The organism is Glutamicibacter sp. MOO4 (genome assembly GCF_056934395.1).
Genome location: NZ_CM167800.1, coordinates 3,100,843 through 3,158,513 on the forward strand (window position 1 = coordinate 3,100,843; position 57,671 = coordinate 3,158,513).

At 56.8% G+C, this 57,671-nt stretch carries 48 protein-coding genes, 1 tRNA gene and 3 rRNA genes (2 of these 52 only partly in view); 25 read left to right on the plus strand and 27 right to left on the minus strand.

Annotation, left to right across the window (positions count from 1 at the left end; translation table 11 throughout):
- The 4 genes from AC1Z3F_RS14520 to AC1Z3F_RS14535 form a co-directional block, all read right to left on the minus strand.
- Positions 1-353 carry the 5' end (the start) of an inorganic phosphate transporter gene (locus AC1Z3F_RS14520; RefSeq protein WP_444612472.1) on the minus strand. 676 nt of this gene lie to the left of the window's left edge, so 353 of the gene's 1,029 nt are visible here — the first part of the coding sequence; it begins with the start codon at positions 351-353; the stop codon falls past the left edge of the window.
- Between the two features lie 5 nt (positions 354-358).
- On the minus strand, positions 359-877 hold the full coding sequence (locus AC1Z3F_RS14525) for a hypothetical protein (protein WP_242632632.1): 519 nt from the start codon (positions 875-877) through the stop codon (positions 359-361).
- A gap of 334 nt (positions 878-1,211) precedes the next feature.
- On the minus strand, positions 1,212-2,423 hold the full coding sequence (locus AC1Z3F_RS14530) for an MFS transporter (protein WP_242632631.1): 1,212 nt from the start codon (positions 2,421-2,423) through the stop codon (positions 1,212-1,214).
- Positions 2,424-2,485: 62 nt separating this feature from the next.
- Positions 2,486-3,151: a hypothetical protein gene (locus AC1Z3F_RS14535; protein ID WP_131090729.1), complete on the minus strand. Its 666-nt coding sequence runs from the start codon at positions 3,149-3,151 to the stop codon at positions 2,486-2,488.
- 160 nt (positions 3,152-3,311) lie between these two features.
- Between AC1Z3F_RS14535 and AC1Z3F_RS14540 the strand changes: the two genes are divergently transcribed.
- Positions 3,312-3,384, plus strand: a tRNA-Lys gene (locus AC1Z3F_RS14540).
- A gap of 64 nt (positions 3,385-3,448) precedes the next feature.
- Here AC1Z3F_RS14540 and AC1Z3F_RS14545 read toward each other — a convergent pair.
- Positions 3,449-4,312 carry an SDR family NAD(P)-dependent oxidoreductase gene (locus AC1Z3F_RS14545; protein ID WP_483566149.1) on the minus strand — a complete coding sequence of 288 codons (864 nt, stop codon included), beginning with the start codon at positions 4,310-4,312 and terminating at the stop codon, positions 3,449-3,451.
- 144 nt (positions 4,313-4,456) lie between these two features.
- On the opposite strand from AC1Z3F_RS14545, the gene AC1Z3F_RS14550 reads away from it, so the two are divergent.
- Positions 4,457-5,425, plus strand: coding sequence for an AraC family transcriptional regulator (locus AC1Z3F_RS14550; protein WP_131090728.1), 969 nt, complete (start codon positions 4,457-4,459; stop codon positions 5,423-5,425).
- 218 nt (positions 5,426-5,643) lie between these two features.
- Here AC1Z3F_RS14550 and AC1Z3F_RS14555 read toward each other — a convergent pair whose 3' ends face one another.
- From AC1Z3F_RS14555 to AC1Z3F_RS14580, 6 genes are all read right to left on the minus strand, one after another.
- Positions 5,644-6,234, minus strand: a complete 591-nt coding sequence (locus AC1Z3F_RS14555; RefSeq protein WP_483566150.1) for a dienelactone hydrolase family protein — start codon at positions 6,232-6,234, stop codon at positions 5,644-5,646.
- Between the two features lie 20 nt (positions 6,235-6,254).
- Complete coding sequence (locus AC1Z3F_RS14560; protein ID WP_131090726.1) at positions 6,255-6,506, minus strand: hypothetical protein; 252 nt, start codon at positions 6,504-6,506, stop codon at positions 6,255-6,257.
- 75 nt (positions 6,507-6,581) lie between these two features.
- Complete coding sequence (locus AC1Z3F_RS14565; RefSeq protein ID WP_483566151.1) at positions 6,582-8,186, minus strand: ABC-F family ATP-binding cassette domain-containing protein; 1,605 nt, start codon at positions 8,184-8,186, stop codon at positions 6,582-6,584.
- A gap of 264 nt (positions 8,187-8,450) precedes the next feature.
- A complete protein-coding gene (locus AC1Z3F_RS14570) occupies positions 8,451-9,152 on the minus strand; it encodes a class I SAM-dependent methyltransferase (protein WP_131090724.1) in 702 nt (233 codons plus the stop codon).
- A gap of 59 nt (positions 9,153-9,211) precedes the next feature.
- Entirely contained in the window at positions 9,212-10,183 is a 972-nt protein-coding gene (locus AC1Z3F_RS14575) for an SRPBCC family protein (RefSeq protein WP_131090723.1), read from the minus strand.
- An 11-nt stretch (positions 10,184-10,194) separates the two neighbouring features.
- Complete coding sequence (locus tag AC1Z3F_RS14580; protein ID WP_483566152.1) at positions 10,195-10,533, minus strand: ArsR/SmtB family transcription factor; 339 nt, start codon at positions 10,531-10,533, stop codon at positions 10,195-10,197.
- A 218-nt stretch (positions 10,534-10,751) separates the two neighbouring features.
- Here AC1Z3F_RS14580 and AC1Z3F_RS14585 point away from each other — a divergent pair, with 218 nt between their 5' ends.
- Entirely contained in the window at positions 10,752-11,972 is a 1,221-nt protein-coding gene (locus tag AC1Z3F_RS14585) for a GAF domain-containing protein (protein ID WP_483566153.1), read from the plus strand.
- A gap of 44 nt (positions 11,973-12,016) precedes the next feature.
- On the opposite strand, the gene AC1Z3F_RS14590 is transcribed toward AC1Z3F_RS14585, so the two are convergent.
- On the minus strand, positions 12,017-13,711 hold the full coding sequence (locus AC1Z3F_RS14590; protein WP_483566154.1) for an alpha/beta hydrolase family protein: 1,695 nt from the start codon (positions 13,709-13,711) through the stop codon (positions 12,017-12,019).
- A 552-nt stretch (positions 13,712-14,263) separates the two neighbouring features.
- Between AC1Z3F_RS14590 and adh the strand changes: the two genes are divergently transcribed.
- The 4 genes from adh (at position 14,264) to AC1Z3F_RS14610 (ending at position 17,907) form a co-directional block, all read left to right on the plus strand.
- Entirely contained in the window at positions 14,264-15,787 is a 1,524-nt protein-coding gene (gene adh / locus AC1Z3F_RS14595; RefSeq protein WP_131090720.1) for an aldehyde dehydrogenase, read from the plus strand.
- Between the two features lie 129 nt (positions 15,788-15,916).
- Positions 15,917-16,948 (plus strand): alcohol dehydrogenase AdhP, encoded by a 1,032-nt coding sequence (gene adhP, locus AC1Z3F_RS14600; protein ID WP_483566155.1) that lies wholly within the window; start codon positions 15,917-15,919, stop codon positions 16,946-16,948.
- Positions 16,949-17,082: 134 nt separating this feature from the next.
- Entirely contained in the window at positions 17,083-17,496 is a 414-nt protein-coding gene (locus AC1Z3F_RS14605; RefSeq protein ID WP_131090718.1) for a DUF779 domain-containing protein, read from the plus strand.
- Positions 17,497-17,502: 6 nt separating this feature from the next.
- Positions 17,503-17,907, plus strand: a complete 405-nt coding sequence (locus tag AC1Z3F_RS14610; protein ID WP_131090717.1) for a VOC family protein — start codon at positions 17,503-17,505, stop codon at positions 17,905-17,907.
- A gap of 182 nt (positions 17,908-18,089) precedes the next feature.
- On the opposite strand, the gene AC1Z3F_RS14615 is transcribed toward AC1Z3F_RS14610, so the two are convergent.
- From AC1Z3F_RS14615 to AC1Z3F_RS14635, 5 genes are all read right to left on the minus strand, one after another.
- Positions 18,090-18,737, minus strand: a complete 648-nt coding sequence (locus tag AC1Z3F_RS14615) for a metal-sensing transcriptional repressor (RefSeq protein ID WP_242632630.1) — start codon at positions 18,735-18,737, stop codon at positions 18,090-18,092.
- Positions 18,734-19,603 carry a sulfite exporter TauE/SafE family protein gene (locus AC1Z3F_RS14620; RefSeq protein ID WP_131090716.1) on the minus strand — a complete coding sequence of 290 codons (870 nt, stop codon included), beginning with the start codon at positions 19,601-19,603 and terminating at the stop codon, positions 18,734-18,736. The genes AC1Z3F_RS14615 and AC1Z3F_RS14620 overlap by 4 nt, the downstream gene beginning before the upstream one ends.
- Before the next feature lie 3 nt (positions 19,604-19,606).
- Complete coding sequence (locus tag AC1Z3F_RS14625; RefSeq protein ID WP_131090715.1) at positions 19,607-20,146, minus strand: rhodanese-like domain-containing protein; 540 nt, start codon at positions 20,144-20,146, stop codon at positions 19,607-19,609.
- 33 nt (positions 20,147-20,179) lie between these two features.
- On the minus strand, positions 20,180-21,565 hold the full coding sequence (locus AC1Z3F_RS14630; protein ID WP_131090714.1) for an MBL fold metallo-hydrolase: 1,386 nt from the start codon (positions 21,563-21,565) through the stop codon (positions 20,180-20,182).
- A gap of 135 nt (positions 21,566-21,700) precedes the next feature.
- Positions 21,701-22,351, minus strand: coding sequence for a GntR family transcriptional regulator (locus AC1Z3F_RS14635; RefSeq protein ID WP_131090713.1), 651 nt, complete (start codon positions 22,349-22,351; stop codon positions 21,701-21,703).
- A 131-nt stretch (positions 22,352-22,482) separates the two neighbouring features.
- Between AC1Z3F_RS14635 and AC1Z3F_RS14640 the strand changes: the two genes are divergently transcribed.
- Together AC1Z3F_RS14640 and AC1Z3F_RS14645 are read left to right on the plus strand one after the other, a co-directional pair.
- A complete protein-coding gene (locus AC1Z3F_RS14640; protein ID WP_483566156.1) occupies positions 22,483-25,314 on the plus strand; it encodes an FAD-binding and (Fe-S)-binding domain-containing protein in 2,832 nt (943 codons plus the stop codon).
- A gap of 157 nt (positions 25,315-25,471) precedes the next feature.
- On the plus strand, positions 25,472-26,269 hold the full coding sequence (locus tag AC1Z3F_RS14645; RefSeq protein WP_262198742.1) for a nitrilase-related carbon-nitrogen hydrolase: 798 nt from the start codon (positions 25,472-25,474) through the stop codon (positions 26,267-26,269).
- 60 nt (positions 26,270-26,329) lie between these two features.
- Here AC1Z3F_RS14645 and AC1Z3F_RS14650 read toward each other — a convergent pair whose 3' ends face one another.
- Both AC1Z3F_RS14650 and AC1Z3F_RS14655 read right to left on the minus strand, forming a co-directional pair.
- A complete protein-coding gene (locus AC1Z3F_RS14650; protein ID WP_262198740.1) occupies positions 26,330-27,790 on the minus strand; it encodes an HNH endonuclease in 1,461 nt (486 codons plus the stop codon).
- A 76-nt stretch (positions 27,791-27,866) separates the two neighbouring features.
- Positions 27,867-29,453 (minus strand): PucR family transcriptional regulator, encoded by a 1,587-nt coding sequence (locus AC1Z3F_RS14655; protein WP_483566157.1) that lies wholly within the window; start codon positions 29,451-29,453, stop codon positions 27,867-27,869.
- Positions 29,454-29,550: 97 nt separating this feature from the next.
- Here AC1Z3F_RS14655 and AC1Z3F_RS14660 point away from each other — a divergent pair, with 97 nt between their 5' ends.
- Together AC1Z3F_RS14660 and AC1Z3F_RS14665 are read left to right on the plus strand one after the other, a co-directional pair.
- Positions 29,551-31,041, plus strand: coding sequence for an amino acid permease (locus tag AC1Z3F_RS14660; RefSeq protein ID WP_483566158.1), 1,491 nt, complete (start codon positions 29,551-29,553; stop codon positions 31,039-31,041).
- Positions 31,042-31,043: 2 nt separating this feature from the next.
- On the plus strand, positions 31,044-32,714 hold the full coding sequence (locus AC1Z3F_RS14665; protein ID WP_262198737.1) for a flavin monoamine oxidase family protein: 1,671 nt from the start codon (positions 31,044-31,046) through the stop codon (positions 32,712-32,714).
- Positions 32,715-32,777: 63 nt separating this feature from the next.
- On the opposite strand, the gene AC1Z3F_RS14670 is transcribed toward AC1Z3F_RS14665, so the two are convergent.
- From AC1Z3F_RS14670 to AC1Z3F_RS14695, 6 genes are all read right to left on the minus strand, one after another.
- Complete coding sequence (locus AC1Z3F_RS14670; RefSeq protein WP_131090707.1) at positions 32,778-33,749, minus strand: cyclase family protein; 972 nt, start codon at positions 33,747-33,749, stop codon at positions 32,778-32,780.
- Positions 33,746-33,994: a hypothetical protein gene (locus tag AC1Z3F_RS14675; RefSeq protein WP_131090706.1), complete on the minus strand. Its 249-nt coding sequence runs from the start codon at positions 33,992-33,994 to the stop codon at positions 33,746-33,748. Before AC1Z3F_RS14675 ends, AC1Z3F_RS14670 begins: the two co-directional genes overlap by 4 nt.
- 14 nt (positions 33,995-34,008) lie before the next feature.
- Entirely contained in the window at positions 34,009-35,346 is a 1,338-nt protein-coding gene (locus AC1Z3F_RS14680; RefSeq protein ID WP_262198735.1) for a TRAP transporter large permease subunit, read from the minus strand.
- Positions 35,347-35,378: 32 nt separating this feature from the next.
- Positions 35,379-36,155, minus strand: a complete 777-nt coding sequence (locus AC1Z3F_RS14685) for an NAD(P)-dependent oxidoreductase (protein ID WP_131090704.1) — start codon at positions 36,153-36,155, stop codon at positions 35,379-35,381.
- Between the two features lie 20 nt (positions 36,156-36,175).
- Entirely contained in the window at positions 36,176-36,799 is a 624-nt protein-coding gene (locus AC1Z3F_RS14690; protein WP_131090703.1) for an RraA family protein, read from the minus strand.
- Positions 36,800-37,035: 236 nt separating this feature from the next.
- Positions 37,036-37,815 carry an IclR family transcriptional regulator gene (locus AC1Z3F_RS14695; RefSeq protein WP_131090702.1) on the minus strand — a complete coding sequence of 260 codons (780 nt, stop codon included), beginning with the start codon at positions 37,813-37,815 and terminating at the stop codon, positions 37,036-37,038.
- A 138-nt stretch (positions 37,816-37,953) separates the two neighbouring features.
- On the opposite strand from AC1Z3F_RS14695, the gene AC1Z3F_RS14700 reads away from it, so the two are divergent.
- The 12 genes from AC1Z3F_RS14700 (at position 37,954) to AC1Z3F_RS14755 (ending at position 53,428) form a co-directional block, all read left to right on the plus strand.
- Positions 37,954-38,454: a tripartite tricarboxylate transporter TctB family protein gene (locus AC1Z3F_RS14700; RefSeq protein ID WP_242632628.1), complete on the plus strand. Its 501-nt coding sequence runs from the start codon at positions 37,954-37,956 to the stop codon at positions 38,452-38,454.
- Position 38,455: 1 nt separating this feature from the next.
- On the plus strand, positions 38,456-39,961 hold the full coding sequence (locus AC1Z3F_RS14705) for a tripartite tricarboxylate transporter permease (RefSeq protein ID WP_131090700.1): 1,506 nt from the start codon (positions 38,456-38,458) through the stop codon (positions 39,959-39,961).
- A 39-nt stretch (positions 39,962-40,000) separates the two neighbouring features.
- Entirely contained in the window at positions 40,001-40,996 is a 996-nt protein-coding gene (locus AC1Z3F_RS14710) for a tripartite tricarboxylate transporter substrate binding protein (RefSeq protein WP_131090699.1), read from the plus strand.
- Between the two features lie 130 nt (positions 40,997-41,126).
- Positions 41,127-42,464, plus strand: a complete 1,338-nt coding sequence (locus AC1Z3F_RS14715; RefSeq protein WP_242632627.1) for a TIGR01777 family oxidoreductase — start codon at positions 41,127-41,129, stop codon at positions 42,462-42,464.
- Between the two features lie 158 nt (positions 42,465-42,622).
- Positions 42,623-44,275, plus strand: a complete 1,653-nt coding sequence (locus AC1Z3F_RS14720; RefSeq protein ID WP_483566159.1) for a thiamine pyrophosphate-binding protein — start codon at positions 42,623-42,625, stop codon at positions 44,273-44,275.
- A gap of 71 nt (positions 44,276-44,346) precedes the next feature.
- Positions 44,347-45,393 carry an endonuclease/exonuclease/phosphatase family protein gene (locus tag AC1Z3F_RS14725; RefSeq protein ID WP_483566160.1) on the plus strand — a complete coding sequence of 349 codons (1,047 nt, stop codon included), beginning with the start codon at positions 44,347-44,349 and terminating at the stop codon, positions 45,391-45,393.
- 213 nt (positions 45,394-45,606) lie between these two features.
- Positions 45,607-46,371 carry a hypothetical protein gene (locus AC1Z3F_RS14730; protein WP_262198724.1) on the plus strand — a complete coding sequence of 255 codons (765 nt, stop codon included), beginning with the start codon at positions 45,607-45,609 and terminating at the stop codon, positions 46,369-46,371.
- Between the two features lie 626 nt (positions 46,372-46,997).
- Positions 46,998-48,523 (plus strand): 16S ribosomal RNA (locus AC1Z3F_RS14735).
- A gap of 20 nt (positions 48,524-48,543) precedes the next feature.
- Complete coding sequence (locus AC1Z3F_RS14740) at positions 48,544-48,870, plus strand: hypothetical protein (protein ID WP_262198064.1); 327 nt, start codon at positions 48,544-48,546, stop codon at positions 48,868-48,870.
- A gap of 329 nt (positions 48,871-49,199) precedes the next feature.
- Positions 49,200-52,335 (plus strand): 23S ribosomal RNA (locus AC1Z3F_RS14745).
- Positions 52,336-52,500: 165 nt separating this feature from the next.
- Positions 52,501-52,617 (plus strand): 5S ribosomal RNA (gene rrf, locus AC1Z3F_RS14750).
- The 16S, 23S and 5S rRNA genes sit together here, the layout of an rRNA operon.
- Positions 52,618-52,870: 253 nt before the next feature.
- Positions 52,871-53,428 (plus strand): dihydrofolate reductase family protein, encoded by a 558-nt coding sequence (locus AC1Z3F_RS14755; RefSeq protein WP_131090673.1) that lies wholly within the window; start codon positions 52,871-52,873, stop codon positions 53,426-53,428.
- Positions 53,429-53,485: 57 nt separating this feature from the next.
- On the opposite strand, the gene AC1Z3F_RS14760 is transcribed toward AC1Z3F_RS14755, so the two are convergent.
- Complete coding sequence (locus AC1Z3F_RS14760) at positions 53,486-54,973, minus strand: mannitol dehydrogenase family protein (RefSeq protein ID WP_131090672.1); 1,488 nt, start codon at positions 54,971-54,973, stop codon at positions 53,486-53,488.
- Positions 54,974-55,000: 27 nt separating this feature from the next.
- Positions 55,001-56,314 carry an MFS transporter gene (locus AC1Z3F_RS14765; protein ID WP_131090671.1) on the minus strand — a complete coding sequence of 438 codons (1,314 nt, stop codon included), beginning with the start codon at positions 56,312-56,314 and terminating at the stop codon, positions 55,001-55,003.
- 141 nt (positions 56,315-56,455) lie between these two features.
- On the opposite strand from AC1Z3F_RS14765, the gene AC1Z3F_RS14770 reads away from it, so the two are divergent.
- Entirely contained in the window at positions 56,456-57,292 is an 837-nt protein-coding gene (locus tag AC1Z3F_RS14770; protein WP_131090670.1) for a DeoR/GlpR family DNA-binding transcription regulator, read from the plus strand.
- Positions 57,289-57,671 carry the 5' end (the start) of a xylulokinase gene (gene xylB, locus AC1Z3F_RS14775; RefSeq protein WP_131090669.1) on the plus strand. 1,006 nt of this gene lie beyond the right edge of the window, so 383 of the gene's 1,389 nt are visible here — the first part of the coding sequence; the start codon lies at positions 57,289-57,291; its stop codon lies off the right edge, out of view. The genes AC1Z3F_RS14770 and xylB overlap by 4 nt, the downstream gene beginning before the upstream one ends.

The window sequence follows — 57,671 nt, forward strand, 5'->3', positions numbered from 1 at the left end:
CCGGCTAAAGCGGAGAGTAATGCGTGCGTGGAACTAATCGGCAAACCGCGCCACCAACAATAAATGCCCCAGATGCCGGCGACGATCAGCCCGCTGATCAGCAGTTTTAACCCATCAACTCCCGAGGGCACGTTGATGTTCAGTTCCTGCACCAGGGTCACACTCAACCCCGAAGTTGCCATGGTGCCAATGAAGGCGAACACCGCCGCTAAAGACACCGCAATGGCCGGGCGCAACGCCCTGGTGCGCACCGAAGCTGCCACCGCGGTGGAGGCGTCACGCATGCCGTTGAGCACGGCGTAGGCCAGCGTCAGGACGACCGCCACAGCGGTGAGGACCGTAATGAGGGTCATGGGTTTTAGGATTCCTTGACCAGCACTCGACCGAGGTGGTCGGCGAACTGGCGCAGAGTGTTGACAGTGAGCATCAGCTGGTCGGCGACCTGCTGATGGCGGTGAATGGTGCCAGCCTTAGCAAAATTAGCGATCTCATCGCCCCACACAAGGTGGGTGCGTGCGGCACGTTTGGAGAACTGAAGCATCTGCATCCAGTGATCTTCCAAATCATCGAGGTTGTTCAGTCGTTGCACCGCATCGGAGGCCAACTCAGCAAGCTGGCCAATCAACTCCAACTGCTCCGAGGAACGCTCGGAGAGCGGGGTGGAACCCACGGTCATAATCAGTTCGCCGGTACCACGCAGGTGCTCCATGGTCTCGTGCAAGAAGCGCGAGAGTGCGTACATGTCCTCGCGTGGCAGCGGGCTGATGTAGCTCGTTCTTAAGTGGGTGAGCACAGCGTGCACCAAGTCCGAGGCCTCGGCTTCAGCATTTGCAAGGTTGCGCAATTGTTCCGTGCGCGTGCTAGGACTGCCGATCATTTCGGCCACACTAGCCACGGACCCCCGAATGGTGGTGGTCAGAGCACAAAGCAACTCAATGCCACGCGAGGCGGAGGGAAAGACCTGGAACTTCACTTTTTGGGCGCACCATTCAAATCGACAGCTTTTGGTACCAACGCAGAACAGTTTACGACGTGGAAGTTAACGCCGGGGGATTGAAGGTGTCGGACCGGGAACGCCTCTCGGCGGAAGGCCGCTCGAAGCGGCAGAATTTTGGAGCCCGGGGTTACCAGCGGCCCGACACCGTTACCTAGTTTTCTCGCCTTACGCCCCTGATGTCAACCGTAATAACCTGTGCGTGTAATTTCTCACGCTAACGACGCAGATTCTTTTCCGCACCGCTCAGGCATAACAGCGCGCAACAGAACCAGATGGCGCCTGCCGGACCGAGGCCAGCGGCCACAGAACTTGAAATAACCGGTAAAGCTACTTGTCCGAGCCGGTTTCCCATAAGCCGCACGGCCAGTGCAGACCCACGATCCACCGTGGGCACCAAGGTAGAAATCATGGTCATGGTCATCGGCTGACCCAGACCTAGGAAGAAGCCTCCAATGAGCAGCGCCAACCCAGAAACCCAGAGCACGTCGATGAACGTCGGAGCCAACGCGATGGAAACGCCGGAAATGTACAGGCTGGCGACCAACATTTGGCGTCGGTCAAAGTGCGCGGAGAGTTTCGGAATGAACAATCGTGACACCACTGAAGCGCAACCACGAATGGCCAAAAGCACACCAACTGCTGCCGGTGTGACGTCATGTTTCTCCGCAACCAGCGGTAGGAAGGCAGTCAAAATGTCCAACATAGACAGCAAGGTCAACGACGCAAACATATGCGAGATCATGCCCTTGATTTTCAGGATCGAACCGATGGACGCTGTGGAGCGTTCCGGGCGCGCAGAGGTGACCGACTTGGAGGTTCGAGGCTGCCAATTGGGAAGCAAGAACGGCACCGCAAGTAGCGCGCATCCCGCGCCGATCCACAATGACTGGCTAATATCGGCTATTCGCTGCGCCGAGTGGGCATCCGTGCCGGTGCCCAGCAGCAGGCCGCCAACTAGCGGGCCCAAAAATTGCCCGGCCGCGTACGCAGCAGTGAACCAGCCGAAGCCTTTATCCAAATCACTGTCCGGGAAAAAGCGGGCGATGGATGACTGCCCACCGATGGTGAACATCAAATGCCCCAAGCCCAACACTGCGCTGGACAGGGCCACGCTGAGCGCATTAGGCGACAGGTTAATGCCCACACCGCCCACGGCAATCAGTGCCACACCGGCCACCATGAGTAACCGGATGCGTCGGATTCGAGAGCTAACCCGGCCCAAAAGCATTGCCGTGAATAGCGGCAGAATTGCGTAAGCGGCCGTCACCGCACCAACGGTAAATGAGCCAGAGCCAAAGGAGATGAGTTTATAGGTGGTCACCGGGCGAATGAGGTTTAAAGCTGCCTGGGACAGCAGTCCGGTGGCAATCAGTATCACCAGCCAACGCATGATCCCCGAAGAGTTCGCTTTTGATCCAGCGACCACACGTACCTGCCTAAAATTACGGGACTAGTTCCTCATCCATCCTAGAACTCTGTACTGGCTTTTTAATCCAATGCGTCTTGGCGCCACAGTCGGGCGCAGATTTCCAGATCGGCTGCGGTCCTGCTCAGCGCACGAGCCTGCTGTGTCAGCTTGCTGCCGCGATCACTATTGGACAGGTCAGCGGCATCAGCGTGTTCTGTCATTCCCAGCACAAGGACTCGGCAATAGGCCGCGGTACGCTCCAAGGCGTGGGCGAAATCTCCGTCAAATGCGCCGGATAGAATCGAGCCAGTCATGTTCTTCAGCTCTTCCGCGGTAGGAGGTTCGGCAACGCCGGCGACAATCCGTTCAACTTGGGCCCTATGCGCTCCTGCTTGGAAACGCGCCGAATGCACTTCTGGTTTACTCATGGTTGCCGCGCGAACTGCGTACAGACGCCATAGTGCGCCGGGCAGTGAATGAGCTGGTGCCTCACTCCACAGTTCTGCGAGCACCTCAAGACCCTCATTTTCGGCCACCGCAATCAGCCGGTTAGAAACCTCTGGGTCATTGTTGGCGATGCCACGGCGGACAAATGCTTGGGCTGAAAGATGAGCGGCTTCTGAAACGCGCGCCGGGTCGGCACCACCTTCGTAGGGCTCAAATTCTTCGGGGGAGAAGGGGCGTGGTTTGTGATGACGGTATCCGGCATCCTGAGCTACTTTTGATCCTGCGCGTGCACCTTTCATGGGCTCAAGAATACTCCCCGAACCTTGAGGGTTCGTTAACTGGTGTTGCAGCGCACAAGGTGCGGGATTTAGCCAAATATGCGGTTGTCCGACGCGCTAATACGGCCGATTAATACTCACGCGGTTACATCAGGTAGTATGGTTTTTGGCCTTGTGCCGTGCGCCTTTAGCTCAGCTGGTAGAGCACTGGACTTTTAATCCATTGGTCGCGGGTTCGATCCCCGCAGGGCGCACAACCAGAAGATCCCCTTCACCGATTCGGTGAAGGGGATCTTCGATTTTCGGCTCATTTTTTGCTTAGAGGACGCTTTGGGCGTACTCCCAAAGTTTCTCGGCGTGCTCAGGGTCAAGTGCGTGCGCAGCTACGCCGGCACCAGTGTCACTTGTCGCGATGGCTGCTTCCTGATTGTCTTCGAAGTAACGTCCGGTGACGCCCGCTAGGATCGGTGACGCCGCAAACAGAACATTCGTTGCCGCCCCTTGTTCCATTGTTTTGTAATGCGGCTGATCGATGCGGTTGCCTTCAGCGTCTGCCCCGCCCATTTTTTGCAATGTTTCCAAGTCGATGTGCCGCTGCAGATTGGTATTGATCCAGCCAGGCATGAGCGCGTTTGCGACGATACCGTCCTTCGCCCAGCGGTTCGCGATGCCAACTGCCAGCAGTACGCCTGCCGTTTTGGATTGGCCGTAGGCAACCCATGGATCGTAAGGTGTCTGCTCGAATTGGGGATCTTGATAGTTTAAGGGGTTGTTCCGATGTGCACCTGAGCTGACGATGGTTACTCGCGCATCGCCTGCGGCACGCAGTGCGTCATCTAACCAAGTGGTCAATGTGAAGTGGCCTAGATAGTTGGTAGCTAGTTGTAGCTCCCAGCCGCCGGGCGCGCGTCGCAACTCAGGGATGGCCATGATTCCGGCGTTGGCTACCAATGAGTGCAGAGGTCCGTCCCAGGAATCAGTAAATTCGCGTACCGAGCCAAGATCTGCAAGGTCAAGCCGGGCCGCGTTAATCGTCCCGGGCCAGTTTTTGTCTTTTGCCTCTTGAATGATTGGTTGCAGTGCGGCTGGATTGCGGACGGCAGCGGTAACTTCGGCACCAGCCTTGGCAAGGGCGCGCACCGTTTGTGCTCCGATGCCGGAGGCTCCGCCAGTGACAATCATGCGTTTGCCATTAAGTGCGACCCCGTCCAGAATGTGATCTGCCGTTGCGCGAGGGGGAACTCGGTGGTGATTAGATTGGTCATTTGTGCTACTTTTGTGAACTTCTTCCACAATAGGCCCGCGAGAGATAGACTATCTATCGTTATGAGTCCAGAAAAACCTATAAATCATCCAGATTTGATCGATCCACTTGAGGACGTCCTCGCATTACTCAAGGCCCGTGGTGAGCGTACTTCGACCTTCACCGGCCGTGGGGCATGGGCGGTGCGATTTCCGGCTCCGGGCGGAGCCAAGTTCAATTCGGTTTTAGAAGGTTCCTGCACACTGGATACCGAAGGTTTGGCTCAGCCGCTGACCTTAAATACAGGTGATTCTTTCCTGCTTACCCGACCGCAAGAATTTGTCCTCTCCACTTCCGGTCAGGTTCCCGAACAGCAAGCTTCCTCGCTATTCCGGGCCACGGCCGGTCGTAGCGCAGAGGTTGGTGCCAGCGAGCAACCGGTGAGCGCAGTGCTAATCGGCGGGAGCTTCAGGTTTGACCGCAACGCGCATGAGCTGTTGCTGGATTCGCTTCCGCCGGTCATTCATTTACCGGCGCACGCTCCGGGTGCTGCGATGTCACAGTACTTATTGGGGAGGATTGGTCACGAATCATCTGACCAGCGTATTGGCGCCGGTGTTGTAGGCGCACACCTAGCAGTTGTCCTGTTGATCGATATCATTCGTCATTATCTGGCTCAGGATCCGCAAGGCACTGGCTGGCTCAATGGGCTCTCTGATCCAGTTGCGTCCGACGCATTGCGTTCCATACACAGCAACCCGTCAGCGCGTTGGACTGTTCAGCTTCTTGCTGATAAAGCGCATGTTTCCCGATCCACCTTGGCGGCCAGATTTAAAGCGGTTGTAGGGGTCGGTCCGCTTGAATATCTCACACGTTGGCGCGTTGAGATTGGAGCCCACCGTCTGACCTCTACAGATGAAACCATTGCCACTATCGCTGAAGAAGTTGGTTATGGTTCGGAAGCTGCCTTCGCCCTTGCTTTTAAGCGGGAGTTGGGCAGTCCTCCGGGAACTTACCGGCGAACCGCATTGCAAGGTTCAGAGCGTTTTTGATGATCGACCAAGGCGTAATAGCCGTGGCCAAATCCGCTACGGCAACAAATAAAAGATGGTGGGCATGCACCCATTCGGCGATGCCCTGCCTTCAGCAACCGATATCTGGACGCGGACCTTCCAAATATTCGAGTGACGACAGAGAAATGCCGAGTATTCTCAGAAAATCATGGAGCTGAAGAAGACAGCTTCTATGAATCGTTGGTTGAGGACAAGTCCTAGACGTAAGGCTCCAAGAACTTGATGATCCGTTCCATGACCAGCGCCCTGGCCGCAGGATCATGCGAAGGCAAGGAGCTGTCGGTAAACAGATGTTGGTTTCCCGGGTAGGTGAACAACTGCGCCACGTCTTTACCTTCACCTTCGGCGAAGTTTTGTGCCGATTCCAAGTCGCCTTCCATGGCGAAGAATGGATCTTCATCCATACCGTGGATCTGTACTGGAACATTTTCCGGCCATGGCCCGAAGCTCCAGTCGGCGTCCAGGTCTACGAAGGACTCAAGCAACACAGCTGCGACGGTTCCCGGGCGCTGTTGTGCGCACTGTTGGGCCAAGGCTGCACCCCACGAAGTGCCGATGTACACCAGCTCGTCGGGTAGCTTGCTGAAGAGCTTGTCCACGCGTTCTTGGATCTTGTCTTCGCTGAGCTTATTGGCCAGACGAATTCCGGACTCAAGGTCCTTGGGGAGTTTTCCTGCAAACAGATCCAGAGTATGAACCGTGTGCCCGGCCGCACGCAGTTCGCCCGCCATCGCTTGGACGCCGGGGGTTAGTCCTTGGACGTGGTGGAACAAAACAATGGTTGCCATGACAGTACTCCTAGAAGTCTCTAGCGTTCGTCGACGAGGTTATTAATACGTTGAGGTAAGTGCTCCAAAGCGAGATCCCAGCCAGGCATTTGGCTGTTGATTTCTACGCTGTAGCCTTCAACCAGCATGAATTCTGCACAGGTAAGGGCTTCTTGCCCTGATCCGGTTTCGTAAATGAACGCACGTTTGATATCAGTCCAGAGCAAGGTGGCGGACTGGTCGATGACCAGTCCGGTGTTTACTACTTCAACGGTGCGCTGGGGATATGACATGTTCCACTTGCTTTCGAGATCCGCGGCGGTGTGCTTTGCTCAAGTCTAAACCGGAAGCACACCGCCAGTTGGGGATCAAACCGGGTCGGGGTAGGACTTGCTCAGGTTTCCTTGTGCCGAGAGTTCAAGAAAATAGTCCAGCTTCAGCTGTGCCAGGAACTGCTGATCGTGGCTGACTACCAACAACGCTCCACGGTAGGTCTGCAAAGCTTCGGCTAGCTGTCGCACACTGTCGATATCCAGATTATTTGTCGGCTCGTCGAGTATGAGCATTTGCGCAGTGGGCTCAGCCAGTAAGAGCGTGGCTAGATAAACGCGGAAGCGCTCACCGCCTGAAAGTGTGCCCAGTGCCCGATCTGCGCTGGCACCACGCAACAGCAATCGGGCGAGCATATTGCGAATCTGCCCGCTATTTGCCGACGGCGCTACGGCAGCCACGTTGTCCATGGCGCTGAGCTGGTCATCAAGACCCACCAGCCGCTGCGGTAGATAGCCGACGCGCTCTAGGTGCAGCGTCCCGCTCAGTTGCTCTTCGGGCTTTGTGCCTGAAACTAATTGCCGCAACAAGGTGCTTTTGCCTGACCCGTTAGGCCCGATCAGCCCGACTCGTTCAGGACCCTGAATGATGTGCTGAGTTAGACCAGAAAGCACCGTAGCTACCTGCTTACCTGCGGGCAACTGTGGATCAGGCAGTTCAAGGTTAATATGTTCAACCTCTCTCACTTTTTGATCCGCGTCATCAACCTTTCCCTGAGCGCTCTCGACCTTTCCCTCCAGATTTGAGCGCATCTTTCCAGCATTCGCTTCGGACTTCTGACGCAGGCTATTGGCCAGAATCTTCGGTAATCCGCCGCCGAGTTGTTCGGCACGGCCTTTGCGTTTGGCGCGCGCCAGCTTGGTCTCAGCCTGCACGCGCTGACGCTTTTCCACCTTCAGGTGATTTTGAGCAGTTTTTGCCGCTTGCTGTGCGGCGAGCTGTTCAGTATCCAGCTGCTGAAGGTAAACGCTGTAGGGCCCGCCAAATACGCGCAGTTCCCCGGCGTACAGTTCCACGGTGTGCTCAATTAGCTCTAACAACGCCAGATCGTGGCTGACCACAATCAACGATCCTTTCCAAGAACGCACCAGATCATAGAGCAGCTCACGGGTGGGCGCATCAAGATTATTGGTTGGTTCATCAAGCAGAGTGGTCTCGTTTCCGGCAAGCTGTAGGCCCAGCACGGCCAGCAACATGGCTTCGCCACCGGAGAGTGAACCTACCTCACGTTCCAAACTCAGGTGCCCAAGGCCAAGTCGGTCCAACTCAGCTTCAATACGCGCTTCTACATCCCAGTTATCGCCCACCGCATCAAAGTCGGCCGGATCGACACTGCCAGCCTCAATGGCTCGCAGCGCAACAAGCGACTTGTCAACGCGAAGTAGCTGCGCCACAGTTGCGTTCTTTTCCGAGGTGATCGTTTGTGGCAGGTAGCCGATCTGGGCGTTAGCTTCAATTGATCCGCTGGTAGGCTTCAGCAGCCCGGCCATGAGCTTAAGCAGTGTCGATTTTCCGCTGCCATTTCTGCCGGTGAGTCCGACTCGTCCGGCCGGGAAGGTTCCTTCCAAGTTAGTTAAAGCGCGCTCGCCGGTAGGCCATTGGAAGCTGAGATTGTGCAGGGTTACTGGTGGAGTCAAAGACATATATTCCTCCCACAGATGGTGAAGAGGCTGCCGACTGGCGGAATCAAGAACTGGCTCAACCTATAGGGAGCTAGAAAGAAAGGGACACCGTAGCCGGTAGCCAAAATGAACGGGTCGCCCCGAATATGAGGGGCGCAAGATCATTGGCTAGCTTAGTAGGTATCCATGAAAACGAGTGTAACAGCAGATTGTTGTCTCGTCGTTAACGAACTTTCGGCCCGCATCCAGCAAAGGATGCGAGCCGAAAAGTAAGACTGTGAAGGGTTACTTCCAGGCGCGGTGTACCGCGACGATGCCGCCGGTCAGATTGCGGTATTCCACATTCTTCCAGTCAACGTTGATGAACTTGGCGCCCAGATCCTCCTGGTTTGGCCAAGCCGCGATGGACTCTGCCAGGTACGCGTAAGCGGTTGGGTTAGGCGAAACAATGTAGCCCAGCGCAGGGATCACGCGTGGCAAAAATTGCTGGTAGGCCACCTTGATTGGGGTAACCGTTGGGGTGGAGAACTCAGCGACGACGATGCGTCCGCCTGGCTTGGTCACGCGACGCAGCTCCGAGAGTGCCTTCTCGGTGTCGTCGATATTGCGCAGACCGTAGGAGATGGTCACCGCATCAAAGGTGTCATCTTCAAATGGAAGTTCGTGTGCGTCGCCGTAGACGAAGTCCAGCTGTGGGTAACGCTTGCGTCCTTCTTCGAGCATGCCGTTGGACATGTCGCAGGCGGTGACATTGGCGCCCGCTGCTGCCAACGGGACCGAAGAGGTGCCGGTGCCAGCTGCTAGGTCGAGGATGCGCTCGCCGGGCTTTGGGGCAATAGCCTCGGTGGTGATCTTGCGCCAGTAGTTCACAATGCCACCGGTCATCAAGGTATTGAGCAAGTCGTAGCGTGGAGCCAGCTTGTCGAACATGTCCTGAACCTGATCGGCCTTCTTATCCAGGCCCGCGCGCGCGTTGTGAGAACTCATGAAGCTAAGTCTTTCATATTTGCGCGCGAGCGAAGACAGGATGTGGGGCGAATCGCCATCTAGAGAATTGATTCGAGCCGGGCGTAGCTGGCTTCCATTCCCTCTGTCATTCCGGTGGCGAGCACCATGTCGCGGGTTTGCGCGTCGGGATAGGTAATGAGCGCGGTGAGCAGGGTTCCGCCGTCATTTGGTGTCAGTGTCAGCTCGTTCACCGTGGCTGGGTAGTCCGTGTCGATCATCTGCTCGGTGGTCTGTTCATAGGACTGCGGCAAGGATTCCAGCACGGCGCCGGTGAACCCGAACCCGGAACCCGCATCAGCAGAAATCGGCTCCCACCAGTATCGGTAGGTCTCGCCTGTTTCCTGCGCCGTTGCACATTCAGTCATCTGCCATCCGTCGGGGCCGAGCATCCAGCGCTTTATGAGCTGCTCGTCATGGTGAGCCCGCCAAACTTGCGCGACTGACCCGCGAATCAGGCGGGTGATGCGTACCTGGGTATCAGAGAGAATCTGTGCATCGGTACTGAAATTTTCGGCGTAGTCACGCAGGTCGATGAGGACCTGTTCGATCTGGCTCATCGCCGAACGGGTGCCATCGATCATGCCCATGGCCACCACCTGTTCTAGTTCCTCGACGGAGTCAAAAACCGCGGTAATGCTCAGTTTTGATCCTTCGGGTGTCGGGTCGAAAGTGAAGACCATGCGGCTGAGTGGCAAATCGGTATTCGGAGTCCCGTCTGCATGCGCAAAGCCGTCACTAACTTCGAAGAACTTGTGCTCGACGATTTCGTTCCAGATCCAATAACCGTGAAATTCTTCTCCCTCGGGCGTGGTCATGTGGTAATTCGAACGACCGCCAACAATGGCATCATGTCGGGTGAAAGTTGCCGGGCATTCAACCGGACCCCAGAACTTTTCAAGCTGCCGGGCATCAAGGTAGGCATCCCAAAGGCGGGATACCTTGACCGGAAATTCTGCATGGACGGTCAGCGAGAGTGTTTCCGGGTCTTTGACAACGGATGTGACGGGCATGGGAATGCTCCTTATTTGTCCCCATCGGCGAGCAAATCATCGAGCCTGCTGATGCGCTGACGCCAGATGCCTTCGAGGGAAGAAAGTAGTTCTTGTGCGTGCCGGATGGTGTCCGGCTGGCCTCGAACGATGCGTTCGCGGCCACGCGCGATTTTGATGACCAGACCAGCGGCTTCCAATCCGGCGACGTGTTTCTGAACGGCCGCAAACGACATGTCGTAGCTTGCGGCAAGTTCAGAAACGCTGACCTCGACGTGAAGGGTCCGCCGCACGATATCTCTTCGTGTGGCGTCTGCCAAGGCGCGGAAGACCTTGTTTGTCTGTTCTTCGCTCAACTCATATACAACCATTTGGTTGTATATTACTCTCGCGCTGAGGGCAGAGTAAAGAAATGGGTAAAAATAAAGGAAAAATAGTGTACTTGTCGACTATAAATTGGGCTCATTGTAGGTGACTTGTCGAACCGAATGCCCTGGTGGGGCTTGATATCTCTTCTCAAGCTTCCGCTATTGACCTAGTCTGGTTGGAACTGCAAAGAACCAACTTTTTAATGGGGTGAAGGGGGAGCATGGGCACGTCTGCTATCGACTGGTCCAACGCAACTCGCCGCGCACAAAAAGCCCGCGAGCTACTCTCCACACAAGAAGCGGCTCTAGGTGAGCTTCCATTGCGCACAGATGTTCGCGAATCCTGGAAACGGTCACTGGCCCAAACGGGTTCGCTCCAAGGCCCACCGGTTTTGAGCGACGACCGGCTGCGCCTTGCCCGTGAACGCAGTGAACTCCAGCGGATCTGGCCTGTTTTTGAAAAGCTCCTTGTTCCTGCCGCGACCGACGCCAATCTTTTGGTCGCGCTGGCGGATGCCGGAGGAACGTTGTTGTGGGTGGCGGGTAGTAACAGCTCCATGAGCCAAGCCGAGCACGTAGGTTTTATGGCCGGTGCCGACTGGGCCGAAAAGTCGGTCGGCACCTCCGCGCCTGGCATGGCGTTGGCCACCGGGGAAGGATCTCAAGTTTCCGGTGCGGAGCATCTTTACGAGCAAGCCCAGCAATACAGCTGTTCGGCGGTTCCCATTCGCAACCCGCGCACCGGACAGGTGATAGGCGCGATTGATCTGACCGGTGGGCCGGATGCGATCGCCATGCACTCTATACCGCTATTGCAGGCCGCCGTGATGGCTGCAGAAACTCAGCTGCTACTTCCTGGCGCAGGTGTGGTGGCTGACCCGGATTACCTTGATTTGGGTCAACCCGATGGTGCTCACCTTGGATCGCACCCAATTTCTTTGAGGCATGCCGAGATCTTGACTCTTTTGGCTCAACATCGTGATGGACTCTCCAGCGCACAGCTGGTTGACGAGCTATTCGAAAGGCCGGATTCCGCAGCCGAAGGCACCGTCCGCGCGGAAATGGTGCGACTGCGCAAAGTCTTGGCTGGATTCCCGGGGCGTTCCCTGACTTCACGCCCGTACCGTTTGCAGTGGGAACTGCAAACTACCCTCGGACGACTGCGTCGAGCGCTAGAAAGTGGCGATATCGAATCCGCGCTGCAGCTCTACTCGCCGGGCATGCTTGAGCGCTCGCAAGCTCCTGGCATTCTGGTCTTGCGCTACCGTGCTGAGGCCGCGCTGCGTGAATTGGTAATGGACCGCGGTACCGCGCAACAGCTACTGAACCTCGGCCGCCAGCTCACCGATTCAAACCTTTTGCGCGCGGCCCTGCGTGAACTTCCGGCCACCTCTCCGGCCCGTTCGCTGATCGTTGCCGAGATCCAAGAACTCGAAGCCTAAAAACGACCCGTACCACCCGGCATTACGAATTCGGTGTGTTCCGGTTAGTCGCCGAGTCCGTCATGAATATCGAACTCGAAGCTCAGTTCGTGGCCATTTTTTCTAAGGTATTCGAGAGCTCGCTCTATGGATGTGAGTTTATTTCGAATCTCCCTTAGCCCCGGGGCATTTGTATCCGAGAATTCGTCCAACCGTTCGTATTCCCTGCGAACCTGAATTTCGGTTTCAGTTAGTATCTGCCACACGGCAGGGTCTAAAGGCAGATGGCGGATTTCACGGAGGATTTCCTTGGCCAACATTCGTTCGACTACGGACTCTAGATCTGCAGCAGACGTGGTCGAGCTAGCGAGGCCGAAGGCGAGTCCTCCACCGCCTACACCCGCCAGCGATCCGGCTGTAATAAGTCCCCCAACCATTCCGCCCGGCCCAAAACTGGCCAATGCGCTGGTGCGAAGTGCGGCTCCTGCAAGCCCTGGTGCCGCCGCTAGAATGAGTCCACCAGTCGCGGCTACAAGCGCGGCGGTACCTAGGCCTACCGCACTCCACCGTTTCCAGTTCACCATTTTCTGTCCAGCCAATATTTCGTGGGCACGCTTGGCGGCGTCGAAAACGTCGGCGCCGAATGAGGACGTCAGCCCGAGTTCCGCCGATAGGTTTGCAAGTGCGATTTGCTTGGGGCCAAGGGGCACGGTGATTTCAAACGGACGAATGATGTTTTCCGAGACAAGAGCTAAGAAGGGGTCGATGGCCAAATCGATTGGAACGTGGGTGCCAGGACGCGGCAAGGGGAGTTCCGCCGTTGGGTCTGCTAGGTCCAAAGCGAGACGCGCTATCGAGCTTGCAGAGGTTCGTCCTTGTTCAGCGTTCCAGCGTTGGATGCCATCGATTAAATTAGCCTGAACCTGCCTTAGCGCGCCAAGGTATCGGTTCTTTAGATCGCCATCCAATTCCATGCTAATCAAATGTGCGTAACGAAGGGCCATGATCGCGAGCGCTTCAGTTTCGGTGGGTTGTACCTCGACGTCGCTGTGGCGACTAACGAGTTCTTTGGATCTTGAACCGTAGAGGGCGTAGCCAATAGCCTCTGAAACCACGGGGCTGCTGAGGTATTCTACGGCGCTGTGAGCCTTTTTAGGGTCCGGGTGATTTGAAACAACTTTGAAGTCAGTCATCCAGGGGAACCTCGATGACAAGCCTCGTACCGAAGTAACGAGATCCGTGGGGTTCCAGAAATTGATCCACCAAGACAAGTGAGCAGGAGGCTCACTAAGGTTGTCCCACACCTTGTCAACGTTGAAGGAACTGTGTCCGAGTGGGCTGCCGATAGTTATGAATCCAACAACCTCGATGTCCTCTGGAAGACGTAGTAAGAGATCCGCTGCAATAACGGAACCAAGACTATGTCCTACAAGTACCACCTTTCCTGATGAAGGAATCTTGGACAGGATCCGATGGAGCACTTGAGCTCTCATAGCATCGTTCTTTAGATAATTCAGAGCCTGAACCATTAGAGGCACATAATTCAAAGTAAGGCCAACTCCCGTAGCGATGCCCGGGAATCCCTTGCCGCGATCTTGTCTCCCCAATTTGAATTCAATAGCAGCCATGCGGCTTTCAAATTCTCTGCGGATTTGCGGAGCGTCTGTTCGGTTTGGACGTTTGTGAACTCTTGGTGGAAGTTTTTCCGTTTCGTCAACACCTCTAAGGGCATGGGCGAACTTAGGGACAATGAGGTCCACATTTTCCAGCGCAGGATAGGAAAGCTCAGATAGCGACTGGGATAACCGATCCTTCCATTTGTCGGTTGGATCTCCATCGCCGACACCGTGCAAGAACAACAAGATCGGTTTGGTAGTCATTTGAAGCCTTCCGAGCGCTGTGAGCGGAGTCCTGTGATGGTATTCAAGGAGTATTTTAGCTACATTTTGAAGTTTTCAAAATTAGGAGTTCATCGGGTGGAAAAAGCGCGCTTTGATTGAAAGTGAGTTTTGAAAAATTACTTACGGTTAATTATTGGTTAACTATTCGGGTTATATCCTGCCCTGAGGCTGCGGTAATTTGTTTGGTGGTCTCTTGGCCGCCAGCTCACCGATTCAAACCTTTTGCGCGCGGCCCTGCGTGAACTTCCGGCCACCTCTCCGGCCCGTTCGCTGATCGTTGCCGAGATCCAAGAACTCGAAGTCTAAAACTGTCGGTGCGTTGCAACCTACCTGCAACGTTTATGTGACTAGAGTCACACTCAAGGCACTGCGGGGAAACTCGCGGCATCAGTCACTGACAAAGGAGTCACCATGAGTGTTTATGCAAACCCGAACACCGACGGCGCGCTGGTCAATTTTAAAGAGCGCTACGAAAACTACATTGGTGGGCAGTGGGTCGCCCCAGTTAAGGGCATGTACTTCGAAAATGTCACCCCGGTCACCGGCAAGGTCTTCTGCGAAGTTGCCCGTTCCACCGCCGAAGACATCGAAGTGGCACTGGATGCAGCACATGCCGCAGCTCCGGCCTGGGGCAAAACCAGCCCAGCCGAACGTGCGGTCATCCTGAACAAGATTGCCGACCGCATCGAAGGGAACCTTGAGATGCTGGCCGTGGCCGAAACCTGGGATAACGGCAAGGCTATCCGCGAATGCCTGAATGCCGACCTGCCGCTGGCTGTAGACCACTTCCGCTACTTCGCCGGAGCCATTCGCGCTCAAGAAGGCAGCTTGTCCCAGCTTGATGATGACACCACCGCCTATCACTATCATGAACCGCTAGGCGTGGTTGGGCAGATCATCCCTTGGAACTTCCCCATCCTGATGGCCGTGTGGAAACTGGCCCCAGCCCTCGCTGCCGGCAATGCGATTGTGCTCAAGCCAGCCGAGCAGACCCCGGTCTCCATTTTGGTGATGATGGAACTGATCGGTGACCTACTGCCAGCAGGTGTGCTGAACATCGTTAACGGTTTTGGTGTGGAAGCCGGCAAGCCGCTGGCCAGCAATAAGCGCATCCGCAAGATCGCGTTCACCGGTGAAACCACCACGGGCAGACTGATCATGCAGTACGCCTCCGAGAACCTGATCCCGGTCACCCTTGAGCTGGGCGGCAAGTCCCCAAACATCTTCTTTGAGGACATCGCCGCCAAGGACGACGCGTTCTACGACAAGGCCCAAGAGGGCTTCACCCTCTTTGCCCTGAACCAGGGTGAAGTCTGCACCTGCCCATCACGTGCGCTGATTCAGGAAAGCATCTACGACCGCTTTATGGGCGATGTGGTAGCCCGGACAAAGGCCATCAAGCAGGGCAACCCGCTGGATACCGACGTGATGATGGGTGCCCAAGCCTCCAATGACCAGCTGGAAAAGATCCTGTCCTACATGGACATTGGTAAGGCCGAAGGTGCCAAGGTACTGCTCGGCGGTGGCCGCGCAGACCTGGGTGGGGAGCTCTCCGGTGGCTTCTACGTGCAGCCGACCATCTTTGAAGGCACCAATGACATGCGCATCTTCCAGGAGGAGATCTTCGGGCCGGTGGTCGCGGTGACCAAGTTTAAGGACTACGACGATGCCATTAACATCGCCAACGACACCCTCTACGGCTTGGGTTCCGGTGTTTGGAGCCGTAACGGCAACGTCGCCTACCGTGCCGGCCGCGCTATTCAAGCCGGCCGTGTTTGGGTCAACCAGTATCACGCCTACCCGGCCCACTCGGCCTTCGGCGGTTACAAGTCTTCGGGCATCGGACGTGAGAATCACCTGATGATGCTTGATCACTACCAGCAGACCAAGAACCTGCTGGTCTCCTACTCGGAAGATAAACTCGGCTTCTTCTAAACCGAAAGGTATTCACAAAAACCCAAAGGTGCGGGTCGACTTAAGAAACGTCAGGGACGCGATTGGTTTTATTTTCCCAACGGTGGTTTCTGCCCAGCACTGTCGTTTTTCTTGCAAAGGACAAAGTACATGAGCACGATGAAAGCTGCAGTAGTCAAAGGTTTCGGCGACGAACTAGAAGTCGAAGATGCTACCATTCCCCAGCCCGGCCCCGGGCAGGTGCTGGTCAAACTGATCGCCTCCGGCGTCTGCCACACCGACCTTCACGCTGCCGAGGGGGATTGGCCGGTCAAGCCCAAACTTCCGCTGATCCCCGGGCATGAAGGGGTAGGTACCGTCGAAAAGCTCGGCGAAGGTGTCACCGAAGTTGCCGTGGGTGATCTGATCGGCAACGCGTGGCTAGCCAGTGCTTGCGGGCACTGCCAGTATTGCCGCACCGGCTGGGAAACATTGTGTGAAGAGCAGTCCAATGGTGGGTACTCCATGGATGGTTCCTTCGGGCAGTATATGCTCGTGGATGCACGCTACGCTGCCCACATCCCTGAAGGATCTGATCCGCATGAGATCGCGCCGGTGCTGTGTGCTGGGGTGACGGTGTACAAGGGGCTGAAAATGACCGAGGTTAAGCCAGGTCAATGGGTTGCGATCTCCGGCATCGGTGGTCTGGGGCACATTGCGGTGCAATATGCTGTGGGCATGGGGATGCGTGTGATCGCCATTGACGTGGCCGATGACAAGCTCGCGCTGGCCTCCAAGCACGGTGCGGAAATTACCGTCAACGCCTTCGCGCAGGATCCAGCTGAAGTTATTCAGGAGAAGGTCGGAGGCACCCACGGTGTGCTGGTCACCGCGGTCCACCCTAAAGCCTTTGGCCAGGCGATCGGCATCACTCGTCGTGGTGGAACCATCGTGTTCAACGGCTTGCCCGCTGGTGACTTCCCAGCTCCCATCTTCGACATTGTGCTCAAGGGGCTGACCATCCGCGGCTCGATCGTTGGTACACGCCAAGACATGATTGAGGCACTGGACTTCTACGCTGCAGGCAAGATCAAGCCGACGTTCCACACTCGTCCGCTGGAAGATATTAACGCGGTCTTCGACGAAATGCGTCATGCAAAGATCGATGGACGCGTGGTCATCGACTACACCGGAACAAAATAATTTACGTGTAACCTCGGGCTTGCCCGCCGCAACATTGTGGCGGGCAAGCCCGAGGTTTTTACTTCAGCAACACCGTGGACTGCATGGATGAAATGGAGGACACTGGCAACAACAACTTCACGCAGGAGTGAACCATGAGATCCGTAACTGAAACCAAGGCAACCATCGCCGGGGAAGGCTTCTCCCGAGTAGCCTTCGCGTCCGAGGCCCTAGACCTGTTGCGCAAACTCTGGGGCATCCATGGTCCGCTGATGTTCCATCAGTCCGGCGGGTGCTGCGATGGTTCCTCGCCCATGTGCTACCCGGCCGGGGAATTCCGCACCGGTGACTCGGATATTTTGCTCGGATTACTTCCCCTCGATGATGCCAACGGGCAAGCCTTGGGAGAGATCGAATTCTGGATGTCCAAAGAGCAGTTTGAATACTGGAAGCACACCAAACTGACCGTTGATGTGGTCACGGGTCGTGGCTCCGGCTTCTCTGTTGAAGCCCCAGAAGGCAAACGTTTTTTGATCCGCAGTCAGCTCATCGAATTTCCAACCAGTTAGGGAAACATGTCTTCCCCAATGATTTACGTGCTCTTCGAGCGCAATGCACGCGAAGCGATGAACTTTTATGCGGAGATTTTTGGTGGAGAGCTTCGGCTCTTTACCCATGAGCAGTTCAATCGCGACGAAGGTACGCCTGAGGCGATCGCGCACGCCGAGCTGCGTGGGGTGGTGAACCTAGGCGGCGCAGATGTTGCGGCAGGGCAGAGTGCGGTGAAGACTCAAGGCCTAATGCTTTCCCTGCTGGGGAGCGCTAAGCCAGAAATTATGCGCCAGTGGTTTGAGCAACTGTGTGTTGACGGTGAGGTCATCGACCCACTGTCACTCAAACCCTGGGGTGCTACAGATGGCCAGGTCCGCGACCGTTTTGGCCTTCACTGGCTGGTTGGCTTCGAGGTTGAATCGGCCTAGCCGAATAACCGCTTGAAGAAACCCTTTTTAGGTTCGGCTTCGTGACCTTGGCAGCGGTCCTTGGCCGAAACGTTGCGCATTACTGAATCAACGTGTTGGCCGCAGCCAGCCCAGGTGGTCTTCTGGCAAATCTTGCATTGAACTTGACGGCACATAATTTTCCTTGGTGTTTAGTGGTGTGGTTAGGACAGGGAGAGGAATAGCTTTTCGAGTTCTTCGACGCTCAGTCCATCTTCTTCTTTGGAAGCTTTTTCTGGATCTGCAATGCAGTACTGCATTGCAGTGGAGACGATGGCGAAGCCTGCACGATCCAAGGCGGTAGACACTGCCGAGAGCTGCGTGACAACTTCACGACATGATCCGTCGGTTTCCACCGCATTGATGACTGCATCAAGCTGGCCACGGGCGCGCTTGAGTCGGTTAAGAATTCGCTTGCGGGTTGCTTCGTCAGCGGTACGCATCGTTGTCTCCTTGTTAGCTGGCCGGCCATCGGACTGGTGATCGTTCGGTGTAAGCGTCTTGAACTGTTCGATCAGCTGTTCCAAGTCGCCAGTGTTTAACGCGCCGGGTTTTGAATGTACAAGTATCCCATTTTTGAAGGCCCTAAGTGTCGGGATCGAAGCAACTTTGGCTGCTCGTGCCAGTTCACTTTGAGTTTCGGTATTAACCTTCGCAAACGCGATTTTCGGGTGTCGCACGCTGGCCAGGTCAAAGATCGGTGCAAAGCTGCGACAAGGAGAGCACCAAGGTGCCCAGAAATCCACAAGCACCAGCTCATTGTTCTCAATGAATGTCGCAAAATTGTAGGCGGTGAGTTCTATCGGCTTCATAGGCCGCCGCCTTTGGCCACAAGCGGGCATCGGATGTCGAGCGTTGGAAGCATGCGGCACAAGATAAGAAGTGCACCGCCAGTCACCGCTGTCCAACTGAGTATCAGCCCGCCTGGAGCTGGAAGCTCTTGGCTGAGTACAAATACCCCCATGGCTAAAACAAAATAACCAAATCCGCGACGCAACGCGCTGTCGTTGATTTTTTGAGAGATTTTCATCCCGATCAAAGATCCAACGATTGCTGCTGCCGCCAAGCCCAATGCTAGCGTCCAATTAATTGAGAGGGCATTAAGCTGCCCTGACATGGCGGCAACTGAATTCAGGGTGATCACCAACAAGGAAGTTCCCACGGCGTGCTGCATGGACAGGCCAGCTAATAAGGCCAACGCCGGAACGATCAGAAAACCACCGCCAGCGCCCACCAGTCCGGTCACCATTCCAATGCCCAGACCCACAGGGACGAAGAACCTCAAAGGAAGGCTGGCGTTGGCACGCTCCTTCCGTCCACGGATCATCCCGCGGGCGCTACCTACCATGATCACTGCAAAGCCGATCATGAGGAGCTGAGCAGGAATTCCTTGGGCCAATAACCCGGCTCCGTAGGCGCCAACCATGCTGGTGGCTGCAAAAATCAGACCTTGTACCCAGCGCACATGACCTTTGAGCGCATGTGGCAACAGGCTGACCGCCGAGGTTGCTCCCACCACAAGTAGAGAGGTGGCAATTGCTTCTTTGGTGGGCATCGCGGCTACATAGCTCAGTAGCGGAACCATCAGGATTGAACCCCCGCCACCGAACATTCCCAGGGCTAGCCCGACAACGCCCGCTAGGGCCAAGATCATGATCAGCAGAGGTCCAATTTCCATGGTCTACTTCTTTACCTTGTTCCAGGGTGCCATGCACAGGACGTTGATCATCGGGCAGCTATCGCGTACAGCCGAGTATGCAAGCCCACCGCCGATCCCCGCCGAAAGGTAAGCGAACTTCGGGGAGATGAACTTTGCGCCGAGCAATCCAACTAATACCAAAGAACCGGCGGTCATGCGCATCTGGCGGTCCAAGGCCCAGCGCTGTGTACCGCGCACTATAGTGCCACCTGCAGATTCGTAGGCGGTGATACCACCACTGAGAACGGTGCTACCGGTGATATTCAGTTCCTGCAGAACGTGTTGCGCCTTAGTGGCCCGGCTACCACTGTGGCAGATCAGTATCGGGCGGCCAGGAATCTTGTTCAGCACCTCGGCAGCGTTCGCTTGGAACTCATCCAGCGGTACGTTGTAGGAACCGGGGATGTGGACGGTCTCAAATTCACCAGCCGTGCGTACATCGATCAGCGCGAGCTCGCTATCCGGGGTAGCTACCAGACACTTGAGTGCTTCAGCGTCCAGCACAGTCTTAGGGGAAGTCATAAAATTCAGTTCAGCTTTCGGTACTGTCGATGATTAGTTGTCTAGCTTGGACCAGCCGAGGTAACTACCTTCGAGCTCAATCACGTTGAATCCGGCATCACGTAGGGCGCTGGCAGCCACTGCATTGCGCATGCCGCTCTGGCAGTAGGTCACGATGGTGCCATCCGTTGGCAACTGGTCCTGCTGCCACAGCACTCGACCACCGGAAATCTGTGTGGCGCCAGGGATATGCCCGGCGGCAAATTCGGTCTTGTTGCGCACATCTAGCAGTAAGTCATGGTCGAAATCAGTCAGTTGTGCAGGTGTGATTGACTGCGGCTTGTAGCTTGGGAGGCCATCAAGGGAGAGTGCGTAACCCTTCACGGCGTCGATCCCTACGCGCATCAGGTGTGCACGGATTTCATCTGCGTGCCCAACAGATTCCGCCAGCACCACCATTGAACGACGATCCTCTTCAGGGTCGTAGGCCCATGCGCCGAAGCTCGCGGTTTTTGCTTTGCCGGGGATCGACAGTGCGCCAGGAACTGTGCCTTCAGCGATCTGGGTGTGACTGCGGGTATCAACAAATACCGACGTGCCAGCTTCCATCTGCTCAAGGATCTGTGCGGCATCGAGCTCTGTGAGCTGTTCAAGCTCACCAAGGATAGTTGGTCCCTGACGATTCTGCCGCTTCATACGGGCAAAGTAGGCGTGGGCATCTGGCTGGCCGTTGAGCAGTTCGGCGATGAAACCGTCCTGATCATCAGTGGCCAGGTAGGTGCTCCACCAAGCGAACTTGCGCTCGTAGCCCAGCGTAGTAGATGGAACCGCGCCAAGTGCCTTGCCGCAGGCGCTACCGGACCCATGACCCGGGTGGATCTGGATGTAGTCGGGCAGTTCGGCGAGAGTCTTCTTTAGGGACGCATAGAGATCGCGGGCGCCTTCAAAACGAGTGTCTACGCCTCCGGCGGCCTCGTCTAGGAGGTCAGGTCGGCCCAGATCGCCGGCAAAAATGAAGTCTCCGGAGAGCAAGTAGCCCGGGGAGCTGCTGAACGCGCCGTCGGTGACCAGATAGGCCAGGTGTTCTGGAGTGTGGCCCGGGGTGTGGCGAGCGACGATGCGTAGGTTGCCCAAGGCGATTTCATCCCCGTCGTAGAGTCGCTGGGCTTCAAAACCGTACTGCCAGTCTTCTCCACCTTCACCGGAAACGTAACTGGTGGCGCCGGTGGCAGCTGCCAGTTCGCGGGTGCCGGAGAGGTAGTCGGCGTGGATGTGGGTTTCGGCAACGGCGGTGATGCGCATGCCGTGTTTGGAAGCCAGAGCCAGGTAGTCGGAGATGTCGCGACGGGCATCGACCACAAGGGCCTCACCCTTAGCTTGGCAACCAATAAAGTAGCTGGCCTGCGCGAGGTCCTCATCGTAGAGGCGTTCAAGCAACATGGTGATTCCTTTCGGGACGGATGTAGTACGAGCTTATACATACCCCCTGGGGTATGTCAAGAATACGGGCGGGGGTATGCGTGCGTCAAGTGAAAGTCGGCTTGTTGTGGGAGGGTTCTCCGGCCGCGCTGTTGCCTACAAGCTATCTAGGTGCGCGGCTAGTCGTTCGCTCGCATTCTCTAAATGCTGAGCTAATAATTCTGCGGCACCTTGCTGGTCACCGTCGGCAATCTTTTGTAGCAAGCGGGCATGTTCGTCGGCGATATCCGTGGTGTTTAGCAACGTCGCATCTTGCACCTGCGTCATGCACAAGCGGATCTCGTCGCTGAGTTGGCCGTAAATGGCGCTGGTGCGCGGCGAATTTAGTGCCTGAACCAAGGCGGTATGGAAGCGAACGTCCGGGTCCACGATCTGGATCGGCGAGGCATCACGCAGGGCAGTGATTTCTTCGTTGGCCGCACGAGCGGCTTGCGGAACCTGGCCGGTGCTGGCCAGCAGGCGCACAGCCTCGGCTTCGATGATGGCGCGGGTGCTGTAGATGTCGCGGGCATCAGCCGAGGTCAGGCGCGTGACCCGGGCGCTCTGGTGGGCGTTGCGGGTGAGCAGGCCGCTGGCCACGAGGTTTTCCAGCGCGGCCTTGGCGGTGGGACGGGCCACCTCATAATGGGTGGCCACATCGACTTCGCCCAAGGGGGTGCCGGGGGCCAGCTCGCCGCTGAAGATGCGGGTGCGCAGTGAGGTGATGACGGCCTGCACCACCGAAACCACTCCTAATCGGGCTGCCACGTGATTTCCTTTCGCGCCGGCAGAAAATAACTATGTAAGTATCCCATGAAACGTACTATCATGGCATGTGTACTTGTTAGACAATTTTCTTCTTGGGCAGTAACCACCTGCCCGCAACACAGGAGCGCACCATGGCATTGAGCACGCCGGCACTCGGTGAACCTAGGGTTCCATCCAGTATTCTCGACCTCGTGGGCGATCCGGGGCGCGTTAAAACTCGATCCATCGACCGTGTCGCCTACGCCTCGGATGCCTCGCATTACCTGTACACCCCTCAGGCCGTAATCCTTGCCAAAGATGCCGCTGAAGTCGCAGCCCTGCTGCGCGCCTCGGCCGCTAATAACCAACCGGTGACCCTGCGTTCGGGCGGCACCTCGCTGGCTGGCCAGGCCAGCGGTGATGGTTTGATGATCGACGTGCGCCGCAACTTCCGCGACATTCAGGTGCTCGACGACGGTGCTCGCGTGCGGGTGCAGCCCGGCGCCACCGTCCGCCAAGTTAACGCGCGTCTGGCGGTGTACGGCAGCAAGCTCGGTCCGGATCCGGCGAGCGAAGCGGCCTGCACCATCGGCGGAGTGATCGCCAATAACTCTTCTGGCATGGCCTGCGGCACCGAGTTTAACACCTACCGCACCTTGGAATCGATGACCTTTGTGCTGCCCTCGGGCACCATGATTAATACCGCCGATCCGGATGCCGACCGTCAGCTAGCCGCCGCGGAACCGGAACTGGTCGCCACCTTGGACCGCTTGGTCAAGCGTGTGCGCACCAACCCGGCCTCGGTGGCCAAAATCCAAAAGCACTTTGCCCTAAAAAACACCATGGGCTACGGCATCAACGCCTTTTTGGACTATGACACCCCGGCGGATCTGATGGCGCACCTAATCATCGGCTCCGAAGGAACCTTGGCCTTTGTTGCCGAAGCGGTGTTCCGTACCGTGCCGATCCGTAAGTTGGCCATCGCCACCCTGGCCGTGTTCGAAAACCTGGATTTGGCCACCCGTGCCCTGCCTGAACTGTTGGAATCCGGGGCGGCGACCCTTGAACTAATGGACTCCACTTCACTGCGTGTGGGTCAAGAACTGCCCAGTGTGCCCGAGGCGATTATGGGCTTTGAGGTGGATCAACAGGCGGCGCTGCTGATCGAATACCACGCGGATAACGCCGAAGAACTTACCGGGTTGCAAACCGCTGGCCAACGTCTGCTGGACACCGCAGCGCTACGCGCCCCCGCACTGCTCTCTGACGATGCCAAGAGCCGGCAGGCTGCCTGGAAATTCCGCAAGGGCCTCTACGCCTCGGTGGCAGGCGCTCGCGCATCCGGGACCACCGCCCTACTAGAAGACGTCGTTGTCCCGGTTGAATCACTGGCTGAAACCTGCGACAACTTGCAAGGCCTGTTCACGGAGTACGGTTACGAAGATTCGGTGATCTTCGGCCATGCCAAGGACGGCAACATCCACTTTATGCTCACCGACCGCTTCGAGGGTGATGCGTCACTAAACCGCTACAACTCGTTTAACGACAAAATGGTTGAACTGATCCTGGCCAAGGACGGGAACCTGAAGGCTGAGCACGGTACCGGCCGCGCCATGGCCCCATTTGTTCGCGCGCAGTACGGCGACGAACTCTACGAGGTGCACCTTGAATTGAAGGCTGCCTGTGACCCGCGGCTGATGATGAACCCAGGGGTGATCATCGACGAGGACCACGCGGCCCACATTCGCAATATCAAGCTCAACGAAACCATCGAAGTTGAGGCCGACCACTGCGTGGAATGTGGTTACTGCGAGCCTGTTTGCCCTTCCAAGGACCTGACCCTCACCCCGCGCCAGCGCATCGTGGTGCGTCGCGCCATTGCCAAGGCTGAAGCCGAAGGCAACACTGAACTGGCTGCGGAGCTGGAACGCGATTACGAATATAACGGCGTACAGACCTGCGCCGTGGATGGCATGTGCGTGACCGCCTGCCCGGTCGGTATCAATACCGGTCTGCTGGTCAAGCGTCTGCGTCGCGAAGATACTCACCCGGTTTTGGCTGCCGGTTTTAAGGCCGTCGCCAAGGGCTGGGGACCGGCCACTCGTGCGGGGTCCCTTGCGCTCAGTGTTGCCGATAAACTCCCGGCACCGCTGGTACGAGGCGTCACCGATGTGGCCCGCAAGGTCGTGAGCACCGATGTTATGCCACGCTATGATGCGGATCTTCCCGGGGGAGGCAAGGCACGTAAATTATTGGCTGGGAATTTAGGCGCTGCTGGCACCGAGCCGCTGGCGATTTACCTTCCTGCGTGTGTGAACTCGATGTTTGGCCCGACCGGTGAAGGCGAAGGTGTGGCTTCGGCCTTCACCAAGTTGCTGCATGCCGCTGGCGTTTCGGTATATGTCCCGCAAGGCATTGAATCCACCTGTTGCGGTACCCCTTGGACTTCCAAGGGCTACGCGGAGGGGCACGAGGCGATGGCCGAGCGCGTCCTTCAAGAAGTTCGTTCAGCCTTGCCGGGGAAAAATCTGCCGATCATTTCTGATGCTTCCAGCTGCACCGAGGGCTTTGCCCACACCCTCGAAGAGCAGGGGTATGAAGTGGTTGACCTGTTGGCTTTCACCTCAAAGCACCTGCTGGACAAGTTGCCTGAAATTCAGAAGATCTCCTCGATCACGTTGCACCCGACCTGCTCGTCCACCCAAATGGGTCTGAACCCTGATCTGCAGAAAATCGCACAGACCGTGGCGCAGCAGGTGAACACTCCAGTGAACTGGGGTTGCTGTGCCTTTGCGGGGGATCGTGGCATGTTGCACCCCGAGCTGACTGACTCGGCCACCGCACGCGAAGCTGCCGAAGTTCGCGAGCTGGATGCGCAAGCCCATGCGTCGTGCAACCGCACGTGCGAACTTGGAATGTCCCGCGCCACCGGCAAAGAGTACCGCCACGTGGTTGAACTTCTTGCTGAGGCCGTCGGCAAGTAATCGCAATGAGGTCGTCCAGAAAGCTTTTCTGGGCGACTTTGTTGTTGGTGCGAAAAGTACGCACATCTGCACTCGCGGTGCCAAATAACCTAGACATATCAGGGTGCGCTCAGAATATGGTTAAACCTAGCCATCGATGATGCTTGGAAGGAACCAAATGCGTATCGTAGTAATGCAGGCCGAGGCAGAGGTATTGGAGATTGAGCGCAATCTTCTTGCCATCGATCATGCTGCGCAACGTGCTGCCTCCGATGGCGCCAAAATCCTGCTCACTTCCGAGCTTTTCACCGTCGGATATGCGCCCTACGTCCTGCGCGATTCGCTGGATATTTCGTTGTTGCCTGGTGCGCGTGAGCGGTTGTCGGCCATTGCCGCCAAGCATTCGATTGCCCTGGTCTACTCCCTACCCGAGATCACTGATCACGGTTGGCTGATCACGTCTACTTTTGTTGATGATCGGGGAGCGAAGCTGGCCCATTATCAAAAGGTGCAGCTCTTTGGTACTGAAGAGCATGAAGTCTTTATCGCTGGCAGCAACCCTCCAGCCTCCTTCGAATATGAGGGCATCATGCTGGGCATGGTGATCTGCTTTGACGTGGAATTCCCGGAGGTTGTCCGGGAAGCCTCGCGACGTTCAGTGCAGTTGCTACTTGTTCCCACTGCCATGGGCCGCGGATACGAGCAAGTGTGCACTCAACTTGTTCCAACTCGCGCCATGGAGAGCCAGCTTTTTATTGCCTACGCAAACCACAGCGGAACTGAAGCTGGATTTGAGTTGGCAGGCACCAGCGTAATCGCCGGTGCTGATGGCACCATCCTGGCTCAAGCCGGTGCAGGTTCCGAGCTTCTTGCTGCGGATATCGACGTGAGTTCTTTGGCGAAGATTAGATCGGAAGTTCCGTACCTTGCCGAAGCTCGGACGGATCTCTACGCGCAATGGCTAATGGAGAAATAACTGACCCATAGGGTATGCCCGCGCAGCGAAGTGCTGCGCGGAAACACCTTAGGTTTGCGGTCATGATGTGTTGGAAGCCGGCGGATCGCCCCGGCTCAGCCTGCCCTTGAAGTCTTTGAACCACGTTGCATCGGTCGCCAACTGTGGGAAAGGCTTATGCACATATCCGGTCGCAGGTGGGGCCGTGGACTGATAAGACATTCCGGATACCGGGCTGATGAGCATCGTGTGCGGACCCTTCATGGCCGTGAGCTCAATCCAACCGTAAGCTTCCTTATTCTTGTTGCAGTTTTCGCAACGGCCGCAGGAATTGTGCACGTTGGTCTTCCCACCCCGCGCGTACTGCTCCACGTGGTCAGTTTCGGCAACGATTCCGTCGCAGAAAGGTGTGCGGCAATGTCGATCTCGAATGCTGACGAATTTCTTGAGCTTCTCCGGGAAGATCCGGGCCTTGGAATCCATGCTTATCAAGTCTTGGTTGCCGGGAGCCGTATATATTCTCGCGAGTTCGGTGAGCACTTCGATTTCTTCAATATGTTCCGGGGTGAGCTTTGCTTCCATCTCTTCGAAGGTTAATTCGTTGTCGATCTGGTGCCCGCCGATCCATTCACGCACCTCTTGTGCGGGAATGTAGCCGTAGCCTTCGAGGAAAGCGGGTTCACGTTCGCCTTGGAAGAGTGCTCGCTCGGTCATGATGACGCCAACCTGCAAGTTGATGGGCATCTTTGAAGGCTCACCGATCATCATGTAGCTAAAGAGAATGTCGGCCCGGATCTGGTCCTTGGTGCGCTTGTCGCCCTTCTTATTGAGCTTGCGGGACTCCTTGTACAAGTAGTTCTTGAGTCCCATTCCCGACAGTAGTGGGAACTGTGCGGTCAGCTTCACGCAGCCCTTTTTCTCGTCGATAGTCATGCGAGCGAAACGAGACTCTTCGACAGTTTTGTGCTCTTTGGATACAGGGTCGGAATTGAAGGAAAGCGTGAAATTTCGGACGGTATCCTTGATCCGATTCCGCCCCATGCCCTCGAACATGTTCGGATTCTGGCCGAAGAGATCATCAAATTCGGTGCGACGTTGCGCTTTGACAGTCTGCAGTTCGTTGAGGATGGTGAAAATTTGAGGTTCAGTAAATTCGCCCCGGGAAAAGGCTGCAGCGATATTTGGTGTGTCTTCAAAGAGGATGCGGCAGTTGACTAGGTAATTGCGGTAGCCATTTGGGGACTGTTTGCGGGCAATGGCTACGCAAGCAGCGGCACCACGAGTCTGGTCGTCAAGGTTGACGCCACGTTCCTCATGGTCGGAAACGAATTTCTTTTCCAGCTGGTGAGAGAGGCCGGCCTGCTGGAAGTTGGCAGACGCTATGAGCCCTTCGAGTAACTCGATGCCCCGGACACAGTCCTCTTTACTGCCGTGGTCTTGTATCCACGTCAGGTCTCTTTGCAATGCGAGCCAGTGGTTTTCGAATTCCGCTGGCTCTACCGCCTGGGGCAGGGCATCTCCGTGCACCTTTGCTTCGGACATATTCTAATTATACTTCGTTAATTAGAATATGTCTTCGAATCTTGTGGAAAAGTTTCTTGAATCTCGGGCGCTGGGCTTAGCTCATGGAGCGGAAAGTTAAGGCCAGATATAGCTCCTGACGGACGTCGGCGCGGTTGAGGTCTTTGTTAAGAACCTCGCCGATGGCGGCGATGTGGCGACGCACGGAATTGCGGTGCAGGTCGATGTTTTTCGACGTTTGGTCCCAGGAACCGTTGGCTTCCAACCAGCCTTGCAGCACCTCTAGATACAGGTCGCGACGCACTTCGGGTAAATCAAGGATGTGTGCCAGGGTCTCCTGTGCTAGCTGCTTTCCGGCCTGGCTGGGTAGTAGGGAGAGGAACGAGCGGGGAATCACTTGAGCATCAAGGCTCTGGCCCTGTTCGCGCATCCGAGGCAGTAACCCGGTTGCCTGGGCGAGTAGGTCGTGCAGTTTTTCGCCGAGCTGACGGTCGACGGGCGCTGGTGTGCTGAAGCCTGCGAGGTAGCCGGAGGACTTGAGCCGATCGAACATAGTCTGGGTGGATTCGCAACGGGTGAGGGCCACAAAGTAATCGTCGTGCTGCATGACCAGTCGGGTATCAAACAGAGCCTGCAGGTGGGTGAGGTGGAAGTTGGCCTCGGTGCCGGGTTGATGCGACAGCGCGGTGATTACGACAACGCGGGCGGGGTCTGTGCGGTTCCCGCCGAGGTTGAGATTCAGCAGGGAGAGCATCGAGTCATCCAGCGGACCGCGATTGCCCAAAAGCAGCGCGGTGGCCAGCTGGGTTGCGGTGGAGGAGCTGGCGGCGCGCTCGCGGGCGAGGACTTCGAGTAGACCCAGCGCGGTGGTGATGAGGTTGTGGTCAAAAGCCGAGGGAGTACGGGCGAAGCCAACCGAAAGCACCCCAAGAAGTGGCGCGCGGCCGCCGGTGGGAAGTGTGGCGCGGATCGGGAAGGCTAGGTCGACCAAGGAATCTTCTTGGTGCAGGGCGAACTGCCCAGCGGCGGTGGTGGCCTGGGTGAAGAGCTCTAACTTCAGCTCCTCGTTGAGCTCAGCGGTGTCACCGATGGTGGCCTGGTAGCGGATGGCGCCTTCGGTGCCCAGCAGTCGCACGCTGGCGATTAGGCGCTGGGAGAGTACGGAAACCAGCGCGCTTTCGGGATCGCTCTGGGTCAGGCAGCGCATCAGCGCGCGATTGGCTTCGGCGCTGGCACGCAGCTGCGCGGCGTTGTCGGCCTCGGTGAGCTTGGCAAAGGCGATGCCGATCGCGGCGAAGGGCACGCTGGCCGGAATTTGTAGCAGGGGCATCTGGTGCTTGCGGCAGGCGTCGAGCACCGTTCTCGGGATTTGGGTGAAATATGGCTCCAGCCCAAAACCCAGGGCGCTGACTTTGGCGTTGGCCAGCCGGCTGATAAAACCGTTGACCACCTGCGCATCATCGCTGTGGCCGACTAGGGGGAAGCCACTGGTGAGGATCATCTCCTGATCCAGTAGGTAATCGGTGGGGTCATCCATATCGCTGGCTTCTACCCAGCGCAGCGGCCGATCGCCCGCGTCGTTGACCAGCGTGATTTCCGGTGGCAGTTGGCGCAGGAAACGACCTAAGGTGATGCCCGGGGTGTCGACGCTCGACGAGGATGGCGGCGGTGCAAAATGTCCCATAGGAAAATATTTTAGTTCAAAACTTCCATGCTGAGAGCCGGATCACAGATCTAGGCTTGAAGGCAGAAGAAAACCCACTGTGCAGCGAGGACCCGAGATGAACAGCACGACACAAGCCAGGCGCAAGCCAGCCACCGGCCTCGGTCCGCAGCTGCGACGGCGCAAGTCGATCACGCAGATGGTCTCCGAGAGCGAAGCAAACTCATCGGGCGGAACACTGCGCCGAACCCTAGGCATGTGGCAGCTGACCATGATCAGTGTCGGCGCGACCCTGGGCACCGGCATCCTGGTGATCCTTGGCGCCACGGTGCCGATCGCAGGCCCGGCCATCTGGATCTCCTTTGTGATCGCTGGCATCACCGCACTGCTCTCGGCGGTGTCCTACGCAGAGATGGCCGGAATGGTGCCGGTGGCAGGTTCCAGCTACTCCTATACCTACGCGACCATGGGTGAAGGCATCGCCTGGATCTGCGGTTGGTGTCTGGTGCTGGAATACGCGGTTTCCGTGGCCGCCGTGGCCGTGGGCGCCGGCGAATATGTCAACGAAGCGTTACGCGCCTTTGGCCTGGAACTACCCGTTTCACTGGCCGGGGGACCGGCTGAAGGTGGGGTAGTGAACCTGCCGGCGTTGATCGTCGTGGTGCTCGCCACCTTGCTCTTGATGCGTGGAGCGCGCGAATCGGCCATCGTGAACACCGTGGTGGTCATCATCAAGGCCGGCATCCTGATCTTCTTCTCGATCGTCGCCTTCAGCGCCTTTGATGCGGGCAACTTCCAGCCGCTGTTGCCGATGGGCGCAGCCGGCGTCACCGCCGCAGCCTCCAGCGTGTTCTTCTCCTACATCGGTTTTGACGCCGCCTCCACGGCCGGCGAAGAAGCCAAAAACCCCAAGCGTGATCTGCCACGAGCCATTATGCTCTCGATGCTGATCGTCACCGTGGCCTATGTGCTGGTGGCGGTTTCCGCGGTCGGCGCCCGAAAGTGGACCTGGTTTGAAGGCTCCGAAGCTGCCCTGGTGCAGATCGTCGGCGAAATCACCGGGCAGCCATGGATGGTGCTGGTCTTTGCGCTGGCCTCGGTGCTGGCCATTGCCTCGGTGGTACTGACCGTGCTCTACGGACAGACCCGCATCCTGCTGTCCATGTCCCGCGACGGACTAGTGCCGGCGGCCTTCGGCAAAATTTCGCGCCGCACCGGCACCCCGGTGCTGGGCACCGTGATTACCGGTGTGCTGGTGGCGATCACCGCCGGCTTTATCCCGCTGGGCGCACTGGCCGACGCCACGAGCATCGGCACCCTCTTCGCCTTCGCGCTGGTGGGCGTCTCGGTGATGTACCTGCGCCGCAAGCAGCCACTGGCACCGCGTGCCTTCAAGGTGCCGTTCTACCCAGTCACCCCGATTTTGGGCGTGCTCGCCTGCCGTTTCCTGATGACCCAGCTCAGCTGGCACACCTGGGTAGTCTTCGGTGCGTGGATGCTGGTAGGCATCGTGCTCTACCTGGCTTATGGACGCCGCCGATCAACGCTGGGCAAACTAAGCAAGCAGGCCTATATCGACAGCCACCTTTCGAAACTACCTCAGGACTAGCAATGAATACCAGCAACCCCATCACCATGCTTAACCCCGACTTCCCGTTCAGCTACGACAGATTTGTAGCCAACGAGGCCGGGCTGGGTTCAGTGCCCGAAGCGCTGTACGGCACCGAGGTGGCCGTGATCGGCGCCGGACTTTCGGGTCTGGTGACCGCTTATGAACTGATGAAGCTGGGCCTGAAGCCAGTAGTTTATGAGGCCGATTCGATCGGTGGGCGACTGCGCACCGCCAGCTTCGCCGCAGCCCCGCAGATCACCTGCGATCTGGGCGGCATGCGCTTCCCGGTCTCCAGCAAGGCGCTCTACCACTACATCGAGCTGCTTGAGCTGGATACCTACGACTTCCCGAACCCGCTGGCCGAGCCCACCGACTCCACGGTGATCGAGCTTAAGGGACAGAAAATCTACGTAGAAGACGCCGCCGATTTGCCGGTCTTCTACCAAGAAGTGGCCGAGGCGTGGAAGCAGGCCCTGCGCGAAGACGCCCACTTTGAGCAGATGCAGCAGGCCATCCGCGACCGCGATACCGCCACCATCAAGGCCTTGTGGGACTCGATGCTTGAAGAGTTCGACGAGGAAAGCTTCTACGGCTTCATCGCCAACTCCAAGGCCTTCAAGGAGGCCGGCTTTGAGCACCGCGAAGCCTTTGGCCAGGTGGGCTTCGGCTCAGGCGGTTGGGACACCGACTTCCCCAACTCGATCCTGGAAATCCTGCGCGTGGTGTATACCGACGCCGATGACTACCACCGCGGCATCACCGGCGGCGCGGCCAAACTGCCCGAGGCGCTATGGAATCACGCACCACAAAAGATGGCGCATTGGCCAGAAGGCACTTCCCTGTCCTCGCTGCACGGCGGCGCGCCACGCGGTGCGGTCTCCAAGGTGTACCGCACCCAAAAACCAGGCTTTAACGGGGCTAACACCATTGAGGTGACCGAACGATTTGGTCGCACCGCAGAATTTGGCGCCGTGGTTTCCACCGTGCAGTCCTGGTTGCTGTCCACCGGGATCGACACCGACGAGGAGCTCTTCCCAGCCGAACTGTGGACCGCGATCGAGCGCAGCCACTACATGCAGTCCTCAAAAACCTTCGTGATGGTGGACCGCCCGTTCTGGAAGGACCGCGACCCGGTGACCGGGGAGCACCTGATGTCCATGACGCTCACCGACCGGCTGAACCGCGCCACCTACCTGCTAGATAACGGGGAGGATCAGCCCGCGGTCATCCTGCTTTCCTACACCTGGAACGATGATGCGCTCAAGTGGCTCTCCCTGTCGGCGCAACGCCGCATGGAACTGATGCTGCACTCACTGGAGAAGATCTACCCGGGTGTGGATATCCGTAGCCACATTGTGGGCCAGCCAATCACCGTATCGTGGGAGTCCGATCCGAACTTCATGGGTGCGTTTAAGGCCAACCTGCCGGGCCATTACCGCTACCAGCAGCGTCTCTACACGCACTTTGACCAGCAAAAGATGGCTGCCGGTCACCGCGGCATCTTCCTTGCGGGAGACGACGTGTCGTGGACCGCTGGCTGGGCCGAAGGCGCGGTGACCACCGGACTGAATGCCGTGTGGGGCGTACTTCAGCACCTTGGTGGCTCGGACGCGCCAGCCAACCCGGGTCCGGGTCAGTTCTTGGCCGAATTCGGACCGAAGGCGCTGTAGTTAGAACCAGCAAAAAATCAAAAGTCTCGTGCACTGCTTTGGTAGTGCGCGAGACTTTTGGGTTTAAAAGACCGCGGTGGCGTTGGCTGGGGATCCGGTGCCGCCAATAACATTCAGTGGCTTAATGGTCAGTAGGCAATCCCACCTCTTCAGCTGGCTCATGCGTCGGGCCAATGGTCCCAAACGCCAAAGCTCTCCAAGCGGGAGGCCGAGCTTTGCCAAAAACTCTTGGTGCATCATTCCGCGATCATTGGGGGCCGTGCTGATGAAGGGGGAGTTGGCCACCGGTGGCAGGCACTCCACGGCGAAGTTATCGGCCGCCAGGATGCTCAATCCCGAATCCCACGCCCAGTCTAGTAGTTCTTCGGATTGCACCAACCCGGTGGCTTTGCCTGAGTCACGTTGTCGGGATTTTCCCTCCGGGGATAGCGCTAAGAACCATTCGCTCCAGCCGGTGTGAACCATCAACGCGTCGCCTTGTTCCAGTGAGATTCCATGGTGGCTTATGGCCTCAAGGAGCCGGGAAAGCGGGATCTGCTCCCCGTTGGCATGATCAAGTTGATGGCCCTGGGATTGAGCAAACCCGTCCAGGTCGATCATCACGCCACGGGTCACGATGGGCTGATCCGACCAGTATTGGATGCCCAGTTCGCTGGTACCCACAATGATCTTTTCGTCGGGCACCCCATTGTAGAAGCCGACTTCATCCGAACGGCGGTGGCGCAGTCCATCGATCTGCGAGGAGCCTTGAAGGTAAAAGCTGTCCAAGTAGTCATCACGATGGGCCGGATGATTGCCAAAAATGTGGTGCTCTGCAGCGCCTCGGGTTTTAGACATGCCAGACGAAAACGCATCAATCGGATAGTCCAGCCCAAAGGTTTCTCCCAAGCGGACCGATGTGGCCGCCTGAATACGTTTGGCCGCATCAATCTTGTCGGGGGCGCCAGCAGACGGGGAGCTAAATAGGTCCCATGAGGTACCGGCAAGGATTCCCGGGCGTTGTTTTAGCTCGGCACGAGTGGGGTACTTGCTCATTTTGATGAGTTCTCCTGTGCATATTTCACCGGGGTGGAGCCCACATGGAGCAATAGATAGGCGGCGATTGAGGCAATAGATGCACAGATACAAAGTACCGTTTTGAACACCGCGTTGGGGCCGGTCAGCAAGAGTGCACTGCCGAAGATCATTCCGGCGAGCTGTAACAGGACAAAGACGATTCCGCCGCACAGGGCCAGTGCCAGGGAGGCGACAAAGGTTTTTCGAAGTATAAGTTGATACATTTTTTCGTTTCCTTTTAGACCGGCAGGATTCCGGATGCGATCAACATACCAATGGCCAGCAACGGCACTGCGTAGAACAGCATCATGGAACGGAAGGTGCTGTACGGGTTGACCCCGGCAATACCGCAGGCAACGTACAACGGAGCTCCACCCGGGGGAACCGCCGCTTCGCAGGAGGAAAATACCAGCACAGCAACGGCAGCGGTCGGCGCCGGGACTCCGGCGGCCACAAGGGCGGCCACTCCCACGGTGCCCACCGCGGCCATGGTTGCTGTTGAGGACAACGGAGCCGCCACAGCAATGACGATTAACCCAATCACCAGGGCGAGCAGCCACACCGGCAGTGAAAGCTGGTTCAACACCGTGGTGAGTTGCTCCGGCAATCCGGTGCTGGCCAGGGCGTTGGCGCCGGCAAAGGCGAAGAGCACAGTAATTCCGACAATGCCAAAGCGGGGGATGGAGTCCTCAAGCATGGATGACCAGGCCTTGAGGCTGCGTGGCAATTTGCTCAATCCGAGCAGCAATCCCATGACGATCAACGCGATGGGGATCCAGAAGATCGGGCTGATCGCTTTGGCCACGTTGGTTTGGGTGTAATTGCTCAGTGCCTCGGCGATGGCACCGCTGGTGATGATCATCGGAATGGCAACACCGACAAAGAGCAGTAGGGTGCTCCACCCTTGCCTAAAAGCCACCGATAGTTGCTGGCGCTGTTCGGTGGGTGTGGCTTGGGCGCCGCTGCGGCGAACCAAAAGATAGGTCACAACCAGTCGATGCGCCACGCACCAAAGCCCACCAAAAATCAAGGGGACCAGCAACTCATTGGCTGAGAGCAAAGGGCCAACGGTGGAGGAACCAACAAGAACAAACATTGAAGCACTGAACGGGAAAGTGATTCCCATGCCCGCGTTACCGGCCACGATGGTGGCTGCGGTAGGGCGGTCGATCTTTGAGCGTTCCATCCACGGGATGGTAATCGATCCAACGGTTGCGGCGATGGCCGCCTGATTGTGCACGATGCTACCCAAACCGGCCGAGGATACCGTGGACACGTAGGCGGCTCCGCCCTTACTGCCACCGATCAACGAGTCCAGCAGGTTGATCATGCGTTCCATGACTCCGGCTCGTTCAAGCAGGTAGCCCATGAATACGAAGATCACTGTTGCATAGACGATTTCGTCGGTGAGCGCCTCATAGAGTGCGGCCCAACCAACGGACAGCATCTGGCTGCCACTGAACGCTGCGGCCACAACGAAGCCAAGAATCATCGCTTCACCGACGTTACGGCGCATTAGCACCGTCCAAACGATGATGACCGCGAGGTAGACGCCTAGCGCCCAGATGCCAATCATGCTGTTTCCTTCCAAGCTTGCTAGCGTCGCTGCTAGCCAGCTGTCATTTTAGTATCGATGGTCATGCGCTCCATTGCACTGGCCGAGGCGTCAGACATTTCGTGTGGGACGCCTAGGTCTTCCAAGTACCCGCCGGTCGAGCGCATTTCTGCCGCGCGACGTACCGCGTGTTTGGCGGTGCCGCTAAGGAACCGGTCGATGGTTGCCTGTCCGTCACCGGCAAGCATTGTAGAGATTTCTGTTCGGATCCATGGTTCAAGTCCTGCAGCGGCGCCTGCGTGAACGGCTTCAATCACCACGGATGCAAGACCCTTGGTGAAGACGCTGCGTAGCAACTTGTGGGCCATGGCGCTGCCCGGTCCGCCTGCTACGACTTCGACCGGTGCTCCCACAGACTTGAGCAGATCGGCAAAGTCCTCAGCTCCCTGGCCACTAGCCATCAGCGGAGTTTTTGCACCCTGGGCAATAACGGGTCCAAGGATGGCGACATCGATGAAGTTGACCTGGCCCGAGGTGGCACCCAAGTCTTCCATGACCTTGGGGGATGAACTGGTCAGATCCGCGTAACCAGATCCTGGCTTCATCACCGGTAAGCATTCCTGCGCGACCTTTGGTGCGGCGCCGGCGCCGGTCAGAACCAAAACCATGTCTGCATCCTTAACTGCTTGGGCAGCTGACTGCGCTAATTGCGCGCCCTGCGGGGCATGATTGATAAACGGATCGTAGCCGGTGATCTCGTGACCAGCTTCGAGCAGCGCGGCAGCATAAGTCTGTCCGACTTCACCGAGTCCGATGAGTGCACATTTCATAGTATGAGGACCTTAGATTATTAGGAATGGGAGATTTTGCGGTCAGCAAGAATGGCTGCGCGGCGCTGTGACTCGTCAAGGTTCACGGCTTCGGCAGCGGTGGCGATGTCCTTGGCGCGTTCTGCCGGGATGATGACCAATCCGTCCGAGTCTCCGACGACAATGTCTCCCGGCGAGACGGCAACACCGCCAAAGGCGATGGTTCCGTTAACTTCGAAGGGACCATTCTTGTAGGGGCCGGCGGGGCTAGTAGCTCGAGCAAAGACCGGAAGATTGATTTCGCCGAGATCCACCGCATCCCGAACCGCCCCGTCGACGGCAAATCCCGCGACACCCTTGGATATTGCGCGCTCGCCGATAAGCTCTCCGAGCAGTGCGCGGTCGGTATAACCACCGCCGTTGACAACGATGACTTCGCCGGGCTGAACATGTTTGAGCGCTTCATGGATTCCGGCATTGTCGCCTGGGGCCACCCATACCGTGTAGGCAGGTCCGGAAATTTTAGCGCCATCCCACACTGCTTGGATGTCCGCCGAAGCAATTCCTAGTCGCTGCATGGCATCGCCGATGTTGGCGGCAGGAAGCGCGGCAAGTCGATTGATGACAGATTGTGCGACGCAAAGAGACTGTGTCGATTGATTCATGGGGCACCTATCCCAAATCTGGGGTGAGCGTGAAACAACTGAGTTAATTTCAGTAGACGTTCTATAGTTTCACACTACGCAATTTCTTGATGATGTACGGAATCATGGCATGGGCTGCGTCACAGTGTCAAGGTGTGGGAAATTGTGTTTCGCGCAGAGGGCGCCAAAAGTGTCGGAAATTCTGGGCACGACAATCAGGCGCGTGATTCACGCGCCTGATTGGGTTGGTTATTGCCTTAGTAGACGCTGCTTGCTAGAAGATCGGACAAGCGACGAGCGGCCTGAAGGAGTTCCGGAGCCCGAGTTTCCAGGGCTTCGCGGGTAAGCGTGTGGATGGGGCCGGTCAAGGAGAGTGCCTCGGTTGGTGGGCCTTGGCGAGATGGAATGGCGGCGGCAATCGAGATAATGCCAAGGGCACGCTCATCCTCGGAGATGGCGTAGTTGGCATCGGTGTTGGGGGCGCGGTCCTTGATGGCCAAGAGGTCAAAGTCCTCTGCTTCGTAATGCAGGCGTCGAGACGTCTCGGCAATCTGCGTTAGCTCATCGTCGTCTGCGCCAAGCAAGAAAATGCGTCCGGCCGCGCCGGCCGTTAGTGGAAGGCGTCGTCCCTGCGGGAGGTTGTAACCTAGGGAACTTTCGCCCACCACGCGTTCAACCAAAACTCGCTCACTGCCCAGACGGGTGTACAGCGAAGCTGTCAGCTTCGTGGCTTGAGAAAGTTGCTGAAGGATCGGCTGGGCAACTCGCGGCAAGGGATCGTTTTCCAGGAAGACGCGGGCCGCAGGGAGCACCGCTGGGCCCAATCGGTAGCTCTTGTCGGTCTGGCTGACGAGGCCTGCTTCCTGAAGTACTCGCAAGATCCGAAGTGTGGTTGGCGAGCTCATGCCCATATCGGCAGCGATGGTGCTCAGGCGCCGAGGGTGCTCATAGCGCTGAATCTGCTCGAATACGGCAATAGCTCTGGTTAATGACCTCATGCCATTGGGTGTCTCGGACTTCTCGTTTTCTGCCGCCATGATTTCATTCTATGCAATTAATTTGTAATTTGATGCACTTGCTTGACGACCTCTTGTGCCTCATGTCACTATTTCATGGAACGCTAGATAATTTTACTGTATGAAATTTACGAACAAACTATGCAATTGGAGGATGCTGTGTCGAATGATGCAACGGGGAGCTCGGTTCCTTCCGGGCGATGGCCACTGCTCATTGGCCAAGCAGTCATCGCGCTTATCGGCCTGTATGCGCTGCTGGGTTCATTGAAGCTTGGACTCGGGAGCGCTTTGGGCCCAGGCGCCGGTTTTTTCCCCGCGGTACTTGGCATATTCCTGATGGTGCTTGCCGTCTTGTGGTTCCTGCAGGGACGCGCGACGCCAACAGAGCAAACCGAGGCAGAGTCGTTCGACGGGGCGCAAGTAGGGGCTGTCATCCTCAGCCTGGTGATACTGGCTGCCGCTTTGCCATTCCTCGGATTCCAGCTGAGCGTATTTGCCTTCCTCATGTATCACCTTGGCTTCCGGGCTCGGATCGGGTGGGTGAAAGCCGTAGTTATTTCTCTTTGCGGGAGCGTCGGTGTGTTCTACCTGTTCACGACCGTCCTGCACGTCTCTCTTCCGGTGGCAACGTTGCTGCCGTTGAGCATGATTGGAATTTGATATGGACGTTCTTAACGAACTCATGATGGGTTTTGCCGAGGCGATGACCTGGCAAAACCTGCTCTTCGCCTTCGTTGGCTGCCTGCTGGGCACGGTCATTGGCGTACTGCCTGGCATCGGACCGGTCGCCGGCATCGCCTTGCTAATTCCACTGACTCTCAATCTTGATCCTGCCGGTTCTATCATCATGCTGTGCGCGATTTTTTATGGCACAACCTACGGCGGAACCATCACCAGCGTTCTGCTTAATACGCCCGGCGAAGCCGCTTCTGCGATTACCGCCATCGATGGTTACCAAATGACTAAAGTCGGCCGTGCCGGCGTAGCCCTGACCATCGCCGCGGTTGGTTCATTCATCGGCGGGACTATCGCCACCGTGGGTCTGGTCCTGGCTGCCAAACCGCTCGGAAGTCTGGGGTTGCTCATTGGTCCACCAGAATTTTTCGCTCTTGTAGTTGTTGGAATTTCTCTGCTTGTTGCTTTGGCAGGACGCTCCATGGTCAGGGCGCTGATTTCCGGTGCCCTGGGTCTGCTGATTTCAATGATTGGTATTGACCCGGTCATGGGAGCACCACGTTTTACCTTTGGCATGGACCGTTTGCTTGACGGCGTCTCATTTGTGGCCGTTATCGTTGGCATCTTCGGGTTGTCGGAAATCTTGTCTTACCGCCCGGGAAAGAACCAGACGGTGACGCAGACACCTGGACTGCGTGCCCTACTTCCCACACGAACTGACTGGAAACGCAGCACGCCAGCTTTCGCTCGCGGTACCGGCATTGGATTCGCGATGGGACTGATTCCGGGAATGACCGGATCGGTTTCCTCCCTGCTTTCCTACGGAGCGGAAAAGAAATTCTCCAAGTATCGCAACGAACTGGGACGAGGAGCCATCGAAGGTGTCGCCGGTCCCGAGACCGCAAACAATGCGCACGCAAACGGTGCACTAATCCCGCTCTTTACCTTGGGAATTCCCGCCTCGCCGACCATTGCAGTGCTCATGGGAGCTTTCCTGCAGCAGGGCCTGACCCCAGGCCCGACGTTGTTCGCCGAACACAGCACGCTGGCATGGACGATTATCGCCAGCCTGTTCATCGGTAACGTTCTGCTGCTTGTGCTCAACGTTCCTCTGGTCGGCCTGTGGACTTCGATCTTGAAGGTGCCTTACCCAATCCTGGCCGGGTTGATCTTGATGTTCATGGTTGTTGGTGCCTACACGATCAACTTCTCGGTATTCGACGTATTTGTCATGATCATCTTCGGCCTGGTCGGTTTGGGACTGCGTCGTCTGGACATCCCTCTGGCTCCGATGGTCCTGACCCTGGTTTTGGGCCCACTGATGGAACGTTCCCTGCGCGAGTCCTTGGACATTTCGCACGGTAGCTTCTCCATTTTCTTTGACCGTCCCATCACGATGGTGCTCCTGCTCATCGCATTGGTTATTGTCTGCAGTCCGCTACTGAAGCTGCGCAAGCCAGCCGCGCTGGTGGCTGAAGACCCTGAAAGCTAAACACTCGCAATAAGTTGTACCGAAAACGAAGGAAAACACATGAAACGCATCATCACCGCCGTTGCTGTAGGTGCTCTCACCCTGGCTGCTGCCGGCTGTTCAGCCAGTGGAGCATCCACGTCCAATGCAGGAGCCGATTTTCCAAAAAATGGTAAGTCCGTAGAACTGCTGGTGTCATTTTCGCCCGGCGGACCAGTGGACACCGCTGCTCGCCTGATTCAGCCCGTACTGGAAAAAGAGCTAGGAACCAATGTCGAAGTGGTCAACAAGCCGGGTGCTGGTGGGCAAATCGGCTACACATCACTGGCCAATGCCAAGCCTGATGGCTACACCATTGGAGCCGTGGGTTCACCATCAATTGTTGTCATCCCAATGGACGAGGCACGCGGAGCGGCCTTCAAACGTGAAGACCTTCAGCCGCTGGCGCGACAGGTAGTTGATCCGATGGTGATTGCTGTGCAGGCCGACAGCAAATACAAAAATCTCAAGGACCTGCTCGAGGACAGCAAGGCCAAACCTGGGTCTATTAACGCCACGACCACAGGTCAGATGGGTGGCGAGCACTTTGCCATCGCACAGATCAACGAGGCCACCGGGGCTGAACTGAGCCCAGTTCATTTCTCGGAGGGAGCCTCGCAGGCCTCTACTGCTTTCCTAGGCAAGCACGTTGACGTGTTGGTTGGAAACATCAGTGAAGTGATTGATCTTCAGAAACAGGGCAAAGCCAAGGTGCTCGGAGTGATGGACAAGGAACGCGCCGAGGTCTTGCCGGACGTGCCAACCTTCAGTGAAGAAGGCTATGACGTGGTGGCAGCAACTGCTCGCGGTTACGCTGCGCCAGCGGGCCTGCCTGAAGATGTGGCCAAAAAATTGGAGGCCGCGTTGCAGGCTGCTATCGAAGATGAGTCCGTGGTTTCAAAGATGGACAATCTTGGCCTGACAACTAGTTACCAAGATTCGGCGGAATACGGAAAATTCTGGACCAAGCAGGAAGCCGACTACAAAAAGGTTTTGCCGCTAGTGCAGGCTAAATAGTCGGGTATTTTTGCGCCAGGCGTGGCTTAAACATGAGGACTTCAGCGGTCGTATTGAACTGCTGAAGTTCTTGTGCTTAACGTGCCATTAGGTCATAGTGTGAAATATGCGGATAATCCATGAGTCGTCCATGCCTTTCAGTGCAGAACAAGTCTTCACTTGGCACGAGCGTGTTGGAGCCATGCAGCGGCTCCTACCACCTTGGCAACCGGTGCGCGCAGTGCACCAAGCGGACTCGCTGGCCCATGGTGCCTCGGTCATTGGTTTGCCTATCGGTCTACGGTGGCGAGCGGAACATCAAGTTGCAGACTACGAACGTTTCCGACTCTTCACCGATGAGCTCGCGCCCGTTGGGTCTCGACAGCTACCTTTGCGGCCGCTTCGGTGGCGACACAAACACGAGGTTGTGCCAGAAAGCGCGAACACTTGCCTCATGCGCGATGAGGTCGAAACCAATTTACCGGCACGGATGGTACGGCGAATGCTCACCTACCGCCATGGGCAGCTTGCCCAAGATCTGACGGCTCACCAGCGTGCGGCCCGGCACGGTATGGAGCCTATGGTTATCGCGGTGACTGGATCTCACGGGCTTGTGGGGACCGCGTTGGTAGCTTTTCTGCAATCCGGAGGTCACAAGGTCTATCGCCTGGTCCGCGGCACTGCGCGCGCGGACAATGAGCGCTTCTGGAATCCCGAGGACCCGGATGTAGCGAGCTTGGCTGGGTGCGATGCCGTCATCCATCTTGCTGGTGCCACGATCGCCGGACGCTTCACGCAGAAACATCGTGAGCGGATTCGCGACAGTCGAATCGAGCCCACGAGAAAGTTGGCTAGGGCCGCCGCAGCAGCCGGGGTGAAGACCTTTGTCTCAGCCTCAGCCATCGGCGTTTACGGCGCACACGCTGGAGAGAAGCTGTTGGATGAGGATGCCGAACACGGAACCGATTTTCTAGCCCAAACGGTCCAAGACTGGGAGGCTGCAGCCCGCGAGGGTCAAGCCCAGGGTATGCGCCGTGTGCAGGTGCGCACCGGTCTGGTTCAAAGCCCTCAGTCAGGGGTGCTGGGCTTACTTAGGCCGCTGTACTTGTCGGGGCTTGGCGGAAGAATTGGTCAAGGGCAGCAGTGGCAGTCATGGATAGGCCTAGACGACTTGGTCGAGATCTATCATCGTGCGTTATGGGATGTGTTTTTGGAAGGCCCAGTTAATGCGGTGGCACCATGCCCAGTAAGGAATCAAGAGTATTCAAAGACCTTGGCACGAGCACTTCACCGATTGGACTTGCTTCCCGTTCCGACGTTGGCGCCCAAACTTCTTCTGGGCGCGCAAGGAGCAGACTTGTTGGCCCTAGCCAGCCAGCGCGTGACACCTGCAAAACTGCTTCAACGCTCGCACACATTCCGCACGCCGCACTTGGATGAGGCGCTCGCGCACTGCCTAGGCGTTCAGCCTGAGGACAAAGCGCTCTAGCGCAAACTGCTCCCAGTGCCCTATCATCATTGAGTCAGGGGTCACAGTATTGTGGATTCCGGCGCTCTCAAAAGGGGCGATACCCGTTGCCGTAGCAACTGGTAACGGCAGACATATATGGAATTTTCTTCATCATCATTTCTTGAAAAGAGTCCATAATGTCTAGCGTTTCCGCAGCCATTGCCCATGCCCTAAAATCGGTAGCCCCACAGATCTTCGGATTGATGGGCAACGGCAACGCCCACTTCCTTGATGCCGCCGTTCGCGCGGGATTCGACTACACCGCGGTGCGCCATGAATCGGCCGCTGTCTCAGCAGCTGACGCGTACTTCCGGATTTCAAATAAGCTGGCCATCGCCACCACCACCTATGGTGCCGGCTATACCAACGCGGTGACCGCGCTGGCCGAAGCTGCCGCCGCTGGCACCCCGTTGCTTTTTGTCACCGGCGATGCGCCGAGCACTGGACTGCGCGGCTGGGACGTAGACCAAGCCGCCATCGACGCTGGGGTGCGAGCACCTCGTTATGTAGTGGACCGCCACACTCCGGGAAGCACCGCTCTTCAAGCCGCCGCGCATGCGCTGCGTGAGCAGACTCCAGTGGTTCTGGCCATTCCCTACGATCTGGCCGCGGCCGAAAGCGCTGAGGAAGAACTTCCAGAACTCGCTTCGATGAATTGTGCGCCACCCAAGCCCCGGCTTGCTTCCGCCACAGTGCAGCAGATCGTTCAAAAGCTCGACGCCTCCAAACGCACGCACATTCTTTATGGCCGCGGTGCCATCGACGCCGCCGAGCAAGTTAGAGAACTGGCGCAGAAGTTGGATGCGAGTACCTCGGGCACGTTGCTGGCACGCGATTTGTTGGACTACACATTTGATCTAGGTATCACCGGTGGTTTCAGCACCAAAGCCAACGCGCGCATTATCGCCCAGGCCGATACCGTGCTGGTTTTGGGTGCGTCCCTGAACCAATTCACCATGCGCTTCGGCGAGCTGATTGACCAGTCGACGACGCTGATTCAAATTGATCTGACGCCGAATGCCACCAACGCGCGCGTGGACATCTTTGCCCAGGGCGACGTGCAGGTTGCCCTCGAAGATTTGCTGCATGCAGTGCACACCGCCGATAGCACCTGGTGCCCGAGCCTGGATTTGGAGGACCTACGCACCCGTCCGGCCGGCGACGACGTGGCTGAGGACGGCTTGCTTGATCCGCGCCGGGTGGCTAGCGAACTGGAAAAGATTCTGCCGGCCAACCGTGTGCTGGTTCAAGACGGTGGTCACTTCATCGGCTGGGGACCAATGTATTGGTCCACCACCGGCGCCCGCTCGCTGAGCTGTGTGGGAACCGCCTACCAGTCCATCGGACTAGGCATCGCTTCGATGGTGGGCGCTGGCGCAGCGGCCGAGGGGCGAACCGTGGTGCTGGCTGCCGGCGATGGCGGCTTCCTGATGGGCTTGGCAGACCTGGAGTCGATCATCCGCACGGTCAACAGCGGAGTCATCGTGATCTACAACGATTCCGCCTATGGCGCCGAGGTGCACCAGTACGGTTCGATCGGTCTGCATGAGGATCCGATGCTGATTCCGACGGTGGACTTCGCTGGCATCGCTCGGACCATGGGTGCCACTGGCGTGCGGGTTGATCAGCTTGAGGACTTGAGCGCTGTTGGCGACTGGGTAAGTGCCGGTGCCCATGGAGTATGTCTGGTTGACGCCCGCGTATCTATGCGGATTCGTGCCCCTTATATGGAAGAGATTCTCGAGGCCAACAAGAAGGCGACGATGAAGCTCGCATTACAATCCGATTAAGGTGCTGGAAAAACGGTTGGGGTACGGCGTAGGGTTGATCCGTGCGAAAGTTTTTAGTTGGAGCAGCAGGGGTGAGCCTAGGGACGCTTTTAGTGTTCCCCGCAGCCTCGGCCCTTGCTGTCCCAGCCGGAGCCACTGATGTAGCTGGCATCCCAACCCAAGCACTGTCGCAGACCTCATTGCGTGTTGCCACCATCGAAGCGAACCTCACCGCGGATGCGCCGGGTAAGTTGAACGAAAACCTGATGGGGGCAAGCAACCTGCAGGCAGGGCATGTCGCTGACAGCATCGCTCAGTCCAACGCTGACGTAGTTGTCCTTACCGATGTGGATGCGGACCAGGCAGCCCTAGATACCTTCCGCGACCAGTACCTGAACAACACCGAGGACGAACGTCCAGATGTTCACTATCAGTACTCCTATCTAGCCGTTGGTTCCAAGGGGTTGCAGAGCGGCGCGGACCTGAACGTTGACGGTGTCATTGGTGGGGCACAAGATGCCTGGGGTCAGGGCGAATTTGAAGAGCAGGGCTCGGTAGTTGTGCTCTCCAAGTACCCGGTTGATGAAGATCAGATCACCGCGGTCTCCAAGCTCAAATGGCAGGACGTTGCCAACAACCAGTTGCACCACACCAAAATCGACGGTGTACTGGCCGCATCAATTCCAGTGATGAACACCGGACTATGGGACATTCCTATTGAGTACCGCGGTCAGCGTGTGCACGTAGTAGCCACACAGACTGAACCCGAAGATCAGAACCAAGACCTTGCCGCAGCTCGCCAGAGTGATGAACTTAAAGTTATCTCCGACTATCTAGCCGGCAAGGACTACGTTCATATCGATGAGGGGCGCCAAGCCAAAGGTGTGGGCGACGAGAAGTTTGTCATCGCCGGAGCCCTGAACCTACAAGAGTCCGGCGAGTCACGCATCAAACCGTTCCTTAAGTCACTGGGCCGCGAAGATGCGCTCAACGAGTCCGGAAGCTACTTGGTACCTGATACTTCGTGGCAGGTTGTTGGCCAGGGCCTTATCGAGCAGAGCCAGCCACCGCTGGATGAAGCAATACCAACGATCATTGATGAACCTGGGTCATTAATCTGGACTGACATTCAGTTCTAGCCCGTTCGCGCAGGGCGATCATCCCTGTATTTTCTTGCCTTAGCATTGCAGAATCCCGCAACTGAATGTGCCGTAACCGTCACTGGTCTGAAGTTATCTGTAGATTAAGTTCCACAAGCACGTAATGCACCATCCACTCAATGGCAGCGAACCCGAGCAAAGCACGGCAGGCTCAAGGTAACTCTCAGGGTTTTGCGGAAAGCTGGAGGCATCATGAAAAAAGATCCAATCTCGATGACTTTCATTGGCAAAGATGGCAAGCCACGCCCTAGTGTGCAGCAAGCTATCTTGAAGGGCATTGGCGTGCAGCGGCCACTGGTACTTGCGTACATCAATCGACTGCGTAAGAAGCACCCCCAAGCGGATTCGACCGAACTGGCCGCCATCGTCGAACGTGACTACCTATTAGTTGTCACCGGTTCCGGAGCTGCCGTCGGTGGTACTGCAGCAGTACCGGCTATTGGCACGGTGATATCACTGAGTCTTTCAGCTGCGGCGACCCTGGGCTTCCTTGAAGCTTCTGCACTCTATGCGCAGAGCTTGGCCGAACTACACGGCATCGCCATCGAAGATCCAGACCAGTCACGAGTCTTGGTGATGGGCATCCTCATGGGTGAAGAAGGAAGCTCGATGATTGCAGGGCTTACCGCTCAGGCCGCTGGCCGTGGTGGAGGACCTGTGAAGGGTTGGGCCCAAGCCTTCGGGGCGAACAAGAATACCAGCCTCTACTCCAGCATGCAGCGCACCTTGCAGAAGAAGTTCCTGCATAAGATCATTGGCACCCAGGCTGCCAGCATGATGGGAAGATTGGTTCCGTTCGGTGTTGGCGCGGTGATTGGTGGGGCTGGCAACCGATTCATGGCAAAGCGCGTGATCGAGAATGCGAACGTAGCTTTCGCCGGCATGCCAACGATTGTCCCGAGCGCACTGTCGCAAGATGACCCACGCGTTCTGGACGCCGAAATCGTCGAAGACTAGACGGTTAACAGGTTTTGGCGCCGATGACGGCGCTTACTAAACACCCTGTAAAACAGTTTTAACTGTTTTACAGGGTGTTTTTTTGAGTTTAAACCGCATGATGTCGCGGTTTAAACTGGTTGCAGCGGATTAAGTGTGCACGGTCACCGCAACAAACCACCTCACCGATTTGCACGACCCCCCAAACCTGTGTATAGTTTTTCCTTGTCGCCGAGAGCAAAACGGAAGAAATAACCGGATGTAAATCGGAGGCAAAACCCCAGAATATCAACGGTTTTGCACAGGTCACTGTGGAAAAGATGTTGAAGAATGGGAACCATGAATACTGACTCAAATCACAAACAATTGATTTGACTTTCAGAAATTCACGGTGATAAGATTTGAATATAACGCTGGACGAAATTACCGCCTGAAATGGTGGGTAAAGAACCGGTAAGTGTTTGTTGTTTGAGAACTCAATAGTGTGCCAAGTTTGTTGATACCGAATATTTATTTTATTTGGTGAATACATAACATTTGCTTGAGGCATTGCACCCCCGTGTGATGTTCTTGAGTGTTTTTTATTCGCCAGGACTTCATTGGTTTCGCCCTTATTTTCCGAGGGGTTGCTGATGGCTTTTTATTTTTTTATGGAGAGTTTGATCCTGGCTCAGGATGAACGCTGGCGGCGTGCTTAACACATGCAAGTCGAACGATGACCCCGTGCTTGCACGGGTGATTAGTGGCGAACGGGTGAGTAACACGTGAGTAACCTGCCCCCGACTTTGGGATAAGCCCGGGAAACTGGGTCTAATACCGGATATGACTTCTTACCGCATGGTGGGTTGTTGAAAGATTTATCGGTGGGGGATGGACTCGCGGCCTATCAGCTTGTTGGTGAGGTAATGGCTCACCAAGGCGACGACGGGTAGCCGGCCTGAGAGGGTGACCGGCCACACTGGGACTGAGACACGGCCCAGACTCCTACGGGAGGCAGCAGTGGGGAATATTGCACAATGGGCGAAAGCCTGATGCAGCGACGCCGCGTGAGGGATGACGGCCTTCGGGTTGTAAACCTCTTTCAGTAGGGAAGAAGCGAAAGTGACGGTACCTGCAGAAGAAGCGCCGGCTAACTACGTGCCAGCAGCCGCGGTAATACGTAGGGCGCAAGCGTTATCCGGATTTATTGGGCGTAAAGAGCTCGTAGGCGGTTTGTCGCGTCTGCCGTGAAAGTCCGAGGCTCAACCTCGGATCTGCGGTGGGTACGGGCAGACTAGAGTGATGTAGGGGAGACTGGAATTCCTGGTGTAGCGGTGAAATGCGCAGATATCAGGAGGAACACCGATGGCGAAGGCAGGTCTCTGGGCATTTACTGACGCTGAGGAGCGAAAGCATGGGGAGCGAACAGGATTAGATACCCTGGTAGTCCATGCCGTAAACGTTGGGCACTAGGTGTGGGGGACATTCCACGTTTTCCGCGCCGTAGCTAACGCATTAAGTGCCCCGCCTGGGGAGTACGGCCGCAAGGCTAAAACTCAAAGGAATTGACGGGGGCCCGCACAAGCGGCGGAGCATGCGGATTAATTCGATGCAACGCGAAGAACCTTACCAAGGCTTGACATGTGCCAGACCGCCTCAGAGATGGGGTTTCCCTTCGGGGCTGGTTCACAGGTGGTGCATGGTTGTCGTCAGCTCGTGTCGTGAGATGTTGGGTTAAGTCCCGCAACGAGCGCAACCCTCGTTCCATGTTGCCAGCACGTAGTGGTGGGGACTCATGGGAGACTGCCGGGGTCAACTCGGAGGAAGGTGGGGATGACGTCAAATCATCATGCCCCTTATGTCTTGGGCTTCACGCATGCTACAATGGCCGGTACAATGGGTTGCGATACTGTGAGGTGGAGCTAATCCCTAAAAGCCGGTCTCAGTTCGGATTGGGGTCTGCAACTCGACCCCATGAAGTCGGAGTCGCTAGTAATCGCAGATCAGCAACGCTGCGGTGAATACGTTCCCGGGCCTTGTACACACCGCCCGTCAAGTCACGAAAGTTGGTAACACCCGAAGCCGATGGCCTAACCACCTTGTGTGGGGGGAGTCGTCGAAGGTGGGACTGGCGATTGGGACTAAGTCGTAACAAGGTAGCCGTACCGGAAGGTGCGGCTGGATCACCTCCTTTCTAAGGAGCTAACCATTATTATGGTTGCCCATGTCTGTGCACGAGTGTTGTACGGGTGGGTTGCTCATGGGTGGAATATCAATGAACTCAATACTGGAAAACGTGTGCACGCTGGTCCTCATTATGAGTGGTTGGGGTGTGTGTCGGGGTATTGGCTGTGGCTGTATGGTGTTGGTGCTTGCGAGTACGCATTGTTACTTCACATGAATGAATCCGTCCTTTTGGGTGGGTTTGTTGGTGTGTGGTGGTGGTGTTGGAATGTGGGTGTTGATGGTGTGTGGTTTGTATGGTTTGGCATGCTGTTGGGTTTTGAGGCAACAAGCCTCCGTCCCTGGTGGATGATTTGATCAAGTGTTGCGGTGCTGGCCTTTTGGGGTTGGTGTTGTGATGGTTGGTTGATTGTCTTCTTGGGTGGCGGGGTTCTTGGTGTTTCGGTGTTTGTCCTCTGTTTGCTGCAGGCATGCTCGGTACGAGCAATGGTCCTTTTGGGTTGTTGTTGGTGGGTGTGTTTGTGGGGGTGTGGGGTTGTTGTTTGGGAACTGTATAGTGAACGCGAGCATCTTGCAGATGAGATGAGTCTTATGACCCTTTTTCCTTGGGTTGTGGGGTGTTTGAGTCTTGTCTGTGTGATTTTGTTAGATTGTTTTATTGCTCAATTCTGAGAACTTTGTTTTGTGTTGAAGTTTTTAAGGGCGCACGGTGGATGCCTTGGCATCAAGAGCCGATGAAGGACGTGGGAATCTGCGATAAGCCTGGTGGAGTCGATAACCGGACGTTGAGACCAGGATTTCCGAATGGGGGAACCCCGCACCATGTTATGTGGTGTGACCTGCAGCTGAATGTATAGGCTGTGTGGAGGGAACGCGGGGAAGTGAAACATCTCAGTACCCGCAGGAAGAGAAAACAATAGTGATTCCGTTAGTAGTGGCGAGCGAACGCGGATGGGGCTAAACCGGTTGGTGTGTGATAGCGGATAGGCGTTGCATCATCGGGGTTGTGGGGTTGACATGTACCAGCGCTATCTTGCTGGTGGGATGAGGTGCAGGCGTATAGGTGAATCGGTTGGAATGCCGGACCATAGAGGGTGATAGTCCCGTAGGTGTAATGCGTGTCTGCCGTTCTAGTGTTGATACCCGAGTAGCACGGGGCCCGTGAAACCTTGTGTGAATCTGCCAGGACCACCTGGTAAGCCTGAATACTACTTGATGACCGATAGTGAATCAGTACCGTGAGGGAATGGTGAAAAGTACCCCGGGAGGGGAGTGAAATAGTACCTGAAACCGTGCGCTTACAATCCGTTAGAGCCTGGGACTTGTTCCTGGGTGATGGCGTGCCTTTTGAAGAATGAGCCTGCGAGTTAGTGTTACGTCGCGAGGTTAACCCGTGTGGGGAAGCCGTAGCGAAAGCGAGTCTGAATAGGGCGTTTGAGTGGCGTGATCTAGACCCGAAGCGAAGTGATCTACCCATGGCCAGGTTGAAGCGCGTGTAAGAGCGTGTGGAGGACCGAACCCACTTCAGTTGAAAATGGAGGGGATGAGCTGTGGGTAGGGGTGAAAGGCCAATCAAACTTCGTGATAGCTGGTTCTCCCCGAAATGCATTTAGGTGCAGCGTTACGTGTTTCTTACCGGAGGTAGAGCTACTGGATAGCTAATGGGCCCTACAAGGTTACTGACGTTAGCCAAACTCCGAATGCCGGTAAGTGAGAGCGTAGCAGTGAGACTGTGGGGGATAAGCTTCATAGTCGAGAGGGAAACAGCCCAGAACGCCAACTAAGGCCCCTAAGCGTGTGCTAAGTGGGAAAGGATGTGGAGTTGCTTTGACAACCAGGAGGTTGGCTTAGAAGCAGCCACCCTTGAAAGAGTGCGTAATAGCTCACTGGTCAAGTGATTCCGCGCCGATAATGTAGCGGGGCTCAAGCACACCGCCGAAGTTGCGTCATTCAAATATTTGCTTGGTCTTCGGATTGGGCGTTTGGATGGGTAGGGGAGCGTCGTATAGCGGGTGAAGTCGCGGTGTAAACCAGCGGTGGACGCTATACGAGTGAGAATGCAGGCATGAGTAGCGAATGACGGGTGAGAAACCCGTCCGCCGAATGATCAAGGGTTCCAGGGTTAAGCTAATCTGCCCTGGGTTAGTCGGGGCCTAAGGCGAGGCCGACAGGCGTAGTCGATGGATAACGGGTTGATATTCCCGTACCGGCGAAGGACCGCCCATACTGAGCTGTTGATGCTAACCATGATGGATTCCAATTGTTGATGCCTTCGGGTGTTTTTGTTGGTTGATGTGGTGGGAACCGATGCAGTGAGGTCAGCGTATTAACAGGTGTGACGCAGGAAGGTAGCCGAGCCAGGCAATGGAATTGACCTGGTCCAAGGGTGTAGGACGAGTCGTAGGTAAATCCGCGGTTCATGATGTCTGAGACCTGATAGGCGCCCACTTTGGTGGGTGATTCGGTGATCCTATGCTGCCTAGAAAAGCATCGGCGCGAGGTCCCAGCCGCCCGTACCCCAAACCGACACAGGTGATCAGGTAGAGAATACTAAGGCGATCGAGAGAATCATGGTTAAGGAACTCGGCAAAATGCCCCCGTAACTTCGGAAGAAGGGGGGCCTGCCCCGTGATCAGCTCTTGCAGTTGTGAGCGGGTGTGGGCCGCAGAGACCAGGGGGAAGCGACTGTTTACTAAAAACACAGGTCCGTGCGAAGTCGCAAGACGATGTATACGGACTGACTCCTGCCCGGTGCTGGAAGGTTAAGAGGACCGGTTAGCAACTTGTTGCGAAGCTGAGAATTTAAGCCCCAGTAAACGGCGGTGGTAACTATAACCATCCTAAGGTAGCGAAATTCCTTGTCGGGTAAGTTCCGACCTGCACGAATGGAGTAACGACTTCCCCGCTGTCTCAACCATGAACTCGGCGAAATTGCAGTACGAGTAAAGATGCTCGTTACGCGCAGCAGGACGGAAAGACCCCGAGACCTTTACTATAGTTTGGTATTGGTGTTCGGTGCAGCTTGTGTAGGATAGGTGGGAGACTGTGAAGCTTGGACGCTAGTTCAGGTGGAGTCATCGTTGAAATACCACTCTGGCTGTACCGGTCACCTAACTTCGGACCATGATCTGGTTCAGGGACAGTGCCTGATGGGTAGTTTAACTGGGGCGGTTGCCTCCTAAAATGTAACGGAGGCGCCCAAAGGTTCCCTCAGCCTGGTTGGCAATCAGGTGTCGAGTGTAAGTGCACAAGGGAGCTTGACTGTGAGAGTGACAGCTCGAGCAGGGACGAAAGTCGGGACTAGTGATCCGGCGGCACCTCGTGGAAGGGCCGTCGCTCAACGGATAAAAGGTACCTCGGGGATAACAGGCTGATCTTGCCCAAGAGTCCATATCGACGGCATGGTTTGGCACCTCGATGTCGGCTCGTCGCATCCTGGGGCTGGAGTAGGTCCCAAGGGTTGGGCTGTTCGCCCATTAAAGCGGTACGCGAGCTGGGTTTAGAACGTCGTGAGACAGTTCGGTCCCTATCCGCTGCGCGCGTTGGAAATTTGAGAAGGGCTGTCCTTAGTACGAGAGGACCGGGACGGACTAACCTCTGGTGTGTCAGTTGTACTGCCAAGTGCATCGCTGATTAGCTACGTTGGGAAGGGATAACCGCTGAAAGCATCTAAGCGGGAAGCCTGCTTCGAGATGAGATTTCCATGCACCTTGAGTGTGTGAGGCCCCCAGCTAGACCACTGGGTTGATAGGCAGGATGTGGAAGCAAGGACTAAAGACTTGTGTAGCTGACCTGTACTAATAGGCCGATGACTTTCAACACACAATATATACAATAATGACTAATAAGATCATTGCTGTTCGCGTTCACTATGCGGTTACGAGACAACAACTCGACAACCGAAACTAAACATGAGACTTGACAAGTAGTTTTTGTCGCATCGTTTCATACAACACCAGAAAATTGGTTTGTGTGCTTCGTGATTGTTACGGCGGTCATAGCGTGGGGGAAACGCCCGGTCCCATACCGAACCCGGAAGCTAAGGCCCACTGCGCCGATGGTACTGCACTCGTGAGGGTGTGGGAGAGTAGGTCACCGCCGGACTTAACTTAATAAAGATGAATGTTGGTTTGAGGCCCTAACCTTTTGGTTGGGGCCTCACCTGTTTAACCAGCAGAGCTGGTGGGTTGGTTGCTGATTGTCGGCCGCTGATTGCTGGTTGGTAGGGGGTTGAGCTGAAGCTCGACCCCCTTTTTCCTGTTTAAGAACAAAGATCATTTGGGATCCCTTGACGCTGCGCTGACAGCGGCTCTACAGTCAACGCACGCACTTGCCGTTGTCAGAGGAGAATCCGCAGATGGGGCAGCTAACGTTCGCTATCAATGTCACCCTTGACGGGTGTATCGACCATAGGGTCGGCATCGCTGACGAAGAGACGCACGACTACTTCACTGACCTCATGAACCAGCATGGCGTTATGCTGTGGGGACGAACCACGTACGAAATGATGGAAGACTACTGGCCACTGGTGGCTAGCGGGGAAGTTGCCGCACCCCAGGCATTGCGCGATTGGGCGATCCAGCTGCAGGACAAGCCCAAATACGTAGTTTCTAGCACTCGAACCGAGTATCCATGGAACAACAGTCACCACCTTATGGGTGACCTGGCTAGCTCAGTTCAGGCGCTCAAGGAGCGTACGGCAAACGGGGTGCTGGTGGGCAGCTGCAAGCTGGCAACAGCATTGGATCAGCTAGGGCTGATCGACGAGTATCGCTTTTTAGTGCAACCCATCATCGCTGGGCATGGGCCACGGTTGTACAACTCTGGTTTACCTGATGCGCGTCATCTTCAGCTGCTCGATACCAAGACACTAAGCAACGGCGTGATCGCTGTTCACTATTCTCGCGCACAATAAGGCCGGCCCGCTCATACATTGGGTGCACGAGCGGGCCGGCTGTCAGAGGCCAGTTGGCTAGCGGGTGGAGACCTGCTGATCCATGAGCTGCGCCAGGGTGGCCACAGCGCCTTGCTGATGCAACGACTCCAAGGTCTTCAGATACGGGGTGGTGAACCGTTCATCATCAATAACGTCCCCAAAGAGGTCGCGCTGGCGCAGGAAGGCTAGCGGATCTTCGCTGTGCTTAGCCGCGGCAGCCTTGACCTCTTCGGCCAAGCGGTCCACGATGGTGATCTCTTCGCCCGCTTCATCGGTCCCCTCGGCATAACGAGCCCAGCTGGCGACGATGGCTGCGGATAAGGTGACCTCACGATCGGCGACAAGATTTTCGCGAACCACTGGCATGAGCCATTTGGGGATGCGATCGGAGGAATCCGCGCAGAGGCGGGCCACGGTATCGGCAACGTACTCATTGCTGTAGCGCTCAATGAGCTTGTGCTGGTAGGCGTCCAGGTCAACGCCGGGCAGTTCGCGCAGGGTCGGCTCGGCCTCGTTTTTCATGTAGCGAAGCAAGAAGTCTGCAAACAACTTGTTGCGGGCCACGTCGTGCACCGCTTGGTAGCCGGCGAGGTGGCCAAAGTAGCATAGGCCCTGGTGGGTGGCGTTAAGCAGGCGCAATTTCATCAGCTCGTAGGGCACCACGTCGTCAACCAATTGCACGCCAGCTTCTTCGTAGGGTGGGCGGCCGGCAACAAACTTGTCCTCCAGCACCCACTGCTCAAAATCTTCGCAGACAACTGGCCAGCCGTCCTCGATGCCATAACGCTGCATGACGTCGGCGCGATCGGCATCCGTGGTGACCGGGGTAATGCGGTCCACCATGGAGTTTGGGAAGGACACGTTCTCTTGGACCCACTGGCCGAACTCGGCATCGAGGGCGGAAGCAAAAGCACCAAACATCTTGTGGGCCACTTCGCCATTACCTTGGATGTTGTCGCAGCTCATCACGGTGAAGGGGGCGATGCCACGGGCTCGGCGCAGCTTCAGCCCGGCGCTAATCAACCCGAAGGTGGTGCGTGGTGCCTGCGGGTTGGCAAGGTCGGCGGCGATGGCCGGATTGGCGGTATTAAACTCCCCGGTGACTGGGTGGACGTTGTAGCCGCCTTCGGTGACCGTCAGTGAGACGATGCGGATCGCAGGATCGGCCAGCTGGTTGATGGCGGCGTTTATGTCATCTGGTGCGTAGAGGAAGTCGAGGATCGAACCGATGACTTCAACATCGCGGGAGCCATCAGGGTTTTTCACTACGAGGGTGTAGAGCCCGTCGCTGTCCTTGAGTACATCGCGCATGCGCTGATCGGACTCCATAACGCCCATGCCGATAATTCCCCAGTCCAACGCCTGGCCCTGATTCATCAGCCGGTTCAGATACATGGCCTGGTGAGCGCGGTGGAAGCCACCTACGCCGAAGTGCACAATGCCGGCGCTGGCTTGTTTGCGGTCGTACTGTGGGGTGCGAACCTGCGGGTCAACCTGGTTCAGGGTGTGGTTGCTCAGTTTCATTATTCAATGCTCCTTAGTCAGGATCGATTAGTGGGTGCTGACGGCGGCGGGTTGGGCGACACCCTGAAAGCCCGGCTGGGTGCCGCGCAGTGCGTGGGACATCAGGGCCGCGACGAGGTAGAGGGCTGCAAAGAGGAAGACCATGCCCGCAGCACCAAGTACGTTGTAGAGCACGGCGACCAGCAGTGGGCCAGCAAAGACGGCGGCGCCGATGCCGAGGTTATAGGAGGCCATGGCTGCCCCTGGATGTTCGGGAGCTAGGGACACGGCGATGGCCGAGAGTGGAACAAAACCTGCCAGCCCGATGCCAAAGATCGCACCGATGATCAGGGCCAGTGGGTAGGCGAAGGGGTAACCGTGATCGGTGGCCCACGCTGGTACGAGGTACAGTCCTGCCATGGAGATCGCGCACAGCACCGCGCCAAACCACACCACCACTTTGGACCAGCCCAGCTTGTCACCCAGTGCGCCAAAGAACAGGTTGAACGGGATGTTCACCGCGTAGATGACAGTGGTCAGGATCAGGAACTGGCCCACGCTCCAGCCGAAGCGGTCCACGAACAGGGCCGGGAAGAAGATGGCCATGCCGTAGGTGGGGACCGAGTTGATGGTTCGGGTGAGCATGACCATCAGGGCCTTGCGGTTGCTCACCAGCAGGCGCAGGCCGAAGCTCATGGTGCTGAAAACCTGTTCGGGATTGGCCACCAACGGTGCCCGTCCGGTCTTTTCCTTCACGCCGATCAGCGCGATGGCCGCTCCGATGACCACCAGGGCCAGTGAGACCCAAAGGGTTTGGTAGTAGCTCAGGGAGAAGAGTTCAAGGCTGGCGCTGGCGGTCAGTGCGCCGAGGGTTGGCAGTCCGGAGCTGAAGGCTACGTAGAACCAGCCAATGGCCACGGCCAGTCGTTTGGCGTTGGCGGTGGCCGAAATCCAGACGAGGAAACCGTAGGCGAAAAATGGGTAGCCAAATCCGCGTAGTCCGTAGGCGATAAAGATCAGAGGCAGGCTTGAGGTGTTCAGTGCGACGCCCAAAAAGAGCAGTTCAAAAATCACCCAGATGCCGGCTCCGATGAACATCACCTTGCGTGGGCCCCAGAGGTCGGAAAGCGAAGCGGAGAGGAAGGCAGCGATGGCTACGGCCACTCCGTAGATGGTGACCAGGGTTCCGGCCAGCGGGATGGAGAAGCCATGTTCGCCGGTGAGGTACGGGGCGAGGATGTTGGTTTCTACGCCGTCGCCGATCATGAAGATCATCAGGCCCACAAAACCCCATAGGAGCGGACGCGGTAGCCCTAGGCGATCAAAGATCGAGGGGTGTGTTGGCGTTGAGTTTGTGGTCATGACGCTCCTTTGCGACGGCCTTGCCGGTGTGATCGATTGAACCAATCTAACACCAAACAAACAAACTCAACAGATTTTCTGTTAAAAACTTGAAGAAAGTGATGTTTTGAGACTTGAGACGCAGCATCTATCATCAGAGATGTGGCAAATCACGAATTCGATGTTGAAAACGATGGTCCCGGCTTAAGTCAGGGGCTGCCTCCAGAGACCCGCCGGGACGAAATCACCGGGCACGTTAATAAGGTGCGCACTTCACGGGTGGAGGAATTGGCCGAGCTCTTCTCGGTCAGCGCCATGACCATCCACCGCGACCTGGACTACCTGGCCAAGGAAGGCCGGCTCGAGCGCATCCGCGGTGGAGCACGAGCCATTACCGCCCGGCTGGCCGAACGCGATGTACGCCTGCGTCGGCACCTGAACGCTGAGCTAAAAAGTCAGCTTGCCGCCATCGCCGCCAAGCTGATCGAACGCAATTCGGTGATTGCGCTGGATGACTCCACCACGGTTGGGGCGCTCGGTGCGCACCTAGAAGAGCGCGAGCCTTCCACGGTAATCACCCACTCGCTGGCGCTCATGGGCGCGGTCTCGGCCATGGCACATATCGACATGGTGGGCCTCGGTGGACAGTACTATGCCGAAACCGATTCCTTCCTCGGCTCCATCGTGGTCGAACAAGCACAACGGCTGACCGCCGACGCAGTTTTTGTCTCCACCACCGCCATCAAGAACAACGCCTTATTACACCCGGATGCCGAGGCAGCGCGCACCAAACGCAGCCTGCTGCAGATGGGGCGACGCAAGATCCTGGTGGTGGACTCCAGCAAATATGAATCGGCAGGCATTTATCATGTGATGAACCTGTCCGAGTTCGACGATGTGGTGATCGATGATCAACTTGATGACGCACTGATGACCCAGCTGCAGCAGCTGGGCCCACGCATTCACATAGCCACCACCTCTGCAAAGGCGCAGCCATGAAGCCCACCTATGTACTAGGCATCGATTCCTCCACCCAGTCCTGTAAGGCACTGTTGGTCGACGCGAACAGTGGTGAAGTAGTGGCCGAACAACGCCATGGGCATCCGCAGGGAACACAGGTTGACCCGCAAGAGTGGATCACCGCACTTGAAGCGGCCACCGATGGATTACTTCAGCGGGCCTCAGCGGTGTCCATTGCCGGCCAACAACACGGCATGGTCGCCCTTGATAAGCACGGGAATCCGGTGCGTGACGCGATGCTGTGGAATGATACTTCTTCGGCGCAACAAGCAAGGGAGCTGACCGAAGAGCTCGGCGGCGAGCTGGCCTGTGCGCAGCAGATTGGCAGCGTACCGGTGGCCTCACTGACGGTGACCAA

Coding starts and splice junctions, on each gene's coding strand:
- AC1Z3F_RS14740 (WP_262198064.1), top strand. CDS start 48,544: ATGGTTGCCCATGTCTGTGCACGAGTGTTGTACGGGTGGGTTGCTCAT.
- AC1Z3F_RS14630 (WP_131090714.1), bottom strand. CDS start 21,565: ATGTTGCTTGAACGCCTCTACGATGAGGACCTCGCGCAGGCCAGCTAC.
- AC1Z3F_RS14525 (WP_242632632.1), bottom strand. CDS start 877: ATGATCGGCAGTCCTAGCACGCGCACGGAACAATTGCGCAACCTTGCA.
- AC1Z3F_RS14685 (WP_131090704.1), bottom strand. CDS start 36,155: ATGAAATGTGCACTCATCGGACTCGGTGAAGTCGGACAGACTTATGCT.
- AC1Z3F_RS14690 (WP_131090703.1), bottom strand. CDS start 36,799: ATGAATCAATCGACACAGTCTCTTTGCGTCGCACAATCTGTCATCAAT.
- AC1Z3F_RS14765 (WP_131090671.1), bottom strand. CDS start 56,314: ATGACCACAAACTCAACGCCAACACACCCCTCGATCTTTGATCGCCTA.
- AC1Z3F_RS14710 (WP_131090699.1), top strand. CDS start 40,001: ATGAAACGCATCATCACCGCCGTTGCTGTAGGTGCTCTCACCCTGGCT.
- AC1Z3F_RS14555 (WP_483566150.1), bottom strand. CDS start 6,234: ATGGCAACCATTGTTTTGTTCCACCACGTCCAAGGACTAACCCCCGGC.
- AC1Z3F_RS14720 (WP_483566159.1), top strand. CDS start 42,623: ATGTCTAGCGTTTCCGCAGCCATTGCCCATGCCCTAAAATCGGTAGCC.
- AC1Z3F_RS14670 (WP_131090707.1), bottom strand. CDS start 33,749: ATGAGCAAGTACCCCACTCGTGCCGAGCTAAAACAACGCCCGGGAATC.
- AC1Z3F_RS14535 (WP_131090729.1), bottom strand. CDS start 3,151: ATGAAAGGTGCACGCGCAGGATCAAAAGTAGCTCAGGATGCCGGATAC.
- AC1Z3F_RS14580 (WP_483566152.1), bottom strand. CDS start 10,533: ATGGTTGTATATGAGTTGAGCGAAGAACAGACAAACAAGGTCTTCCGC.
- AC1Z3F_RS14640 (WP_483566156.1), top strand. CDS start 22,483: ATGGCATTGAGCACGCCGGCACTCGGTGAACCTAGGGTTCCATCCAGT.
- AC1Z3F_RS14625 (WP_131090715.1), bottom strand. CDS start 20,146: ATGACTTCCCCTAAGACTGTGCTGGACGCTGAAGCACTCAAGTGTCTG.
- AC1Z3F_RS14550 (WP_131090728.1), top strand. CDS start 4,457: ATGAGTCCAGAAAAACCTATAAATCATCCAGATTTGATCGATCCACTT.
- AC1Z3F_RS14705 (WP_131090700.1), top strand. CDS start 38,456: ATGGACGTTCTTAACGAACTCATGATGGGTTTTGCCGAGGCGATGACC.
- adh (WP_131090720.1), top strand. CDS start 14,264: ATGAGTGTTTATGCAAACCCGAACACCGACGGCGCGCTGGTCAATTTT.
- AC1Z3F_RS14675 (WP_131090706.1), bottom strand. CDS start 33,994: ATGTATCAACTTATACTTCGAAAAACCTTTGTCGCCTCCCTGGCACTG.
- AC1Z3F_RS14605 (WP_131090718.1), top strand. CDS start 17,083: ATGAGATCCGTAACTGAAACCAAGGCAACCATCGCCGGGGAAGGCTTC.
- AC1Z3F_RS14730 (WP_262198724.1), top strand. CDS start 45,607: ATGAAAAAAGATCCAATCTCGATGACTTTCATTGGCAAAGATGGCAAG.
- AC1Z3F_RS14610 (WP_131090717.1), top strand. CDS start 17,503: ATGTCTTCCCCAATGATTTACGTGCTCTTCGAGCGCAATGCACGCGAA.
- AC1Z3F_RS14760 (WP_131090672.1), bottom strand. CDS start 54,973: ATGAAACTGAGCAACCACACCCTGAACCAGGTTGACCCGCAGGTTCGC.
- AC1Z3F_RS14660 (WP_483566158.1), top strand. CDS start 29,551: ATGAACAGCACGACACAAGCCAGGCGCAAGCCAGCCACCGGCCTCGGT.
- AC1Z3F_RS14715 (WP_242632627.1), top strand. CDS start 41,127: ATGCCTTTCAGTGCAGAACAAGTCTTCACTTGGCACGAGCGTGTTGGA.
- AC1Z3F_RS14570 (WP_131090724.1), bottom strand. CDS start 9,152: ATGAGTTCTCACAACGCGCGCGCGGGCCTGGATAAGAAGGCCGATCAG.
- adhP (WP_483566155.1), top strand. CDS start 15,917: ATGAGCACGATGAAAGCTGCAGTAGTCAAAGGTTTCGGCGACGAACTA.
- AC1Z3F_RS14650 (WP_262198740.1), bottom strand. CDS start 27,790: ATGTCCGAAGCAAAGGTGCACGGAGATGCCCTGCCCCAGGCGGTAGAG.
- AC1Z3F_RS14655 (WP_483566157.1), bottom strand. CDS start 29,453: ATGGGACATTTTGCACCGCCGCCATCCTCGTCGAGCGTCGACACCCCG.
- AC1Z3F_RS14560 (WP_131090726.1), bottom strand. CDS start 6,506: ATGTCATATCCCCAGCGCACCGTTGAAGTAGTAAACACCGGACTGGTC.
- AC1Z3F_RS14755 (WP_131090673.1), top strand. CDS start 52,871: ATGGGGCAGCTAACGTTCGCTATCAATGTCACCCTTGACGGGTGTATC.
- AC1Z3F_RS14615 (WP_242632630.1), bottom strand. CDS start 18,737: ATGAAGCCGATAGAACTCACCGCCTACAATTTTGCGACATTCATTGAG.
- AC1Z3F_RS14565 (WP_483566151.1), bottom strand. CDS start 8,186: ATGTCTTTGACTCCACCAGTAACCCTGCACAATCTCAGCTTCCAATGG.
- AC1Z3F_RS14545 (WP_483566149.1), bottom strand. CDS start 4,312: ATGATTGTCACTGGCGGAGCCTCCGGCATCGGAGCACAAACGGTGCGC.
- AC1Z3F_RS14695 (WP_131090702.1), bottom strand. CDS start 37,815: ATGGCGGCAGAAAACGAGAAGTCCGAGACACCCAATGGCATGAGGTCA.
- AC1Z3F_RS14620 (WP_131090716.1), bottom strand. CDS start 19,603: ATGGAAATTGGACCTCTGCTGATCATGATCTTGGCCCTAGCGGGCGTT.
- AC1Z3F_RS14575 (WP_131090723.1), bottom strand. CDS start 10,183: ATGCCCGTCACATCCGTTGTCAAAGACCCGGAAACACTCTCGCTGACC.
- AC1Z3F_RS14645 (WP_262198742.1), top strand. CDS start 25,472: ATGCGTATCGTAGTAATGCAGGCCGAGGCAGAGGTATTGGAGATTGAG.
- AC1Z3F_RS14665 (WP_262198737.1), top strand. CDS start 31,044: ATGAATACCAGCAACCCCATCACCATGCTTAACCCCGACTTCCCGTTC.
- AC1Z3F_RS14585 (WP_483566153.1), top strand. CDS start 10,752: ATGGGCACGTCTGCTATCGACTGGTCCAACGCAACTCGCCGCGCACAA.
- AC1Z3F_RS14680 (WP_262198735.1), bottom strand. CDS start 35,346: ATGATTGGCATCTGGGCGCTAGGCGTCTACCTCGCGGTCATCATCGTT.